Consider the following 53705-nt stretch of genomic DNA (forward strand, 5'->3'; position numbering starts at 1 on the left):
CTCCTGCGTGGCCGCGCGGCGTTCCGGCGTCCTGGTCCTCCCTGGCCAGGGTGGCTTGGTCGAGTGGCGGTTCTGGGTGACGATCGGCACATGGACGCTCTGGAGATCGCCGACCGGTTGGAGATCATCGACCTGCTGGGCCGCTACACCCACGCCATCGACTCCGGCCGGTGGGAGCTGCTCGACGAGGTGTTTAGCCCGAACGCGGTCATCGACTACAGCTCGTCGGGCGGCATCAGGGGCACCCGCGACGAGGTCAAGGCGTGGCTGGCCGAGATGCTGGCGCACTGGCCGGGGCGGCTGCACCTCGTGGGCGCCGCCCGTATCGACTTCGCGGACGGCCAGGCCAGGGTGAGCGCCCCCTTCACCGACACCCTGGCGCCGACGCGCGAGATGGTGGCCGCGCGTACCGAAGGGTTCCTGCACGGCGGTGGCTGGTATCACCACCGCCTGCGGCGCACGCCCGGCGGCTGGCGCAGCGTCGAGCTGGTGGAGGAGCAGAGCTGGCGCACCGCCCGGTGAAGCGCGGGCCGATCGTGGCGGGCCGTTGCCGTCGTCGGGCCGCTACCGGCCGCTACCGGCCGCTACCGGCCGCTACCGGCCGCTCGCCGGGCCGAGGCCGTGCAGGCGGAGCAGGTTCCCGCCGAGGATCTTGCGCTTGGCCTGGTCGGTGAGCTGCGGGTAGCCGTAGCCGTCGCACAGGTCCTGCGGGATCGTGAAGTCCCTGAACGCCCTCAGCGCCCACTGCGGATGGAAGATCGGTGCCTCCGAGCCGTAGATGATCTTGTCTTCGCCGCACCAGAAGAGCAGTTTGCCGATGATCTCGGCGAACATCCTGGGCGCCCTGACGATGAAGTTGATCGTGGCCGCGAGGTCGGCGTACAGGTTGGGGTAGCGGATGAGCTGCCAGCAGGTCTCGTCCAGGAACGGCAGGCCGACGTGGAAGATGACGAAGTTGAGGTCGGGGAAGTTGGCGGCGGCGCCGTCCATGTCCCACGTCTGCGTGTGCTCGATCGGCTGCGGGCCCAGCGGGACGCCCTTGTGCACGCCGATCAGGTTGACTCCCAGCTCCCTGGCCTTCTCGAAGATCGGGAAGGCCACCCTCGGGTCATCCATGCGCCACGGGTACGGCGAGCCGTAGTCGTAGCGGACGTTGTACAGCTTGAACGCGCGCGCGTTGTACTCCCCCACCTGGCGTTCCATGAGGTCGAGCGCCTTGCGGCCCTCCAGGGGGTTGACCGTGCCCCAGAAGATCGTCCGGTCGGGGTCGCGGGCGGCCAGCTCCGCGCACTGCCGCCAGGGTGACAGGCCGTCGTGGTAGAGGTCGGTGAGCGGCAGCGGCATGGCGACCAGCATGTCGGTGTCCGACTCGTCGAAGACCATCCGGCGGATGTCGTCGATCGTCCACCGCCGCAGGAACTCCTCGGGCGGCAGCTTGGTCTCGCCCTCAGGGGTGAGGGTGGTGTGGAAGGCGTACAGGTGGTTGGAGAACATCTGGCCCGCCGGGCCGAAGGCGTTCCCGGGCTCGAAGTTGAAGACGTGGGCCACGCTGTCGAACACGAAGAAGTCGTCGATCATGTGCCCGGTTCCTCCCTGGGGCCGGATCTCTCCTTGAGATAGGTCTCTCTGTCCGGTACGTCGGCCGGGGCGGGCAGGAAGCGGAGCAGGCGGGCCGCCCGGGGAGAGAGACGGTCCACGGTCCACACCTCGTCCCAGACGACCTCGACCTCCGCCTCGCGGATGCCGGGCTGCTCCTCGATGCGGTCGCGCACCTCGGTGAGCACCCGGGCGGCGAACGGGCACCAGCCCGAGGTCAGCAGCAGCTCCACCCGGGCCCGTCCCCCGTCCACCTCGACCGACCGGACCAGGCCCATCTCCACGACCGAGATGCCCTTCTCCCTGCAGCACGGGTCGTACACCCCGGACAACGCCTGACTGGCCCACTGCGGTATCTCCGGCATGGCCTCATCGTCGGACGGGTGTGCCGCCCGGGGTAGGCGTCCGGATTTCAGATAGCGCACATGCTTGGTGGATGACCGGCGAACCACCCAGCGATCTGATCCGCAGCGTCTCCCGCGCCCTTCGCGTGCTGGAGGAGGTGTCGCGGGCCGGCCGGCCCCTGTCCGTCAAGGTCATCGCCCGCCGCTGCGAACTGAACCTGTCCACCTCCTACCACCTGGTCCGGACCCTGTGCTACGAGGGGTACCTGCACCGGCGGCCCGACGGCGACTACCTGCCCGGCCCGCAGGTGGCGGCGCGCTTCCACGAGATGGCCGAGGCGTTCGAGCGGCCTCCCCAGGCCGCGGCGGTGCTGCGTCAACTGGCCGCCGAATCCGGGCACACCGCCTACCTGGCCCAGCTCGCCGACTCGCGGCTGCTCGTGCTGGACGTGGCGGAGGGGCCGCGTTCACCCTGGCTGGAGGACCTGCAGGCGGGCCTGGAGACCGCCCCGCACGCCACCGCGCTCGGCAAGGCGCTGCTGCTCTCGCTCCCGCCCCACATCCGGCGCGGCATCCTCACCGAGTACGGCCTGCGCCGCTTCACCCCCACGACCCCCGTCAGCGTCGAGGACGTCGAGGAGGAGCTGTCGGGCTTACGGCCGGGACAGGTCGTGGAGGAGCACGGGCAGTTCAGGGACGAGGTGGCCTGCGCGGGCGCGGTCGTGCCGGGCACGCAGTGGGCCATCGGCATCTCGGCACGCGGCCTCACCGTTCCCGAACTCGCCCGTGCGCGCCTCGCCGAGGCGGTGCGTGACCTGGCGCGATCCGTTGGATGATGGACGGGTGAAGGTGATCCTGTTCGGGGCGACCGGAATGATCGGGCGGGGGGTGCTCAGGGAGTGCCTGCTCGACGACCGGGTGACGGCCGTGCTCGCGGCCGGGCGCTCGGCCACCGGCGTCGCGCATCCCAAGCTGCGCGAGGTCCTGCACGACGACCTGCTCGACCTGTCGGCGATCGAGGACGACCTACGCGGCCACGACGCGTGCTTCTTCTGCCTGGGGGTCTCCTCGGCCGGGATGGGCGAGGCCGACTACCGGCGGATCACCTACGACTACACGCTGTCCGTGGCCAGGACGCTGGCGCGGCTGAGCCCCGGCTCGACGTTCGTGTACGTGTCCGGCGTCGGCGCCGACGAGCAGGGCAGGGCGATGTGGGCCAGGGTCAAGGGCATGACCGAGAACGCGCTGCTGGCGCTGCCCCTGGAGGCGTACGTGTTCCGCCCCGGCTACGTCCAGCCCATGTACGGCGTCACCTCGCGTACGCGGCTCTACCGGCTGGCCTACCTCGTGATCCGGCCGCTCTACCCGGTGCTGCGGCGGTTGGCCGCCGGGCAGGTGACCACGACCGAGCGGATCGGGCAGGCGATGATCACGGTCGCCGAGCGGGGCGCGCCCAAGCGCGTCCTCGGCCCCGAGGACCTCAACGCGCTCTGACCCGCCCGGCCGGGGCCAGCGGGACGGCCAGGAGCGAGGCGGCGCCCGCCAGGGCCCAGACCGCCGTCCAGGTGGCGTGGTCGAGGGCCACCGGGATGAGCAGCGGGGTCAGGAACCCGACGGCGAACAACGTGGTGCCGATGAGGCCCAGGGCCGTTCCCCGCTGGACGGTCGAGGCCGGACTGCTCGACGTCGCGCCCGTCGTGGGCGACGACCTGGACGAGGCGGTGGCGCTGCGGGAGGCGATCTACCGGCTGGCGTCCGCGGCGCGTACGGGCACGGCGTTCGGGGCGGCCGATCGCGAGACCCTCAACAGGGCCGCCGGGCACGCGCCGGCGAGCGTACGGCTCGGCGAGCACGGCCTGGAGCGCGGCGGCGATCTGCGGGCCGCGCTCTCCAGCACCGCCCGCGCCGCCGCCGGACTGCTGGGCGGGCCGCAGGCCGGGCTCATCCGCGAGTGCGAGGCCACCTCCTGCACCCGCCTGTACGTGGACGCCTCGCACCGGCGCACCCGCCGGTGGTGCGACATGCGCGGATGCGGCAACCGCGCCAAGGCTGCGGCCTTCCGCGCCCGCCATCGCTGACCCGGCAGGGCTGGAAGCCCAGGCAGTGACGGGTATGCCCGATGATGGAATATCTCGCGGCCCACTGGTGCTACGGTAGCCGTCAAAGATTCAACAGTCATGGATGGTGACTAAAGTGCAGTTCGGAATCTTCAGCGTGGGCGACGTCACCACCGACCCCACCAACGGCACCGCCCCGACCGAGCACGAGCGGATCAAGGCGATGGTGACGATCGCGCTCAAGGCGGAGGAGGTGGGCCTCGACGTGTTCGCGACGGGCGAGCACCACAACCCGCCCTTCGTGCCCTCCTCCCCGACCACGATGCTCGGCTACATCGCGGCCAGGACGCGGCGCCTGCAGTTGTCCACCGCCACCACGCTGATCACCACCAACGACCCGGTGAAGATCGCCGAGGACTTCGCCATGCTGCAGCACCTGGCGGACGGCCGGGTGGACCTCACGCTGGGCCGCGGCAACACCGGCCCGGTCTACCCGTGGTTCGGCCAGGACATCAGGCAGGGCATCCCGCTGGCCATCGAGAACTACGCGCTGCTGCACCGGCTGTGGCGCGAGGACGTCGTCGACTTCGAGGGCAGCTTCCGCACGCCGCTGCAGGGCTTCACCAGCACTCCGCGCCCGCTGGACGGGGTGCCGCCGTTCGTCTGGCACGGCTCGATCCGCAGCCCGGAGATCGCCGAGCAGGCCGCCTACTACGGCGACGGTTTCTTCGCCAACAACATCTTCTGGCCGAAGGAGCACTACATGCGCCTGATCAACCTCTACCGCCAGCGGTACGCGCACTACGGCCACGGCACGCCCGAGCAGGCCGTCGTGGGCCTGGGCGGCCAGGTGTTCATGCGTAAGAACTCCCAGGACGCGGTCCGCGAGTTCCGTCCGTACTTCGACGTCGCCCCCGTGTACGGGCACGGGCCGTCGCTGGAGGAGTTCATGGCCGAGACCCCGCTCACCGTGGGCAGCCCGCAGCAGGTCATCGACCGGACCCTCGAGTTCAGGGAGTTCTTCGGCGACTACCAGCGCCAGCTCTTCCTCATGGACCACGCGGGCCTGCCGCTGAAGACCGTGCTGGAGCAGCTCGACCTGCTCGGCGAGGAGGTCGTGCCGGTGCTGCGCAAGGAACTCGCCAAGGACCGGCCGGAGCAGGTGCCCGACGCGCCCACGCACGCGTCCCTGCTGGCCGCCAGGAACGCGACCGGCAGCCTGGCGAACAAGACCGCCGAGAACGACAGCGCCCCCGTCGGCGCCTGACCTCCGGCCGTCGCAGGCCCCGGACCCGCACAGAGCCCGGGCCCGCACAGAGCCCGGGCCCGCGTGAAGCCCGAACCCCGCAACGCTCAACCCCGGAAGGAGACCGGCCTCATGAAGCTCGTCGTCGTCACGGCGGGGCTGACCCAGCCCTCGTCCACCCGTCTGCTCGCCGACCGCCTGACCGAAGCGGTGACGCGGCGGCTGGAGGCGGGCGCCCCGGCCGGGCCCCTGGACGGGGCCTCGCCGGAGGTGGAGGTGCGGGTGGTCGAGCTGCGCGACCTGGCCGTGGACATCGCCAACGCCTTCGTGACCGGCTTCCCGAACGGCAGGCTGCGCCCGATCGTCGAGGCGGTGACCGAGGCCGACGGGCTCATCGCGGTCACGCCGATCTTCAGCGGCTCCTACAGCGGGCTGTTCAAGTCGTTCTTCGACGTGCTCGACAACACCGCGCTGACGGGCAAGCCCGTGCTCATCGCGGCCACCGGGGGCACCGCCCGGCACTCGCTGGCGCTGGAGCACGCGCTGCGCCCGCTGTTCGCGTACCTGAGGGCGGTGGTCGTCCCGACCGCCGTGTACGCGGCGTCCGAGGACTGGGGCGGCGGCCGGGACGACTTCACCGACGGGCTCGGCGAGCGGGTGGACCGCGCCGCCGGGGAGCTGGCCGACTTGCTGCGGCACCGCGCGCCCCACCGCGAGGAGCCGGAGGACACGCCGGAGACGGTGGTGCCCTTCGAGCAGCACCTCGCGGCTCTGCGCCCGGCGCGGCAGTAGGGCTCCACCCGCCCCGTCCCTCTGCCTCGCCGGTCGGGAACTGACGAACGCGCTCCGGGACGGGCGGCCGTCCAGGAGCGCGCCGGGGCGTCACGGCTTGATCGCGACCACGGTGTAGGTCGTGTCGGGGGTCGGGGTGGTGGTGAAGCGGGCGTTGGGCAGGTAGAGGCGGTGCCCGTAGGCGGCGACCGTCGTGGGGACGTCGAACCCGGGGTCGGTCAGCCGCTCGACGACCTCGCCCGAGGCGGCGTCGCGAGCCAGGTCGATCACGGCCACGGCGTTCAGGCGGTTCTGGACGGCGTACAGGGTGCGGCCGTCCAGCAGCAGGCCGTCACCGTTGGTGAGCAGCTCGCCGCCCAGGTCCACCTCGGTGGTGACGCCGGAGGACGGGTCCGCCTCGAACAGCTTGCCGGTGTTCGACTGGACGATCAGCAGCGACTTCCTGTCGGGGCTGGGCGCGATGCCGTTGGCGTTGTTGCCGGTCGTGTACTGGATGGCGCCGCTGAGCGGGATCTTGACGGCCTCGTCGGGCAGCGCGCCGCCCCGGCCGAGCTCCAGCTTGTACAGGACGGGGTTGGCGGAGTCGGTGAAGTACGCGGCCCGCCCGATCAGGATGACGTCGTTGACGAACGACGTGCCGGTGGCGAGCTGGTACGACTTGAGCACCTCCCCGGTACGCAGGTCCACCACCCGCGCGTTGCCCGCGTTGCCCCCGGCCACGAACAACCGCCCGTTCCCGTCGGTCTTGAGCCCGAGCGACTGGGTGCCAGGCCCCTTGCTGATCACGGAGCCCTGGCCGGAGCGCAGGTCGGCCCGGTAGATGTCGCCGGTCGCGCGGGAGCCGAAGTAGGCGTACGGCCCCGGCCCGATCGCGATGCCCTCCGGCTGGAACCCGTTCGGCAGCGAGAACGTGTCGGGCCTGGTCGCGGCCTGCGCCGGCAGCGCGCCGAGCAGGACCACCACCAGGGCGCTGAGTGCGGTCTTCAGGATCGCGGATCTCATGCGGCCCACGATGCCCGGGTGGCCGTTCGCGGCAAAGACCCAGGACCCGCTTCACAGCGACTTTTCAGCAACCCTTTTTCCGGCACCCGATTTTCCGGCACCCGAGCAGGCGCCGCCGGGCAGGGCGTCCGGCGGGGCGCCGAGTGCCGGGCGCGAAGACCACTCCCCGCCGGGCGAGCCGGCGGGTAGGTTGGGACAGAGCCAACCAAACGGGGTTCAGTCATGTCTAACGGTGCCCGTCACGCTCTGGGAGTGGTCGCAGGGCTGCTCCTTCCTCCGTTGCTCGCCGTCGCGCTGTGGTACGGCGTGGGCGAGCTGACCCTCCAGGCCCAGCAGGCGTTCCAGATCTCGTGGGTCGCCCTGGGCGTGCTCGCCGCCGCCGGGATCATCCTGGCCTTCCTGGCGGGCTCCCGCCTGTCGCCGGTGGCCTCGCTGCTGGGCGGCCTGGCGTTCACGGGCGTGGGGGTCCTGCCGTTCGTGGAGCTGTCCACCGGGCTGCGGCTCCTGCCCGACGACCTGCTGCCCGCCTTCCTGCGTAGCGGCCTGATGACCCTGACGTACTCGGGGCTGCAGCTCATGCTCGGCGTCGCGCTGCTGGTGGTCTCGGCGATCCCGTCGCGCTGGCGCAGCCTGGCCGAGCCCGCCGACTACGACGGATACGACGGGTACGAGACGTCGTGGCAGTCCGCGCCGTCGCCGTACCTGCCGCAGCACGGCGGCCCCGAGGACGCCACGCGGCCGATGTACCGCGAATGACCCGTGCGTGGCCTGACAGAATGCCGTCATGCGCGACTTGACGATCGTCGACTTCCTGACCGGGCTGGCCGGACGGGTGCCTGCGCCCGGCGGCGGCGCCACGGCGGCCCTGCACGCGGCCCAGTCGGCCGCACTGCTCGGCATGGTGGCCCGCTACACCACCGGGGAGAAGTACGCCGACCAGGCCGAGACGGTGGTCGCCGTGATCGCCGAGACCGACAACCTGCGGGCACGTACGCTCAAGCTGATCGAGGAGGACGCGACGGCGTTCACCGCGGTCTCCGACGCCTACCGGCTGCCCAAGGGCGAGGAGCGCAGCGCCGCCATCGCCCGCGCCCTGGTGGGCGCGGCGGAGCCGCCCGCCAGGGTGGTCGAGGCGGCCGCCCGCCTGGTCGAGCTGTGCGAGCTGCTGCTGCCGATCGGCAACCGCAACGTCGTCACCGACGTCGCCGCGGCGGCCGAGGCCGCCCGCGCCGCCCTCACCACGGCCCGGGTGAACGTGGAGATCAACCTGGGCGGCATCAAGGACGAACGAGTACGCGAAGAGCTGAACACCCGCATCTCCGGCGTGGACGCCGCCGTGGCCAGGGCAGACTGGGTGACCGCCGAGGTACGCGAGGAGATCAAGCCGTGAAGACCCTGACGGGCAAGGCCCTGGCCGCCGCCATCAGAGACCGCACCCAGGCGGAGGCGGCGTCCGGCCCCCAGCCGCGCCTGGCCGTGGTGGTCGCCACGGCCGACGAGGCCAGTCTGTGGTACGTCCGCTCGATCGCCAAGGCCGCGGCCGGGGTCGGCATCGTCTGCGACGTGGTCGACCTGGGCCCCGAGGCGGCGCCCGAGCAGATCACGGCCACGCTGACCCGGCTCAGCGCCGACGACCACGTGCACGGCGTGCTGCTCCAGACCCCGCTGCCCGCGGGCGCCTCGGCGCAGGAGCTGGCCACGGCCATCGACCCGCGCAAAGACGTCGACGGCGCCAACCCGCTCTCGCTCGGCCGGCTGGCCGCCGGGCTGCCCGCGTTCCCGCCCGCCACGGCGGCGGCCGTGATGGCGCTGCTCGACCACTACGAGGTGGCGCTGGAGGGGCGGCGGGCCGTGGTGGTCGGCCGTTCCACGGTGGTGGGCAAGCCGCTGGCGCACTTGCTGCTCGACCGGCACGCCACCGTCACCGTCTGCCACTCGCGCACCCGCGATCTGGCCGCCGTCACCGCCCAGGGCGAGGTGCTGGTCGCCGCGGCGGGCCGGGCGGGGCTGATCGGGGCCGCGCACGTGGCGCCGGGCGCGGTGGTGATCGACGTCGGCACCAACCCGACCGCCGACGGCGGGCTGACCGGCGACGTCGACGCCGAGGCGGTCGCCGGGACGGCCGGGGCGCTCACGCCGGTGCCCGGCGGCGTCGGCCCGGTGACCACCGCCCTGCTGCTGCGCCACACCGCCAGGGCGGCGAACCTGCCGTGACACGGTGGGCGTGCCCGCAGTGCGACCGTGAGTTCGCGCGGACCCGGCAGTCACACGTGTGCGTGCCCGGCTGTACGGTGGAGGAGACGTTCGCACCTTACCCGCCGGTCTACCGGGAGATCTACGATCGCCTGCTCGACGGGCTGGGCCCGGTCCACGAGGACGCGGTGCGGGTCGGGGTGTTCCTGATGAGCGAGCGGCGCTTCGCCGAGATCCGCCCGAAGGCCCGCAGCCTGTCCCTGGCCCTGGTGCTGGCCCGGCGGGTCGCGCACCCGCTGCTCGCCAGGGCCGTGCCCATGGCCGGCGGCCGGGTGATGCATTACTTCAAACTCACCCGTGTCGAAGACGTGGACGAGCGCGTTCTCGAACTCATGGCGGAGGGCTACGATGCCTGACATCCTCATCGTCCAGAACAGCCGCAGCGGCGGTCCCGGCCGGGTGGGCGACTGGCTGGCGGAGGCCGGGCTGGCGCTCGACGTCGTGCTCGCCCACGAGGGCGCTCCCCTGCCCGCCCGGCTCGGCCACGACGCCATGATCATGCTCGGCGGCGGCTACCTGCCCGGCGACGACGACCGGGCGCCGTGGCTGCGTGACGCCCGGCGGCTGGTCGGGCAGGCGCTGGCGGAGGGGGTGCCGCTGCTCGGCATCTGCCTGGGCGGCCAGATGATCGCCGAGGTGGCCGGGGGCGAGGTGCGGGGCGCGTACGGCGCACCCGAGAACGGCAGCTTGCCCGTCACGATCAGGCCCGAGGCGGCCGCCGACCCGCTCTTCCACGGCCTGCCGCCCGTGGTGCCCGCGATCGAGCACCACAAGGACGCCGTCGTCCGGCTGCCCGCCGGGGCGGTGCACCTGGCCGAGACCGAGCGCTGCCCGTATCAGGCGTTCCGGGTGGGCGAGCGGGCGTGGGGCGTGCAGTTCCACCCGGAGGTGCTGCCCGCGCGCGTCCGTGAGTGGCGGGCCGAGGGCTTCGACCCCGACGAGGTGTACGCGCGGGCGGTGGCCGACGAGCCGGTGTCCACGCCGGTCTGGCGGCGGGTGACCGGCCGCTTCGCCGGGCTCGTCGTGGAGCGGGCGGCGACGCGTTCCGGGGCTCGCCCGGCGCGCTCACCGGCCGTCCCCGTGCCCCGGCCGTCCTGATCCGCGGGCCCGCCGCGACCTGCCCGCCGGAGTTCTGGGCGCGCGGGCGGCGCTCGGCCGTCAGCGGTGGGGCCTGCGGCCCTGCCGGGCCGCGAACCCGAGTGCCAGCAGCGCCGCCCCGGCCGCGGCCGCCGCCACGGTCCGCCGCTGCCGCGCGATGCGCCGTTCGGCCTGCGAGTACGGCGTCGTCGAGAACGACACCAGCTCATAACGCGAGACGTAACCCGGCAGCGCCCGCTCCAGCGCGTGCTCCACCCGCTTACCCGCCAGGAACACCCGGGAGCCGACCCTGTCGCGCATCTCCACGAAGTTGTCCAGGGCCAGCCGGGCGATCACGTCGGTGTCGGCCCTGCGGCGCTCGAACAGCGCCAGCGCCGCCGGGAAGTCGTCGCCGGTCTCGTCCAGGCAGCGGTCCAGCTCGACGCAGTCCTCGAAGCCGCAGTTGGCGCCCTGCCCGTAGAAGGGAACGATGGCGTGCGCGGCGTCGCCCACCAGCCCGACCGTCGCCGCCTCGGTGGTGACGTGCCAGGGCGAGCAGCGCATGGTGACCAGGTGGCCGACGGGGTTGGCGCGGAAGTCCGCCGCCAGGCCGGGCATCAGCTCGACCGCGTCGGGATAGTGCTCGCCGAAGTACGCGCTGATCCGCTGCAGGGTGTCCAGGGCGGCGAGCGTCTCGTGCGGCCAGAACAGCGTGCAGGTGAACGAACGGTCGCGGTTCGGCAGGGCGATCATCATCGACCGGCCGCGCGGCCAGATGTGCAACGCGCCCGGGTCCAGGGCGAACTCGCCGTCCTTGGCCGGGATCGACAGCTCCTTGTAGCCGTAGTCGAGGTAGTCCTGGCTGAAGCTCACCCCGGGGAGCTGCTGCAACCTGGCCCGTACCGCGCTGAACGCCCCGTCGGCGCCGATCACGACCCGCGCCCCGTCCGCCACCTCGCCGTGCTCGAACTCCAGACTGCCGGTCCGTTCGTCCAGCCCGGTGAGCCGGTGCCTGAAGCGCACTTCCACGCCCGGCAGCGCGCTCGCCACGTCGAGCAGCTCCCTGTTGAGCGCGGCGCGGCCGATGGAGTTGATCGCCTGGGTACGGTCGGCGCTGTACGGCTGGAAGGTGAGCGCGCCGTCCTGGGCGTGCATCACCCGGCCGGCCATGGGCAGGGCGGCGTCCAGCACCTTGCCGTCGAGGCCGAGGCGGCGCAGGGCGTCGATGCCGCGTTCGGACATGGCCAGGTTGATCGACCTGCCGCGGTCGGGGTCCTGCTCGCGGGGGTCGGGGCGGCGTTCGTACAGGGTGACGTGGTGGCCACGGCGGGCCAGGAAGCAGGCGAGCAGGCAGCCGACCAGCCCGGCGCCGACGATCGTGACCTCCATGCTTCCTTCGTACGGCCCAACGCCGCCCATGTCCAGCAGCCCCGCGTTCGGAAGCGGGCAGGTCTAGGACAGCGCCCCCGCGATCGCGTCGGCGGCGGCCCGGCCGATGGGCGTGTCGGAGCTGACCACCGCGAAGTGGTCTCCCGGCAGCTCCAGGTACGTCACGTCGTCGCCCGCCTCCGTGGCGGCCCGGGCGTGGCGGCGGCCGAAGTCGATCAGGTTGGGGTCGTCGTCCGCGCCCTGGACGACGAGCTGGCGGACGCCCAGGGGGACGCGGAGCAGGGGCGAGGAGGCGCGCAGGTCGTCGGCGGCGTCGCCCAGGGCCGCGGCTACCGCGCCGTTGCTGATCCACCGGCGCTCGCACTGGACGAGGTCGAGCACGCCCGCCAGGGAGACGGCCAGGGACACGCCCGCCCCGTCGGCGGCGGCCCGCAGCGCGAGCTGGGCCCCGGCGGAATGCCCGGCGACGGCGACCCTGCCGAGGTCAAGGTCGAGGTCAGGGACCAGGTCGGAGTCAGGGACCAGGCCGGAGTCACGGGCCAGGGCGGGGAGTGAGGGCAGGGTTTTCAGTGCGGTGGCGATGTCGTGCCTGGTCGCGGCCCAGCCGTGCCGGTCGGGGCGGCGGTATTCGAGGTTCCACACCGCGAGACCGCGCCGGGTCAGGCCCGCGCAGAGGTCCTCGACGGTGTCGGCGTTCCAGATCGAGCGCCAGTAGCCGCCGTGGATCAGCACCGCGACCGGCACCGCGACCGGCACCGTGCCCCGGCCCTCGGGGACGTACAGCTCGCCCCACTGCTCCGGCGACGGCCCGTAGGGGATCCGGCGCACGCCGGGGTGGCGGGCGCGGTGCACGGCGTGCCGGATGGCCCAGGACAGCCCCTCGATCCCGCGTCCGTTGAGGTGTGCGGCGCCCTCGACCCGGTCGAGGTCGGCCCACACCACCACCGGCGGGCCGAGCGGCTGCCCGATCAGGTCGCGGGCCGCCCTCTCCGGCCCGGGGAGTACGACGACCGTGCCGCACCGGCCTGCCAGGGAGCGCAGGTGGGCCGGGTCGCGTGCGTGCACGAGCGCCCCCCGCACCCCGAGCCGCCCGAACTCGCGCTCGGCGAGCTGCGCCAGCAGCCCCGCGTCCGCCACCACCCCGGAGCCGACGATCACCAGGACCTCGTCCATACGGCCAGACCTTACCGGCGTCCACGCGAGAGCGGGAAGGTACGTTGACCGGGTGCAGGTGAACCAGCTCCACCCCTGGCCCGCCACCGTCGCCGAGGCGGAGTCCATCCAGGGCCGGCTGCGCGCCCAGGTCGACCTGACCGGCGGGCCGACCACATTCGCCCTGGTGGCCGGGCTGGACGTGCACTACCACGGCGACGACGAGCTGACCGCCGCCGTGGTCGTCCTCGACGGCGGCACGCTCGCGCCGGTGGAACGGGTGGTGGCGCACGGGAGGGCGGCCTTTCCCTACGTGCCGGGCCTGTTCGCCTTCCGCGAGCTGCCCGCCCTCGTGACGGCCCTGGAGCGGCTCACGATGACGCCCGACCTGCTGGTCTGCGACGGGTACGGGCTGGCCCACCCGCGCAGCTTCGGCCTGGCGTGCCATCTGGGCGTACTGACCGGGCTGCCGTCGGTGGGAGTGGGCAAGACGCCGTTCGTGGGCACGCACGAGCCGCCGGGGCAGGAACGCGGCGCGTGGGCGCCGATCGTCCACGAGGGGGCCACGGTGGGGCGCGCGCTGCGCACCCAGCGCGGGGTCAAGCCCGTGTACGTCTCGCAGGGCCACCGCATCTCGCTCGACGTCGCGACCGAACAGGTGCTCCGCCTCGCCGCCCGCTACCGCCTGCCCGAACCCATCCGCCACGCCGACCACCTGGCCCGCCACCCCACCTGAGCCCCTTACACACGCCCAGCCACCCGCTCAGCCGCCGACGCTCGCCCAGCCACGTGGCTGCGCGGCTCAGCCCGGCCGGTCGGCTCAGCCCGGCTGGTGGGCTCAGCCCGGCTGGTGGGCTCAGCCCGGCTCGTGTGCTCCTGAGGAGGCCAGGGGCGGCAGGATCGCCTGGGCGTCGGCGCCGCCGAACCACAGCCCGATGACGAAGGCCGCCGTCGCCTCCAGCAGCGTCGCCCGTTCCAGCCCGCCGCCGCTGACCGGGGTGCAGCCCAGGTCGGCGACCAGCGTACGGGCGGCGGCCACGGCTTCCGGGGCGTCACCGCAGAGCGGCACGGCAAGGGGCCGGCCGCCGAAGACCGGCGGGGTCATCCGCCACACGTCCACGTGGCACAGGTTGAACGCCTTGACCACATGGCCGCCGGTGACGTCCGCGATCAGCCGGGCGAGCGGGCGGGTGGGATCGTAGGCGTCGGGGCCCGGGGCGTTGGTCACGTCGATGAGCGGCTTGCCGCGCAGGGCGGCGCCGGCGGCCCTGAGCGTGTCGAGCAGCCCCGCCGCCCTGACGGCCACCACCACGACCTCGCCGAACCCGGCCGCCTCCGCGAACGTCCCGGCCCGGACCCCGTCCGCCCCGCCCCGCACCCGCACCCCCACCTGGGCCTCAGCCTGGCGCTGGGGCTGGGAGTGGGCTGTCATGGTGGCCGCTCGTTCCCTGGCCCTGTGCGGGTCTCTTCCGCTGACCATGACCTCGTGTCCCGCCCGTGCCCACTGTGTGCCCAGGGCGTCCGCCATGCCGCCCGCGCCCAGGATGCCGATCCGCATCTCGCGTCCTCCGTCTCATGAAGGTGCCTCTACCTTGTGAGAAGGACTGTAGAAATCCCGTCGCACACCGTTCGGTGCCTAACGGAGGCCCCCTTGTTCCTCGCCGACTGCCAGGCCAGACTCGCCTTCGACCTCCTGGCCAACACCTGGAACGCGGTCGTCGTCTGGTCGTTGCGCCACGGCCCGCGCAGGCCGGGCCGGTTGCGGGAGGAGATCGGCGGCATCAGCACCAAGGTCCTGACCGAGACGCTGCGCCGCCTGGAGTACAACGGCCTGGTGGCCCGCCGCGCCTATGCCGAGGCGCCGCCCCGGGTCGAGTACGAGCTGACCGCCCTGGGCCGCTCACTGCTGGGCCCGATCGAGGCGTTCGGGGAGTGGGCGTTCGACCACGCGGACGAGGTGATGGACGCCCAGGACCGCTGGCCCGCGGACCCCACGAGCACCACGCGGCACACCGGTTGAACACTTTACTTAGACGGAGTGTTACCGAGCCACTACTCGGGGTAGCTAGACGGCGGTTGACCATTACCTTTACCCAGGAGGTTCCATGCACTTCACGCCCCGCCGGATCGTCACCGCCGCACTCGTCGCGGGCGGTCTGACCCTGCTCACCGCGCCCGCCGCGCACGCCGTCCTCGACCCGGTGCACACGCTCACCTGCCTGGCCGGCGCCCCCGCCGACGTGACCGCGCTCGTCGACCCGGCCACCCTGCTCGCCGAGCCGACCGCGCTCACCGCGCCCGAGGTTCCGGCCACGCACTGCCTGGCCCCCTGACCCGAACGGACCGCCCTCAGCACGGGACCACCCCTCGACACCCGGTACGGGCGGCGCTCCGCAGCGCCGCCCGGGTCCCAGCCCCCATCGAAGAGCAGCAAGGAGTTCCGTTGAAGGTCCGAGTCCTGACAGCGGTCGCCGCCCTCGCGCTGGCCGCCGGTGCGCCCCCGATCCTCCTCGACGGTCTTGTGGGTCAACCCCCTCTCGTCGATGTCCAGACCTTCGTCCAGCACATCAACGTCCTGACGTCCTAGTGCGACTCGCTCAAGTGCCTGTGGTCGACACGCCGGCCCGGCCTCAGACACCGCTGAAGCGCGTCGGCTACGTCATGTTCCTCAGCCGATGGATCCAGGTCCCGCTCTATCTGGGGCTGATCGTCGCGCAGGTCGTGTACGTATGGCGGTTCATGGTCGAGTTGCTGCACCTGGTCCAACTGGGCTTCGGCGGCACCCCGGCCGAGACCACCGTCATGCTGATCGTCCTCGGCCTCGTCGACGTCGTGATGATCTCGAACCTGCTCATCATGGTGATCATCGGCGGCTACGAGACGTTCGTCTCCCGCCTGCGTATCGAGGGACACCCCGACCAGCCCCAGTGGCTGTCACACGTCAACGCAAATGTGCTGAAGGTCAAGCTGGCCATGGCGATCATCGGCATCTCCTCCATCCACCTCCTTCAGATCTTCATCAACGCCGCGAGACCGACCATCACCGACAGGGAGCTGATATGGAAAACCCTGATCCACCTGACCTTCGTCGTCTCGGCGCTGGCGCTCGCCCTGATCGACCGCATCATGGCGGGTGGGCGCCCGCAGCAGGGTACGGGCAACGCGGAGCGGCCTGCGGAGATGCAGCAGGAGCGGATGGCCGCCTAGGCAGGCGGCGGGAGGCGTGGCGCTGTCGCGGAGGGAGGGGACCGTGGGGCTGAGGGGCGCCGCGGTCGCGGGACTCGGAGCCGTCGTGGTGGGGCTGGCCTGCTGCACCGGCGCGTACGCGGACGACGCCGCCCCCCAGAAGTCCGGCCCGGCCCCCCTGATCGGCAACGTGATCATCTTCAACGACGAGATCGTCGAACCGGTGTCGCTGCCGCTGAGCACGTGCGGAGGGCTGGTGCCGCTGCTCAGCAAGGCGCCCGCCACCTGCCAGGGCACCTCGCGGGTGTCGGACGACGACGCGTGAGGCCGTACGTGCCCGCCCGCGGGGGTGGGCGGGCACCAGCGGTCGAGCACCGGTCGTCCCGATACAGCCGGGGAGATCCCTGAGGGCTCCCGTCAGGCCCGGGCGAGCAGGGTCTCCAGCACCACGGCCACCCCGTCCTCGTCGTTGGACAGGGTCCGGTGCCCGGCCGCGGACAGCACCAGGTGGTGGGCGTTGGCCATCGCGTACCCGGCCCCCGCGTACAGGAGCACGGCCAGGTCGTTGGGCATGTCCCCGAACGCCACCACCTCCGCCGCTCCGACGCCCCTGTCCCGGCAGAGCCGGTCGAGCGCGACGGCCTTGGTCGTCCCCTGCGCGCTGATCTCCAGCAGCCCCTCCACCCCCGAGTGCGTGACCTCGGCCAGATCACCGATCGCGCCCGACACGACCGCGTACATCTCGTCCGCCGTGTGCGCCGGCGACAGGGCGAGCAGTTTGACGATGGGGTGGTCCTCGTCGAAGATCGAGCCCACCTCGCGGTAGGCCGCCAGGTCGTGATCGACCCGCCTGGTGTAGGCCGCCTCGGTCAGCACGTTCGTGCCGGTCTCGATGGCCAGGCCGACGCCGGGCAGCGCCCGGGAGAGTGCGCCGGCGACCTCGCGGGCCACGCCGGGGGCGAGCGGGCTGGTGACGGCGTACTCGTCGGCGGTCACGTCGTAGACGATGGCGCCGTTGCTGCAGATGGCGGTGCCGGTGACGTCCGCCTGGCGGGCGATGTCGCGGACGGCGCGGGGCGGTCTGGCGGTGACGAAGACGATCTCGGCGCCGGCCGCGCGGGCGGACTGGAGCGCCTTCCTCGTACGCGGGCTGACGCCGCCGGTGGAGGACAGGAGGGTGCCGTCGAGATCGGTGGCCACGATGCGGGGGAAGATTCCGGTGCTCACGGGAGGCAATTATCCCCAGATGTCGGTTGTTCGGCCGGTGCCTGATCGCTCATCGGTCAGAAACGCATCTCCGACGGGAGCAGTTCGCCGGCGTTCATCAGCTCCACCCCCAGGAGCTGCCCGGAGTCGCCGAAGTCGAGGACGACGCTCCCTGCCGTGACCTGGCGCACGACCTCACCCGGCGCGATCTCGCGCTTCATCGCGATGTAGGCGAGGTCGGCCTCCAGGTCGACGCTCACGTACACGGTCTGCGCCCGCTGCCCGCCCGGCACCTCGTTCCAGGCCAGCAGGCCCTCCTTGGCCTCGTGCGAGCCCGCCAGCGCGGTCCGCACCATGACCGTCGCCAGCTCGATCGCCTCCAGCGGGTCGAACGCCGTGACCTTCCGCTCGTGCTCCCACCCGTCGAGCCCGTCGATCCGGTACGGGCACGACCACTCCCCCGTGGGCTCCTCGTAGGGCCTGCCGAGCGCGACCACGACGTCACGCGGCGGATCGGTACGCAGCGCCAGCACCCGATGGGCGATCTCGTACATGTCTGCTGATCTACCCGCCTGGCCGCCCGTGGAAGACTCGGCACCGCCTCGGCCGGGCAACCGGGCCGCGGGTTCAGCCCGATGGCCTCTCGGTGCCGAATCGCCGCCGGAGTAGCATTCGTACCCACCGGCGGATGGCCGGCCGCGTCGCGCTCGTGAGAGAAGGCCATGATGGACGAGTCGTTCGGGACACGCCTGCGAGCCAGGCTCGACGCGTACGGACCGCTGTGCGTGGGCATCGACCCGAGCCCGGCCCTGCTCGAGGCGTGGGGCCTCGACGACTCCCCCACGGCGCTCGAACGGTTCAGCCGCACGGTCGTCGAGGCCGTGGCCGACGTGGCGGCCGTGGTCAAGCCCCAGTCGGCCTTCTTCGAGCGCTGGGGCAGCCGCGGCGTCGCCGTCCTGGAACGCACCATCTCCGACCTGCGCGAGGCGGGCACGCTGGTGCTGCTCGACGTCAAGCGGGGCGACATCGACAGCACGATGGCCGCCTACGCCGAGGCGTACCTCGACCGGGGCAGCCCGCTGGCCGCCGACGCGGTGACGCTGAGCCCCTACCTGGGGTTCGGGTCGCTGGAGGTCGCGATCACCTCGGCGATGGCCAACGACGCGGGGGTGTTCGTGCTGGCCCGCACGTCCAACCCGGAGGCGGCCGGGCTGCAGCGGCAGGTGGCCGGGCAGATCCTCGCCGGGGCGGCCGCGGTGAACGCGGGCCATTCCCCGTTCGGGCCGGTCGGGGTGGTCATGGGGGCCACGCTGCCGGAGCTGGAGCACTCGCTGGACGACCTCAACGGGCCGATCCTGGCGCCCGGTCTGGGGGCCCAGGGCGCCACGGCGGCCGATGTGGCCAGGCTGTTCGGGCCCGTGCGCCACGCGGTGGTGCCGTCGGTGTCCAGGGCCGTGCTGGCCGACCCCGAGCGGGTGCGCACGCGTACGCTCGCCTTCCGCGACGCGTGCGCCGCCCACCTGTCGGCCGCGACCGCCGCTCAGAAGTGAGTCGAGATCCCGAGCGTCTCGCGCAGCCGGGCCATGTCGTGCAGGTCGCGCTCGCGCGGCTGGTAGCCCCGGTGGAACTCCACCTGCTGGGCCGCTGACAGGCACGGCACGGTGACGCCCTCGATCACGCCGGTGACGAAGACGTCCGCCGGGTAGTGGTAGGCGCCGCCCTGCTCGTCGATGTGCTGGACGGCGGAGCCGTCGGGGCGGAAGTGCAGCGGGTGCAGGTCGAGCTCGCGCCCGTCCGGGCCCGCCATGACGAACCTGGCCGGCCGCCCGGGGACCACGCCCTCGTGCCGCTCGGCGTAGCCCAGGCCCTCCAGCGCGTCGATCACGGCGGGCTCCTGCTCGACCCGGTGCAGCAGGTCGAGGTCGTTGTGCTGCCGGGTGACGCGCCCGACGAGCGCGTCGATGCCCCAGCCGCCCGCGATCCAGACCTCGCAGTCGGCCTTCCGCAACGTCTCCAGCACGTCCAGGACCGGGCCGGCCTCGAACATCCGTGTTCCTCCCTCGTGGGCTCCGCGCATACGACCTGATGATCGTAGCCGGGGCGCGGCGCGGGGCAGGACCGCGGTCGGGACTGGTCAGCCGGTCGGGCCCGCGTCCGGGCGGATGACGTCCTCCTCGTCCTCCTCGTCGAACAGATCGGGCTCCGGCTCGTCCTGCTGGTCCGGCGGGTCGGCGGACACCGGACGGCGCGTCCTGGGGGTGCTGGCGCCCGAGCGTTCCGCCACCACGTCGCTCTCCCCGTCCACGCCGCCGATCGCGTCCGGCAGCTCATCGGATGTCTTGCTCATGACCACCACCTGCCCTGGAGGGGCCACTTGTCACGGCCCTGAGCGCTGCTCCGGCCGACCGGGGGACCTCAGGCCAGCGCGGCCTCGATCTCCCACCGCTTGGGCATCGAGGTGCTCGCGCCCTCCCGCTGCACGGCCAGCGAGGCCGCCGCGGAGGCGAACTCCAGCGCCCGCTCCACCGGCCTCCCCTCGGTACGCGCGACGGCCAGCGCCCCCACGAACGTGTCGCCCGCGGCCGTCGTGTCCACCGCACTCACCTTCCTGGCCGGCACCCGCAGCCGCTCCCCCGAACGCGACCCGTACAGCGCGCCCTCGGAGCCCAGCGTGATCACGACCTCGCCGACCAGCTCCAGCAGCGCGTCGAGGGCGTCGTCCGGGCGCGACAGGCCGGTGATGGCGGCGGCCTCGTGCTCGTTGGGGACGATGATCGTGACCGCCTCCAGCAGCTCGGCGGGCAGCGGCTGGGCGGGGGCGGGCGTGAGGAACACCCGCACCCCCGACACCCGGGCCGCCTGGGCCGCCCGCACGACCGCCTCCATCGGCAGCTCCAGTTGGAGCAGCAGCGCCTGGGAGCCGGCGATCGCGGCCAGGTCTTCCCCGGAGGGGCCGGACATGGTGGCGTTGGCGCCGGGGACGACGATGATCGAGTTGCCGCCGTCGTCGTCCACGACGATGTGCGCGACGCCGCTGGGGCCGGGCACCTGGCGCAGCCCGCGTACGTCGACTCCGGCCTCCGCCAGCGTGGTCCGCATCTCCGCGCCGAACCCGTCGTCGCCCACCGCCCCGAGGAACGCCACCTCACCGCCCGCGCGGGCGGCGGCGATCGCCTGGTTGGCGCCCTTGCCACCGGGCACCGTGCGGAACCGGTGCCCGGTGACGGTCTCCCCACGCCTGGGCGCCTGGGAGACGTACGCGACCAGGTCCATGTTTGCGCTGCCGAAAACCGAGATCATGCCCTCATCATCTCCTGTGTACGACCCGCCAGCTCCGCAAGACCCACCCCGTCGAACCCGGTCAGGCTGCTGGCCAGCCGATCGCGCAGACGCCACCGCTCCGGCACGCCGCCGTTCAGCGCGCCCGCGACGGACCCGGCCGTGGCGCCCGCCGAGTCGGTGTCCCAGCCGCCGGCGACCGCTCCGGCGATCGTGGCCGTGAAGTCACCGCGCCCGTGGATCAGCGTGGCGGCGACCAGCGCGGCGTTGTTGATCGTGTGCACCCAGTGGAGGGCGCCGTGGCGTTCGTGCAGCAGGTCGACGACGCGCTCGAAGTCGGGTTCGCGGGCGGCGTCGGCGGCGGCCAGGCGGACGGCCTCGTGCAGCCGCGAGCCCTCCGGCACCACCGACAGCCCCGCCCGCACGACCTCCTCCGCCGACGTGGCCACCAGCGCCGCGGCGCACATCGCGGCGGCGAACATGGCCCCGTAGATCCCGTTGGCGGTGTGGGTGAGCCGGGCGTCGCGCCAGGCGTACTCGGCCGCCGTGGCCGGGTCGCCCGGGTTGACCCAGCCGTAGACGTCGGTCCTGATCAGCGCGCCGATCCACTCCCTGAACGGGTTGCGGTAGGTGGCCGTGGCCGGGGGCTCGACGCCGTTCAGCAGGTTGCGGTACGCCACCCGCTCGGCGGTGAACGTGCGCCCGGCGGGCAGCTCGTCCAGCCACAGCTTGGCGACGTCCTCGGTGGTGAAGGAGCGGCCGTGGCGCTCCAGGACCGTCAGGGCCAGCAGCGGGTAGTTGAGGTCGTCGTCCTCCGGGATGCCGTCGATGTTCTCGGCGAGGGAGTTGACGGCGCTGCGGCGGTTCCACGGCCAGCGGGCGGCGACGTCGTCCGGCAGGCCCTTCGCGGTGAACCAGCCCCGGATGGGCCAGTTGCCGGTGGCCTCGGCGATCCGCCTGATGCCCTCGCGGGGGAGCTTCTCGACGGGCTTGCCGAGCACGCACCCGGCCGCCCGCCCCTGCCACGCGCCCAGCACGCGCGCGGGGTCCACGGCGGGGCCCTGCCGTGGCTCGGGCCAGCGGGGGCAGGCGGCGACGATGCCCGCCAGGTCGGACGGCTCGGCTGCTGGGGACGGCACGGCCGCCAGCTCGTCCAGCAGCTCCTCCGCCAGCCCGCGCAACCGCGCGGCCCCTGACTCCGAGGCCCCGGCGCGCGGCGGCGCGTCGTGACCGCCCGCGGCGTGCCAGCGGGCGGCGATCTCCCGTGCGTCGCGGCCGTCCTCGGCGGCCTGGCGCAGCTCGTGCCCGATGAGGTCCTCGGGCTGGACCCAGGTGAGCCGGATCATGCGCGGTCCAGCTCGGCGAAGGCCGACTCGTGGCCGCGGCGCCGGGCCACGTCGTCGGCGTGCACGCGGCGGGCCACCCCGGCGGCGGCGAGCCCTGGGCCCACCAGGTCCGTCCGGCTCGCCTGCCCCACCTGCGCCACCCACTCCTGCGGCACGGACGCCAGCCCGCCCAGCGCGCCCGCGATGGCCCCGCCCATGGAGGCGATCGAGTCGGCGTCGCGCCCGTAGTTGACGCCGCCCAGCACGGTCTCCCGGTAGTCGCCCTTGGCGATCACCAGGAACCCGAGCGCCAGCGGCAGCTCCTCGATGCTGTGCACCCGGCTCGGCCGCCGCGCCCCGAGGCCCTGGTCGCGGTAGGTGTCGGCGACCGTGTCGTACGGCCGGACGGCCGCCCGCAGCGCCTCGAACGAGCCGTCCCAGTGGCCGAGCCCGGCGGCGGTCTCGCAGACGGCCTCGATGGCGGCCCTGGTGCCGTCCTTGGCCAGGCGCAGGCACGTGGCCACCACGGAGTCGGCGGTGGCGCCCGGCCGCATGGCCTCGGCCACGGCGGCGGCCATCACGCCCGCCGCCTCCCTGCCGTAGCTGGACTGGTGCGCGCCGGTCAGGTCGACGGCCTCGGCGTAGGCGGCGTCGGGGTCGGCGGCGTTGACGATGCCGACGGGGGCGACGTACATGGCGGCGCCGCAGTTCACGATGTTGCCGACGCCGGCCTCGCGCGGGTCGGCGTGCCCGTAGTGCAGGCGGGCCACGATCCACTTCTCGGCCAGGAAGATCCGTTGCAGCGGCAGCGCCTCGGCCTCCAGCTCGGGGATCCAGCGCCGCTCGCCCATCAGCTCGGGCACCAGGTGCTCGGCCATCGCGTACGCGTCCAGGTGGCCGCCGGCCTTCTCGTACACGCGGATCAGGGCGTGGGTCATCAAGGTGTCGTCGGTGATGTGGCCGTCGCCCTTGTGGTACGGGGCGATGGGGCGGGCGTTGCGCCAGTCGTCGTTGAAGGGCGGCACGATGCCCTCGACACGGCCGCCGTACCGCTGCACGATCTGCTCGGGGGTCCAGCCCTCGGTGGCGCCGCCCAGCGCGTCACCGACCGCAGCCCCCGCCACGCAGCCAGTGGCCCTGTCCTCAAGCGGCGTCATGCGATTCCCTCCGAAAGTTGGTCCGCTACTTCGATCAGATCACGGCCCGCCAGTTCAGGCAGGCAACAGCCGGCGAGCGTACGGGCCGAGGCGATCCACCCCTGCGGGATCGCCTCGTACCCGCCGCAGGCCCCCGCCAGCGCTCCGGCGAGCGCGGGCGCGGAGTCGGCCAGCGGTGACAGGCACGCAGCCGCGGGCACGGCCCGGCCCAGCTCTCCGCCCGCCGCCTCGGCCAGCGCCAGCGCGGCGGGGACGGTCTGCGCCGCGCCCACGCCGTAGCTGTAGACGTGGTCGACCAGCACGGCGTCCAGCGCGGGGATCGCGCCGAACGGGTCGCCCGCCTCGCGCGCGGCGGCCAGCGCCAGCCGGGCGTTGTGGCCGATGGCGGTGTCGGCGGGCAGGACGGCCAGCGCCGCCTCGACGGCCCGCCGCACCTCGCCCGTGGCCACCGCCTCCGCCACCGCGGCGGCCATGGCCCTGGCGCCCAGCACGCCGTCATGGGCGTTCGTCACCTGGGCGTCGGGCGTGGGGTCACGTCCCACGGCCCCGTACGCGACCGCCCTGACGGCGGCGGCGTCGTCGAAGTGGTGCGGGTTGTCGTGTCCCGAGGCGGGCGGCTCGACGCCCCTGGTCAGGTTGTCCAGCGCGGAGGCCACGGAGATGCGCATCCGCAGGGGCGGGTCCGCCTGCGTCCTGCGGGCGGCCAGTTCTCCGAACGCCTCGGCCCTCGGCCGGTCGATGGTCAGCGCCGTCCAGGCCAGCCACTCGGCGTCGTCGGACGGGCCCACCCGCAGCGGCGCGACGGGCTGGTTCAGCGCGAACGGCACGGGCAGCGTGGTGACCCGGTGCTCCTCGGCGAAGGCGTCCAGCTCGCGGTGCAGCCGCCGGCTCCAGGGCGCGTGCAGCGCGGACCGATGCCTGGCGGCAGGCCAGCCTGCGGCGTCGCCCACGGCCAGCCCGGCGAACGCTCCCCTGATTCTGTCCCCCGACATGTGATCTACAGCCTTTCCGCCAGTTCGTCGGCCAGTTCGTCGGCCACGTCCAGCACATGTCTTCCGGCCACGACGGGCAGGCATTTGCCCGTCACGGGGCCGATCTTGGCGGCCCAGCGAGCGGGTACGCCCCGCTCGCCGCTGCTCGCCCCGGCCACGGCCCCGGCGATGGCGCCGATCGTGTCGGCGTCGCGGCCCAGGCTCACCCCGAACGTCACGGCCGCCTCGACGTCGCCGTCCCCGGCCAGGAAGGCGGCCAGGGCCAGGGCGACGGCCTCGGGGGCGAGGTCGGTCCACGGGTAGTGCCGGACGACGACGGCCTCGTGCAGCGCCTCGACGGGATCGTCTCCTTGCGCCAGCGCCGCTCGGGCGCGTACGACGTCGCGGGCCGTCCACGAGTCGGCGGGGATGACCGACAGCGCGGCCTCCACCACCTCGCCCGGCGCGGCCCCGGCCATCGCCGCCGCCACCGCGCCCGCGATCGCGCGCCCGCCGAGCACGCCCTCGTCAGAACCGCTGACCAGCCCGTCCTGCGCCATCAGCCGGGCCGCCTCGTCCGGGTCGCCCGGGCAGAAGATCCCGTAGGGGGCGGCCCGCATCGCCAGGCCGTCCGACCAGCCGTGCGCGTGCACGAGCCCGGTCAGCGGCGGTTCCAGGCCGCGACGCAGCGCCTCGATGGTGCCCAGCTCGGAGAAACCCGCCCCGCGCATGGGCCCGGTCACCCTGGGGATGATCTCGGCCCGGTACGCCGCCGCCACGTCGGCCGCGGTCAGCGCGTGCCCGTGCCGGAGGAGCAGGGAGGCCGCGAAGATCGCGTACTCGGTGTCGTCGGTCCCGCCGCCCTCGATCTCGGTGAGCCGCCCCCACCGCCGCCGGATCTCCGACGGCGACAGGTTCTCGGCCGGGGCCCCGAGGGCGTCGCCGGCCGCCAGGCCGAGCAGGCACCCCCGGGCCCTGTCACGCAAGGAAGTCACCGCTGGTACCGCTCCAACACCTGGTTGCCCTCCTCGACCAGCTTGGCCGCCGCCTCGTCGAGGGTGATCTTGTTGGCGAAGTACTCCTGCAGGACGGGCGTGGCGACCTTGCTCTTCCACTCGTCGAACCCGTTGACCTTCAGGAACGGGGCCACGACCAGGTTCTTCGCCGACGCGGTGGCGACGTCCCAGCCGTTGTCCTTCGTGGTCATCGCCGGGTCGGCGGCGGCCGTCTGGGAGGTCGGCAGCAGCCAGTCGCCCTTGGCGAGCTTGGCCTGGTTGGCGCCGTTCAGGAAGAACGAGATGAACTTCATGGCCTCGGCCGGGTGCTCGCTCTCCTGCGCGACGGACAGCGTCTGCGAGACCGCGCCCTGCTCGGCGCTGGTGCCCTTGGGCGCGGGCAGCGTGACCCACTCGAAGCCGTCGGGGGCCTGCTCGACGACCTGCTGACGCAGGTAGACCCCGGCGGGCAGCAGCGCGAACTTGCCCTGGTAGAAGGCCGGCAGCGGGTCGGCGGTGCCCTGGCCGAGCGCGGCCGGGTCGGCGGACTTGTCCTTGTGGAGCTGGTCGTGGATGCGCTGGAGCACCTCGCGCTCCTCGGGGCCGACCTTGACGGTGGTCTTGCCCCCGGCGGTCTGGAAGAACGTGCCGCCGAAGTTGAGCGCCAGGTTGAGCGTCTTGTTGACCGGCGACTTCATGGCCCAGGCCACGCCGTACGTGCCGTCCTTGGTCATCTTCTTGGCCGCCGCGGAGAACTCGTCCCACGTCCACGGGCTGTCCGTGGTGGGGATGCGCACCCCGGCCTCGTCCAGCAGCTTCTTGTTGGCGATGATGACCTGCGACTCCTGCAGGAACGGCACGCCGTAGACGCCCTGGCCGCCCTTGCCGTCGTCGAAGGTGACGGTGTCCCAGGCGGACTGCGGGATGTCGCCCTTCAGCTCGGCGGGCACCTTGTCCTTCAGGTCCAGCAGGTAGCCGTCGGCGGCGAAGCCGGACAACGCGGGCGAGTCATTGTGGATGACGTCGGGCGCCGTGCCGCCCGCGAACTGGGTGACGAGCTGGTCGTTGACGTTGTCCCAGCTCCCCTGGACGTAGGTGACCTGGATGAGGGGGTTGGCCTTGTTCCACTCGTCCACGATCTGCTTGTTCGCGGCGACGGACTCCTTCTGCCAGGCCAGGCTGAGGAAATCGATCTTGACCGGCTCGTTGGGGGACGACGACGATGCCTCGCCGCCGCCTCCCCCGCCGCACGCGGCGGCGAGGGTGAGCACGGCCGCCACCGCCAGAGCGGACTTGATTCGCATAAGAGCCTCCTAGCCCTTGACGGCGCCGGCCATCAGGCCGGACTTCAGGCGCCGCTGGATGATTGCGAAGAAGATCAGGCTCGGGATCGTCGCCATGAGCGACGCCGCGGCCAGCGGGCCGAGCCTGGCCACCCCCTCCGGGCCGGTGAACCTCACCAGCGTCAGCGGGAGCGTCATGACCTCGGGGTCCTGCAGGATCACGAGCGCGAACATGAACTCGTTCCAGGACGAGATGAACGAGAACAGCAGCGTGGCCACCACGCCGGGCGCGAGCAGCGGGGCCACCACGGTGACGATCGAGCGCAGCCGGCTCGCGCCGTCCGTGGCCGCGGCCTCCTCCAGCTCGGGCGGCACCGCGCGGACGTATCCCTGCAGCATCCACAGCGCGAACGGCAGCGTGAACGTGACATGCACGGCCACCAGCCCCGGCAGCGTGTTCACCAGCTCCAGGTCACGAAGGATCATGAACAGCGGGATGATGATCAGGATGAACGGGAACACCTGGCTGACCAGCACCCACCCGATCGCGACCCTGCTGACCAGGCCGCGGTAACGGGCCATCGCGTAGGCGGCGGGCAGCGAGATCAACACCGTGATCACGCTCGCGAACACCGCCACGACCAGGCTGCGCAGCGCCGCGCCGACCAGGTCCTGCTCCCCGAACGCGGCGCCGAAGTTGGCCAGCGTGGGCTCGCGCGGGATCCACGTCGGGTCGGTGAGCGCCATCTCCTGCGGCGTCTTCAGCGCCGTGGACAGCAGCCACAGCAGCGGGAACGCCAGGAAGGCGACGTACGCGACCAGGGCGGCGTACTGCGCGACGCGTCTCATTTGGCCTCCCTCATCTGACGCCACAGGTAGAGCCCGAGCACCGCGAGCACGACGACGGCCATCGCCAGGCCGAGCATCGAGGCGTAACCGGCCATCCGGTACCTGAACGCCTCCTCGTAGGCGAACAGCATCGGCAACCGGGTCCGGCCGCCGGGACCGCCCTGGGTGAGCACGTAGACCAGGCCGAACTGGTTGATGTTCCACACGAAGTCGAGCGAGGTGATCGCCACGATCACGGGGCGGAGCTGCGGCAGCGTGATGTTCCAGAAGCGCCGCCAGGTGCCCGCGCCGTCCATCGCGCCCGCCTCGTACAGCTCTTTGGGGACGCTCTGCAGGCCCGCGAGCAGCACCACCGTGGTCTGGGGCATGCCCGTCCAGATGCCGACCACGATGATCGCGGGCAGCGCGAGCGAGAAGTCGGCCAGCCAGTTGACCTGGGTGCCGAGCAGGTCGTTCAGCAGGCCGGCGTCGGGGTGGTAGACGAGCTTCCACATCAGGCCGATCACCACGGGCGGCATCGCCCACGGCACCACGGACAGCACCCTGGCCAGGCCCCGGAACCGCAGCTTCTCGTTGAGCAGCAGCGCCAGGCCGAGCGCGGCCAGGAACTGCAGCACGGTCACCGAGACGGCCCAGATCGCGCCGATCTGGAACGAGGACCAGAAGTCGTCGTCGCCGAGCAGCCGGGTGAAGTTCTCCAGGCCCACGAAGCTCGTCTCGTGGACGCGGGTGTTGCGGGCGTCGGTGAACGCCAGGCCGATGCCGTACAGCAGCGGGCCGATGCTGAACAGCGCCACCGGCACCAGCGCCGGCAGCATCAGCACCCACATCTCGCGCGTGCGGCGCGAGGTCGCGCGGCGCTTCGCCCGCGGCCTGCGCGGCGGCGCGGGTCTCGTCGCGGTCGCCGTCACGCGCCGCTCCCCTTTCTGTCCGTCCGTCCGTCGGTGTCGCCGTGCCCGGGATCGGGCGTGGGGTCGTGTGCGGGGCCGGATGTGGAGGCCCTTACCGCGAGGTGGGGCGGGACGGTGACCCGCCGGGGCTCGCCGCCGTCACCCCGCAGCCGGTCCAGCAGCAGTTCGGCGGCCACCTTGCCGCGTTCTGCGGAGCCGAGGGAGACGCTCGTCAGCGACGGCCAGGAGGCCGCGGCCAGATCGGTGTCGTCCATGCCGACCACCGCCACGTCCTCGGGGACCCGCCTGCCCGCCGCGCGCAGCACGTCGAGGGCGCCGAGCGCGATCAGGTCGTTGGCGCACATCAGCGCGTCCACGCCGGGGACTCTGGCCAGCAGCTCCGCCACCGCCCGCGCGCCCTCGGCGCGGTAGAAGTCGCCGATCTGCACGAGGTCGTCGTCGTAGGGCAGGCCGAGGTCGCCGAGCGCCTCCCGGTAGGCGGCCCCGCGGGCGGCGCCGGGCACGGTGTCGAGCGGGCCGTTGACCATGGCGATGCGGCGGCGGCCGAGCGCGTAGAGGTGGTCGATCGCCAGCCGGACGCCGGTGCCCGAGTCGGCGCGTACGTTGTCCACCCGCGTGCCGTCCGGGACCGAACCGATGATCACGACGGGGGCCCTGGCGGCGGCCAGCAGCTCCAGGTGGGCCTCGGTGACGCGCAGCGGGCTCATGATCAGGCCGTCCACGTACCGCTCGCCCAGGCTGTGCAGCACGTCGATCTCGTCGGCCACGACGGCGTCGGTGGAGTGCAGGACGAGCCGGTAGCCGGCGGACTTCAGCACCGGCTGGATCTCGCGGAGCATGGCCAGGTAGGCCGGGTTGCCGACGTCGGCCATGGCGAAGGCGACCTGGTGGGTGCGGCGCGACTTGAGCGACCTGGCCACGGCGTTGCGTACGTAGCCCAGTTCGTCGGCGGCGGCCATCACCTTGCGCACGGTCTCCTGCCTGGTGGGCAGGCCGTTCAGGACGCGCGAGACGGAGGCGATCGAGACGCCGGCGCGTTCGGCGATCGTGTTGATCGTGGGTCCGTCGGCCAAGGTCAGTCCTTCCATCGCCATGTAAACGTTTACGGCCAGATTGCCTGTAAACGTTTACGGTGTGGGGACATGAAATCCGGATGTAACTTGCAGGTCAAGTCACGATCGCATAACACCAGGTCAGAGGCGCTCTCCGCAACCCCCAGCCCAAAACCGTGACGATGCGGCGCCGAGGCCCGGCGGGCGCGTTCGCCGGGCCTGACGGCGTCAGTCGCGGGCGGGCGCGGGCTCGCCGCCCGCCTCCCGCGCGGGGTCCACGGCTGCGACCGCCCCTGGGACCGCCCCTGGAACCGCGCCCGGGATCGCGCCTGGGACCGCCGCAGGAACGGGAGCCGAGTGCCGCAGCAGGGCGCGGATGGCCGGGGCGCCGGTGAGGGGCACGACGACGGCCAGCACGGCCGGGATGACCAGGGCCACCGGCAGCGACGCCGACTCGGCCACGTATCCCAGCACGGCGGGCCCGATCAGCAGCCCGGAGTAGCCGAACGCGGTCACCATGGCCAGCGCCCTGCCCACCCGGCCACCGGCCGCCCCGACCGCGCTGAAGAGCACCGGCACCACCGTGGCCAGGCCGATCCCGGCCAGCGCCCAGCCCGTCCACGCGCACGCCACGCGCAGCGGCTCCGAGACCGCCGGCGACAGGAGCACCAGGGCGTAACCGCAGGTGGCGAAGAGGCCGGCGAGCTGGATCGTCCGCGCGGAGCCCAGCCGCGCCCTGATCGGGTCGCCCAGCAGCCGCACGGTCGTCATGGCCACCGAGAAGATCGTGTACGCCAGCGGCGCCATGGCCGGATCGGTCAGCAGCACCCACCGGGCGTGCAGCGCGGCCCAGTCGATGGCCGCCCCCTCGCTCAGGTGCCCGGCGAACGCGGCCAGCCCGAGCAACGCGATCAGCCCCCAGCGCAGGGAGTCGCCCGAGCCGGACGCGGCCTCGGCGGAGCTTTCGTGCACGGGCGTGCCGGGCAGCAGCAGCCGCGCCGCGGGCAGGTACAGGAACGGCACCACGACGGCCGCCACGATCAGCAGCCACTGCGCGTCCAGCCCGGCCTGGAGCGCCAGCGAGGTGACGCCGCCCCCGGTCGCCCCGCCCAGGCTCCACGTGCCGTGAAAGGCCGAGATGATGGGCCGCCCGTAGCGCCGCTCGACCTCGACGGAGTGGGCGTTGATGGCGACCTCGGTCACCCCCAGCCCGATCCCGAAGAGCACCGCCAGCACCGCCAGCGCCCCGTACGAGGGGGCGAGCGCCGGCCCGAGCAGCACCAGGCCGGAGAACGGCCCGGCGAACCAGCAGACCCGCCGGCTGGTGAACCGGTCCACCAGCGGCCCGGCCGCCAGCATCGACACCAGCGCGCCGCCGGAGATCAGCAGCAGGACGCTGCCCAGCCTGCCGGGGCCGAGGTCGAGCCGGTCGTTCAGCGACGGCAGCCCGGCGGCCCACAGTCCCATGACGAACCCGGCCAGGAAGAAGAAGGAGAAAACTCCGACACGAGCACGTCTGGCATCGATGAGGCTTTTGTTCACGGCTAGAGCATAAACTGTGACCCGTGAACGGTGCTACGACGAGTGGCGAGCTTCGCGCGCACAACCGGGTCAGGCTGCTGCGCGCCGTACACGACTGCGGGGCGACCCGTACCAGGTCGCAGCTCACCCGAGACCTGCGGCTGGCACGGGGGACGGCCTCGGTGCTGGTCGCCGGGCTGGCCGAGGACGAGCTGCTGCACGAGGAGCCCGCCGCCGAGCACACGCGCGGGCGGCCGACGCTGGTGCCTGGGCCGCATCCCGGCGGGCCCGTCGCGCTGGCCGCCGACGTCAGGGAGGACGCCTGGGAGCTGGCGGCGTGCGAGCTGGGCGGCCGGGTCACGGTCCTCGCGGTGCGCCCGCACGACGGGACGCCGCAGGACGCGCTCGGGCCGCTGGGCGAGGCCGTCGCCGCGCACCGCCGCCGCCTCGGGCACCGGGCGATCGGCATCGGGGTCGCCCTGGCCGGCCCGGTACGCCACCACGGCCTGGTGGACATCGCCCACCTGAACTGGCGCTCGGTCGACGTCCCCGCCCTCCTGGGCCTCCCCTCGCCGTCCCCGGGCGAGGGCCCCGGCGTGCCCGTCATCGGCAACGACACCGCGTTCGCGGCACTGGCCGAGGCGCGGCGCGGCCGGCTCCAGGGGGTGCGCGTCGGCCTGCACCTGCACGTGGACTTCGACCCCGGCGGCGTGCTGGTGGTCGACGGCCATCCCGTCGCGGGCGCGAGCGGCATCGGCGCCGAGCTGGGCCACATGCCGCTCGGCGGGGGCGACCGTCCCTGCCTGTGCGGCGCGAGGGGCTGCTGGGCCATGGACGTCGGCGCCAACGCCCTGCTGCGCCACGTCGGCCTCGCCTACGGCGGCGGCAGGGGGCGCGAGCAGGCCGAGCGCGTGCTGGCGACGAGCCAGGAGGCGGTCAGGGCCAACACCGAGGCGCTGGGGCGCGGCATCGCCGCCCTCGTCAACGCGCACGACCCCGAGGTGGTCACGCTGTCCGGGCACGGCGTGGAGCTGCGCGAGCGGGCCGGAGCGGCCCTCCTCGCGGCCTGCGAGCCGCTCCTCATGACGATCCGGCGCGACCGGCCGCCCAGGATCGAGGGTTCGGCGCTCGGCTGGCGCGGCTCGCTCCTGGGCGCCATGGAGTCGGTCTTCGACGCTTTCCTCACGACCGGCGGTCTTGAACTCTGGCGCAAAGACCACCCTGACCAGCGTCGCGACACGCCCGACCGGCAAAGTGTGACGCATTCCACCCTGGGCGGGGAAAGGCCGCTATAAGCCCTCCGCTTCGAAGTCGCATCGGCGATCTTGCCGCGCCCGGCGCGAGCCCTGTACGCATGGAAGGGTCCAAGGCGCGTGAACCATCATGATCCGAGGGAAGGGCCGCGTGAATCTCGAACTCGCGCTCCGCATGACGGAGGCGGCCATGAAGCAGGCGTTCCGCGAGGGCGCGTCGATCTCCGTCGCGGTCGTCGACGAGGGTGGAAATTTGGTGTCTTTCCAGCGTATGGAGGGTGCGGAGGTCTCGGGGCCGACGCTCGCGCGGGGTAAGGCGTACACGTCCGTGGCCCTGCGCAGGCCCACCTCCGAGCTGCCCGCGCTGACCGGTCCCGGTGGGGAGCTGGCGGGCCTGGCGGGGTCCGGTTTCGTATGTTTCGGTGGTGGAATTCCGCTCTGGTCGGGTTACGGCGGAGCAGCGTACGTGGCGGGCGGCATCGGCGTCAGCGGGGGCACGGTGACACAGGACGTGGCCTGCGCGGAAGCGGCCGCCTCGGTGTGGGCCAGCCGCTGAGCGGGCGCTTTCCGCAACACGAACCCCTGGTATCCGCCATGATTAGCCAGCACCACGGGTCACACGACCCGAACGTAAGAACTCCCCGAGGAGAGAACTGAGATGGCACTTCCCACTCTCACCCCCGAGCAGCGTCAAGCCGCTCTGGCCAAGGCCGCCGAGGCCCGTGCCGCGCGCACGGCTCTGCTGTCCAAGGTCAAGGCGGGCGAGCTGACGTTCGCTCAACTGCTGGAGCGCGACGACGACATCGCGAAGAAGATCAAGGTCTCCCAGGCGCTGCGCGCCGTCAAGGGCGTGGGCCCGGCCAAGGCCACCGCGCTGATGGAGGAGGCGGGCGTCGACGAGAAGCGCCGTCTCGGCGGCCTGGGCGCCCAGCAGCGCAAGAAGCTGGTCGACGCGCTCGGCTGACCTCCGAGCCGCCAGGTCCGCGCGCGCGACGTCGCGCGGACCGGCCGGCCACCCCCTCACCGGCCGGGAGTGACCGCCGAGCGGAGCCGCCCCGCTCGACGGCGGGCCGCGCCGAGGGACGGGTGACGACGGGAAGGGCGGTCAGGAACGCAGGTAGGTCAGCACGGCGAGCACCCGGCGATGCTGGTCGCTGTCCTCCGCGTAGAGGCCGAGCTTGTTGAAGATGCTCCTGATGTGCTTCTCCACGGCGCCGTCACTGATCACGAGCTGGCGCCCGATGGCCGGGTTGGACTTCCCCTCGGCCATCAGCCCGAGCACCTCCCGCTCGCGGGGCGTGAGTTGCGCCAGCGGGTCGTCCTTACGCCTGCGGACCATCAACTGGGACACCACCTGCGGATCGAACACCGTGCCGCCCGCGGCCACGCGCCGCAGGCCCTCCAGAAACTCGTCCACGTCGACGACCCGGTCCTTCAGCAGGTAACCCACCGCGCCACGGGCGTCGGCGAGCAGGTCGTCGGCGTAGGAGACCTCGACGTACTGCGAGAGGATCAGCACGGGCGCGCCGGGCACGCGCCGCCGCGCCGCCACCGCCGCCCTCAGCCCCTCGTCGGTGAACGACGGCGGCATGCGCACGTCGACGACCGACACGTCGGGCCGGTGCTCGGCGATCGCCTCGACGAGGGCGTCGCCGTCGCCGACGGTCGCCACCACCTCGCAGCCGAACTCCTCGAGCAATCTGACCAGGCCCTCCCTGATCAGCACCGCGTCATCGGCCACGACTACCCGCACGGCACCTCCGCCACGATCACTGTGGGCCCGCCGACGGGCGACTGCACGGTCAGCTCCCCGTCGACGGCGCGGAGCCGATCGGCCAGCCCGGCCAGCCCATGTCCCTTGGCGACGTGCGCGCCGCCGACCCCATCATCCCCGATCGTGAGCATGAGGACGTCACCGAGGCGGACGAGCTGGACCGTGCAGACGGTGGCGCGGCTGTGCTTGGCCACGTTGGTGAGGGTCTCGGCGCAGACGAAGTAGATCGCGTTCTCCACGGCCGCCTGGTAGCGCTCGACGGTCTGCACGTCCAGGTCGACGGGTATGGTGCAGCGCCCGGCCAGCGCGGCCAGGGCGGGCGCGAGGCCGCGGTCGGACAGGATGGGCGGGGCGATGCCGCGCGAGAGCGCGCGCAGCTCGTCGAGCGTCTCGCGGGTGGCGGTGATGGCCGACTTGATGGTGGCCTCGGCCGCGTCGGGGTCCTTGGTCATCTGCCGCTGCGCCCTCGACAGCTCCATGGCCAGCGAGACCAGCCGCTGCTGGGGACCGTCGTGGATGTCGCGCTCCAGCTTGCGCAGCGCGTTGGCCTCGGCGGAGACGGCGGCGGCGCGGCCCTCCGCCAGGTCCTCGATCCGCTCCTGCAGCTCGGCCACGCCGGTCAGCAGCGCCCGGCCCAGCCCGGCCCGTACGAGCGCGGCCCCGCGTACGGCGAACGGCATGATCAGCAGGAAGACCAGGCCGAGCCCGACGTAGAAGAGCGCGTTGCCCCAGAAATTGGTGTCGAAGCCGAGCAGCTCGGGCAGCTCCTGGTTGCCCGGGATGCGCGAGGTGAAGAAGCCGTAGATCGGCCAGGTCAGGCCGGCCAGGGGGATCGCCCAGAACACGACGGTGAGCACGAAGCCGATGATCGCGAACGGCAGGTTCAGGATGCCGTGCAGCAGGTCGAGCCAGGACTGCCCGCTCGTCATCGGGTTGACGATCCGGCGGAAGCGGCCCGCGCCGGGCGGCACCGGCTTGTAGCGGGGCCGTACGGGGGGCCGTCGCAGCACGTCGGACAGCCAGCCGCGCTCCGCGTCGGCGAAGCCGCGCGCGATGAGCAGCGTGCCCGCCAGCAGCGGCACCCCGATCCACAGAACCGCGGTGCCCAGACCGGCGACGAAGCCCACGAGCATGAGCGCGAAGCCGATGAGGGTGGTCGGGAAGCCGACCAGCGTGTAGCGGGTGTCGAGAAGGACACGCCTCGTCAGGGAGCGCATGGGCTCAACGGTATGACGTCGCCGCGCCCGGTACGAGCAGGTGTTCCGGTGTGCGGGGGTAGGGCTGGCCCTACCGGAGCCGGTGGTGGGTTCTTGACCACAGGACGGCGGCTCGCGGCAATGTGCGAACGGGCTCCGGGCGGAAGCCTTGTACGCATCAGCTCTTCCCCACGAATGCCCGCGAATCCCCACGACTCCCCGCGACTCCCCGCGAGGCTCCTTCCCGCGAATCGAGGCCCGCCATGACCGCCCTGCTGGACCGTCCCGTCCCCGCAGCCGCCGTTCCGCGCAGGACGGCGGGCGCGCGCCCGGCGGTCCGTGACCCGTTCATCGACCTGCTGCGCGTGCTCGGCATGGCGCTCATCGTCTTCCAGCACTGGACGATCCCGGTCCTCGACTACGACGGCGGCCGGCTGACCACGGGCAACGCGCTGTCCACGCCGGGCGTGTGGGTGGTGACGTGGCTCAGCCAGGTGATGCCGCTGGTGTTCTTCGCGGGCGGCGCGGCCAACGCGATCAGCTTCGGCCGCTCGGCCAAGGGCGCGCCCGCCTGGCTGGCGGTGCGGCTGCGCCGGCTGGCCTGGCCGCTGCTGCCGCTGGCGGCGGTGTGGATCCCGCTGCCGCACGTCCTGCTGTCGCTGGGGGTGCCGCAGCAGCCGCTGGCGGTGGGCGCGAAGCTGACCGGGCAGCTCCTGTGGTTCCTGGCCGTGTACCTGATCGCCGTCCTGGCCACCCCGTACGCCCTGCGCCTGCACGCCCGGTACGGCGTACGCGTCCCGATGGCGCTGGCGGCCGGGGCGGTGCTGACGGACGTGGCCCGCTTCTCGACCGGGTTCGAGGCCGTGGGCTATCTGAACGTGGTGTTCGTCTGGATGGCCGTCCACCAGCTCGGCTTCTTCTACGCCGAGGGACGGCTGCGGCGGCCGTGGCTGCTCGCGGCCGGCGGGTTCGGGGCGGCGGCGCTGCTGGTGGCGCTGGGGCCGTACCCGGGCAGCATGATCGGCCTGCCCGGCGCCGAGGTGTCCAACATGGCCCCGCCCACGCTGGCCATGCTCGCCGTCGGCCTCGGGCAGGTCGGGCTGGCCGGGTGGCTGCGCCCGGCGCTGGTGCGGCTGCCGGTGACCCGCCTGCTGGACTGGGCCGGGCCGCGGATCATGACGATGTACCTGTGGCACATGCCGGCGCTGTTCGCGGTGACCGGGGTGGTGGTGGTCCTGCTGGGCGTGGACACGCCGCGGCCGGGCAGCGTCCTGTGGTTCGCCGGGTGGCCGATCTGGTTCGGGCTGCTGTGCCTGGTCCTGTGGCCGCTGCTGAAGGCGTTCGCCAGGTTCGAGACGCCGCCGGCGCTGCCGTACGGGCCGGCGGACTGGCGCGGCATGCTCGTCGCGGCCGGGCTGGTGGGCGGTGGCGTGCTGACGCTGACGGTCGGCGGCTTCGTGCCCGGCGCCGGGCCGTTCCTGGCGGTGCTGGCGCTGCTCGGCGGGCTGCTGATGACGGCTCCGCGAGCGCACACCTGACGATCGATTACGAACATAGTCGGTCACTCTCTCCCGGCACATTCTGACTGAATCAGATCGATTCAGTCTTGACTAGATCGTTTCTGTGAGATTTCCTGCCGTCGAGCGATACAGCGAGGCGCGGGAGGTTCACATGGAACACGAGGCATCGATCGGGCGGCGCAGGTTCCTCGTCGCGGGCGGGGTCACGGCGGCGGCGATGGCGGCCGGCGGGCCCGCCCAGGCGGAGGCGGCCGGCGACGGCACCAGGGTGCGGTTCGTCGAACGGCCCGCGGCGGCCACCGCCGGCGGCCTCTACACGCCCAACCGCGCGCCCCTCTCCCCCACCCCGTTCCTCAAGCTCCCGCCCGGCGCCGTGCGGCCCCGCGGCTGGCTGGCGCACCAGCTCCGGTTACAGCTCGACGGCCTGTGCGGACGCTACGACCAGATCTCCGGCTTCCTGGCCTACGACACCTGCGGCTGGGTGCGCCCGGACCAGAACGCCTGGGAGGAGCTGCCGTACTGGCTGCGCGGTTACGGCGACCTCGCGTACGTGACCGGCGACACCGCCGCCCTGGCCAAGACCGAGCGCTGGCTGACCGGCATCGTCGCCACCCAGCAGCCCGACGGCTGGTTCGGCCCGGCGCGGCTGCGCACCTCGCTGGAGGGCGGCCCCGACTTCTGGCCGGGCATGCCGCTGCTGTCGGCCTTCCGCTCCTGGCACGAGTACGCGGGCGACGACCGCGTGCTGTCCTTCATGACGGAGTACTTCCGGCTCCAGGCCGCGCAGCCCGCGGAGGTGTTCAACCGGAGCTGGGGCGCCTTCCGCTGGGGCGACAACATCGACAGCGTCTACTGGCTCTACAACCGCACCGGCGAGGGCTGGCTGCTCGACCTGGTGCGCAAGATGCACTCCGGCTCGGCCGACTACGTCAACGGCCTGCCGACGCGGCACAACGTCAACATCGCACAGGGCTTCCGCGAGCCGCTCCAGTACGGCCTGCTCGACGGCGACCCCGCCCTCGCGCGGGCCACGTACCGAAACTACGACACCGTCATGGGACAGTTCGGGCAGTTCCCGGGAGGCGGGTTCGCGGGCGACGAGAACACCAGGGACGGCTTCGACGACCCCCGCCAGGGCTTCGAGACCTGCGGGATCGTGGAGTTCATGCACAGCTTCGAGATGCTGACCCGCTTCACCGGCGACCCGGTGTGGGCCGACCGGTGCGAGGAGCTGGCGATCAACTCGATGCCGGCCGCGTTCGACCCCGAACAGAAGTCGGTCCACTACATCACCAGCGCCAACAGCGTCAGGCTCGACCGGACGGCCAAGCTCTTCGGGCAGTTCCAGAACGGGTTCGGCATGGAGGCGTACCTGCCGGGCGTGCACAACTACCGCTGCTGCCCGCACAACTACGGCATGGGCTGGCCGTACTACGCCGAGGAGCTGTGGCTCGCCACCCACGACCGCGGGCTGGCCGCGTCGATGTACGCCGACTCCACGGTCACCGCGCGCGTCGCCGGCGGCCGGGAGGTGACCGTCGACCAGCGTACGGACTACCCGTTCGAGGAGACGGTCCGGCTGACGGTCGCCACCGCCGAGCCCGTCGCCTTCCCCCTCTACCTGCGGATCCCGGGCTGGTGCCGGAGCCCGGGGCTGCGGGTGGCCGGGCGCTCCCATCCGGTCTCCTGGCGCGGCCCCGGCTACGTGGTGGTGGAGCGCACCTGGCGCGACGGCGACCGGGTGGAGCTGACGCTGCCGATGCGCACGTCCGTACGGACCTGGGCGCGCAACCACGACTCGGTCTCCGTGGACCACGGACCGCTGACGTTCTCCCTGGCCATCGGCGAGAGCTGGCGGCGCACCGGCGGCACCCCCGACTGGCCCGAGTACGAGGTCTTCCCCGAGACCCCCTGGAACTACGCCCTCGACCGCCCGCAGCCCGGCCACCTGCGCCTGGAGCGGCGGCGCGGCCCGCTGCCCGCCAACCCCTTCACGCCTCAGACCGCCCCGCTGGAGCTGCGCGCCAGGGCCAGGAAGATCGACAACTGGCAGGCCGACCCACAGGGCGTGGTCCGCGAGCTGCAGGACAGCCCGGCCCGCACGGACGGCCCCGCCGAGGAAGTGCGGCTCATCCCCATGGGCGCCGCGCGGCTGCGCATCACCTCGTTCCCGGTCGCCGGCCGCGGCCAGGACGCCCACGAGTGGACGCTGCCCGCGTTCGAGGCGTCCGCCTCGCACGCCGAGGGCTCCATGCTCGCCCTGTACGACGGCAGGTGGCCCAGCAGCTCGGCCGACCACGACATCCCCCGCTTCACCTGGTGGGACCACCTGGGCACCGAGGAGTGGGTGCAGTACGCGTACCGCGAGCCCAGGCGCGTCGAGGGCTGCGCGGTCTACTGGTTCGACGACACCGGCATCGGCCGCTGCCGGGTGCCCGCCTCCTGGGAGCTGCACTGGCTCGACGGCGACCAGTGGCGGCCGGTCGGCTCGCCCTCCGGCTACGGCGTGGCCCCCGACACGGTCAACCGCGTCACCTTCGACCCCGTCACCACCCGCGGCCTCAGGATCGTCGCGAGGCTGCGCGACGGCTTCTCCGCCGGAATCCTGGAGTGGGAGGTGCCTGCCGCGACGCCGTGAGGAGCCGGAAACACGCACGTCATCCGCCGTTGGGGAAAATGACCTCATGACGCGTGTCCGTGCCCTCGCCGAAACCGACCTGCCCGCCGTCGCCGACGTCTACGCCCACTACGTGACCACCAGCGTGGCCACGTTCGACGAGACGCCGCCGGCGCTGGGCGAGTGGCGGGCCAAGGCGGAGGGCATCACGGGGGCCGGGCTGCCGTTCCTGGTGGCCGAGGCCGACGGCGAGGTGGCCGGATACGCCTACCTCTCCCCCTACCGCCCCAAAGCCGCCTACCGCCACACCCTGGAGGACAGCATCTACCTGGCCCCCGGCCACACCGGCCGGGGGCTGGGCCGGCTGCTGCTCGGCGAACTGGTCGCCAGAGCGCGCGAGACCCCCGCCCGCCAGCTCGTCGCGGTGATCGCCGACTCGGGCGACCCGGCCTCGGCCCGGCTGCACGCGGCGTACGGGTTCGAGGAGGCGGGGCGGCTGAGGGCGGTCGGGTTCAAGCACGGCCGCTGGATCGACACCCTCCTGCTCCAGCTCGATCTCCGCTGATGGCCCGCTCCCCGCCCCCGGGGACGGCCGCCTTTCGCCACGGATGCGCGTGGAAATCGGGGCCTGGCGCGCCGAGTTCGTCCCGCCCGGTTCGACCATGCGGCAATCTTCGGCAGGATAGATGTCGTGAGCCTTCTCGTTGACCGCCTGCCCGAAGAGATCGACGCCGATCCCGACGCCATCTTCGACGCGTTCGTCGCCTGGAACGCCGATCGGGGGCTCACGCTCTATCCCGCCCAGGAGGAGGCCCTCATCGAGGTGGTCTCCGGCAACAACCTGATCCTGGCCACGCCGACCGGGTCGGGCAAGTCGCTGGTGGCCGCGGGCGCCCACTTCACCGCGCTGACGCGCGACCTGCGCACGTTCTACACCGCGCCGATCAAGGCGCTGGTGTCGGAGAAGTTCTTCGACCTGTGCGCCGTCTTCGGCACCGAGAACGTCGGCATGATGACCGGCGACGCCAGCGTCAACCCGGGCGCGCCGATCATCTGCTGCACGGCCGAGATCCTGGCCAACGTGGCGCTGCGCGACGGCGCGGCGGCCGACATCGGCCAGGTCGTCATGGACGAGTTCCACTTCTACGCCGAGCCCGACCGCGGCTGGGCCTGGCAGGTGCCGCTGCTCGAGCTGCCCGACGTGCAGTTCATCCTGATGTCGGCCACGCTCGGCGACGTGTCGATGTTCGAGCGCGACCTGACCAGGCGCACCGGGCGGCAGACCGCCGTGGTCAAGCACGCCGAGCGGCCGGTGCCGCTGATCTACTCCTACCGGATGACGCCGCTGCACGAGACGCTGGAGGAGATGCTCTCCACCGGCCAGGCCCCGGTCTACGTCGTGCACTTCACGCAGGCCGCGGCGATGGAGCGGGCCCAGTCGCTGATGTCGATCAACATGGCGACCAAGGCCGAGAAGGAGGCCATCGCCGCCATGATCGGCGGCTTCCGCTTCACCACCCGGTTCGGCCGGGCGCTGTCGCGGCTGGTCCGCCACGGCATCGGCGTGCACCACGCCGGCATGCTGCCGAAATACCGGCGCCTGGTCGAACGGCTGGCCCAGGCCGGGCTGCTGAAGGTCATCTGCGGCACCGACACGCTGGGCGTCGGCGTCAACGTGCCGATCCGCACGGTGCTGTTCACCGCCCTGTCCAAGTACGACGGCAACAAGGTGCGCCGGCTGCGGGCCCGCGAGTTCCACCAGATCGCCGGCCGGGCGGGCCGCGCGGGCTTCGACACCATCGGCTACGTCGCCTGCCAGGCCCCCGAGCACGACATCGAGAACGCCAAGGCGCTGGCCAAGATCGGCGACGACCCCAAGCGGCGGCGCGGCTACGCCCGCAAGAAGCCGCCGGAGGGGTTCGTGGGCTGGAGCGAGGACACGTTCCAGAAGCTCCAGGAGGCCGAGCCCGAGCCGCTCAACTCGCGCTTCAAGGTCAGCAACGCCATGCTGCTCGCGGTGATCAACCGGCCGGGCGACTGCTTCCAGGCGATGAAGCACCTGCTGACCGACAACCACGAAGACCGCAAGTGGCAGCGGCGGCACATCAGCCAGGCCATCGCGATCTACCGCTCGCTGCTGGCCGGGGGCATCGTGGAGCAGTTCGCCGAGCCCGACGAGCAGGGCCGGCGGGCCCGGCTGACGATCGACCTCCAGGAGGACTTCGCGCTCAACCAGGCGCTGTCGACGTTCGCGCTGGCCGCCTTCGACCTGCTCGACCGCGAGTCGCCGGCCTACGCCCTCGACCTGGTCTCGATCGTCGAGTCCATCCTCGACGACCCGCGCCAGATCCTGTCCGCCCAGCTCAAGAAGGCCAAGGGCGAGGCCGTGGCGCAGATGAAGGCCGACGGCGTCGAGTACGAAGAGCGCATGGAGCAGCTCGCCGAGGTGATGTACCCGATGCCGCTCGACGACCTGCTGCTCGGCGCCTACGAGACCTACCGGCGGGGCCACCCGTGGGTGGGCGACTACACGGTGAGCCCCAAGTCCGTGGTGCGCGACATGTTCGAGCGGGCCATGACCTTCGGCGAGTACATCCAGTTCTACGAGCTGGCCCGGTCGGAGGGAACGGTGCTGCGCTACCTGGCCGACGCCTACCGCACGTTGTCGCGTACGGTGCCCGAGCACCTCAAGACCGACGACCTGGTCGACCTCATCGAGTGGCTGGGCGAGCTGGTCCGCCAGGTCGACTCCTCGCTGATCGACGAGTGGGAGAAGCTCACCAACCCGGCGGCGGCGCTCGAGGAACAGCAGCAGCTCGAGGCCAAGGTGCGGCCGGTCACGGCCAACCCGCGGGCCTTCCGCGTGCTGGTGCGCAACGCCATGTTCCGGCTGGTCGAGCTGTGCGCGCTGGAGAAGGAGGAGGAGCTGGAGGAGCTGGCTCCCGACGTCGACTGGGGCGCGGCGCTCGACGCGTACTACGAGGAGCACGAGGAGATCTTCACCGACGCCGACGCCCGCGGGCCCGCGCTGCTGCGCATCGAGGAGGAGAGCGGGCTCTGGAAGGTGCGCCAGACGGTCAAGGATCCGGCCGGTGACGGCGACTGGGGCATCGACGCGCAGGTCGACCTGGCCGCCTCCGACGAGGAGGGCCGCGCGGTCCTGCACGTGCAGGGGCTCAACCGGCTCTAGAGCGGGAGCGGGAAGAACGACAAGCCGTGTGCCGGAACGGACTGGCAAGGGCGTCCCGGCACAGGGCTGTCGACCCATTCTGGTCCACGGAACGTCGGGTTCGTGTCATGACAATGTCCCAAGATCGAGACATTCCCCGCCTTCAGCAATCGGCGATGGTGCAGATCTTGCCGAGCATGCGGGTGGCGTCCTTGGTCTGCCGCTGGAAGTCGGCCTTGGCGGGCGGGCCCCATTCGCCGGCCACGGTGTAGAGGATCAGGGCGTTCGCGCGGCGGGTCACGACGGCCCGCTCGCCGCCGACGGCCGGCTTCCCGCCGCGGTACGTCTGCCCGGTGACCGACAGGCCCCGGTCGCCCAGGCCGGCCGCGCGGGCGGAGAAGCGGTAGCCGGAGGTGCCGCACGCGCGTACGGCCGCCTCCAGGTCGCGCAGGGCCCTGCCCGCCGCCGCTGCCGAGGAGTAGAGCACGACCTGCTCCGCCTTGAGGTAGTCGGGCAGCGCGGTGTGGATGATCGTCCTGGCCTGCGTGCGCCCCGCCTGGCCGAGCCTGGCCCGCTGGCACGGGTTGACGACCAGCCGGGCCGTCTTCTTGCCGCTGACCGACCAGCTCGTCTCCGGGTTGTCGTCCTTCTTCGCGGCGGCCTTCTCGTACAGGAGGAAGGTGTCGGGGATGGCGACCGTGGCCGCCAGCATTAATGCCGTTATCATGCGACACCATGGTACGGGTGAACGACGAAGAGATCCGGCGCGTCCTCGGCCTCCTCTACCAGGAAGACACGCTGACCGCCTTTGCCTCCCTCGTGCTCGGCCACAGCGGCGACCTGTCCCCCAAGGCGCTGCGGAAGCTGGCCGGCGGCGGCCTGGCCGCCTGTGACGAGAGCGGCGCCTGGCGGGCGACGCCCGAGCGCTTCCGCGAGTTGCTGCGGGCACAGGCCGAGCCCGCCGAGCCGCTGAGCCCCGACGAGCGGGTGCTGCGGACGTTCCTGGTCGACGGGCGGCTGACGACCACGGTCATGCGGCGCGACAAGCGGCTGGTCGTGCTGCGTCACATCGCCGCGATCTTCGAGCCCGGCGTCCGCTACCCGGAGAAAGACGTGAACGTGGCCCTGCGGGCGTTCCACGACGACTACGCCGCGCTGCGCCGCTACCTGATCGACGAGGGGCTCCTGTCCAGGGAGGACAACGTCTACTGGCGCAGCGGCGGCCACGTCGAGGTCTAGCGCAGGCGGGCTCGGTAGTCGCGGGGCGGCAGGCCGTACTCCTTCCTGAAGGCCCTGCTGAAGTGGAACGGGCTGACGAAGCCCGAGGCCGCCGCCACGTGACCCACGTCCATGTCGGTGACCTCCAGCAGGCTCGCGGCGTGGCGTACGCGGGCCCGGCGCACGGCCTGCATGGGCGTCTGGCCGGTCTCCCCGGCGAACAGGTGCGCGAACCGGGAGGGTGAGAGCGCCACCGCCCGCGCCAGCGAGGCCACCGAGTGCGGGGCGCTCGGCTCGGCCGCGATGAGCGCCAGCGCGCGGCGTACGCGCTCGTCCCCCTCCTCGCCCGGCTCGGCGGGCCGCGCGGCGGCGGTGGCCAGCACCAGCACCTCCTCCACCGCTCCCATGACCAGCTCCCTGGCAGCCCCGCCGACCACCACGGCCGGGACCCGCGTCTCGGCGGGGACGAGGTTGTCCGGCGTCCAGCGCGCGTCCCGCCGCGCCCGCCGGAAGGCCAGGTCGATGCGCCCGTGCAGGGCCCCGGGAACGCCCGCCACCAGGTGGGCCCGGCCCTCCCGGGCATACGGCGCCAGCCAGGCCGCCCAGGAGGCGCGCGGCTGGAAGTGCACCCACCAGAACCGCCACCGCCCGGCCCCCGGCAGCACCCGGTAGTGCTGCGGCACCCCCGACCCCAGCACGGCCAGGTCCCCCGCCCGCACCTCGAACGACGCCCCGCCCTGCGCCACGAACCCCGCGCCCGCCTCGGTCCACAGCAGCAACCAGCTCGGCGAGCCCCCCGCCCGGCGCGTGGCGTAGCCGGGCAGTTGGTCGTAGTGGCCCACGATCAGTAGCTCCGCAGCAGGAACAGACAGGTCTTCAGCGGTCACAGGCATACCGTCGCACGATCCGGCCGCCTAGCGTGGCAGGCATGAGGCTCAACGACTTCCACGACCAGGGGTACGTGCTGGTGCCCGCCCTGTTCGCCCAGGAGGAGGTGGCCGAGCTGCGCGACGAGTTCATGGCGCTGCACGCCCGGGGCCCGATCCCGGGCCACTTCGCGCCGCGCCCGCAGGAGCCGGGGCAGCCGTACGACGTCCTGCGCGAGTACCCCCGGATCATGCACCCCCACCAGATCGACGACGTGGCCCTGCGCTACCTGCTCGACGGGCGCGTCGCCGCGATCGTCCGCGCGTTGCTGGGCGAGGAGCCGATAGCAGCCCAGAGCATGTTCTATTTCAAGCCGCCCGGTGCCAGGGGCCAGGCTCTGCACCAGGACAACTTCTACCTCCGGGTGGAGCCGGGCACCTGCGTGGCCGCCTGGGTGGCGCTCGACCGCGTGGACCGCGCCAACGGCGGCCTGGAGGTGGTGCCCGGCACGCACCTGATGGACCTGTTCTGCCCGGAGGAGGCCGACCAGGACGTGTCGTTCACCCGCGAGTACGTGCCCCCGCCGCCCGGCCTGGCGAAGGTGCCCGTGAACATGAACCCGGGTGACGTGCTCTTCTTCAACGGCAGCCTGGTGCACGGCTCGGAGCCCAACGGCACCGCCGACCGCTTCCGCCGCAGCTTCATCTGCCACTACGTGGGGCGCTCGGCGGAGCGGATCGCGGAGTACTACCCGACGCTGACGATGTCGGGCGAGCCCGTACGCCTGGAACCGGCCACCGGCGGCGGCCCCTGCGGCACCGAGGCCACCGGCCCTCACTAGCGGCGACCCCAGCAGCACCGAGGCCACCGGCCCTCACCAACCGGCGGCCCATCCGCCGCGGAACGGGCGGTCAGCCGCGGAACGCGGGCGGTCAGCCGCCGGAAATGTCGGACTCCGCGTCGGCGCCCGGGATCGGGCAGTCCCAGGGGTCGTCCAGCCACCCGTCGGGCAGGTGCACCTTGGACCGCTCGCCGGACTTGCCCCTGGGCGTGTCGGTGTTCGGCGGCCAAGGCTGGTCGTGCTCCAGCTTCGCCAGCCCCTCGCGCAGCCCGTCGAGCGACTCGGCCGTGGCCAGCTCGCGCCGCAGGTCGCTCCCGACCGTGAAGCCCTTCAGATACCACCCGACGTGCTTGCGGAAGTCGGCCACGGCGTACCGCTCGACGTCGAAGCACGCGGTCAGCCCCTCGGCGTGCCTGGCCATCACCCCGGCCACCTCGCCGAGGGTCGGCCGGGCCCGCTCCTGGCTGCCGTCGAACGCGTTCTCCAGGTCCTTGAACAGCCACGGCCGCCCCAGGCAGCCCCGCCCGACGACCACGCCGTCGCAGCCGGTCTCCGCGACCATCCTGACGGCGTCGTCGGCACACCAGATGTCGCCGTTGCCCAGCACCGGGATCTCCGGCACGGCCTCCTTCAACCGGGCGATGGCCGCCCAGTCGGCCACGCCGCCGTAGTGCTGCCTGGCGGTGCGCGCGTGCAGCGCGACGGCGGCGATGCCCTCCTCCGCGGCGATCCGGCCCGCGTCGAGGTAGGTGAGGTGGTCGTCGTCGATGCCCTTGCGCATCTTGATCGTCACGGGCAGCGACCCGGCGTTCGCGACCGCCTGCCGCAGGATCCGGCGCAGCAGGTTCCGCTTGTACGGCAGCGCCGACCCGCCGCCGCGCCTGGTCACCTTGGGCACCGGGCAGCCGAAGTTCAGGTCGACGTGGTCGGCGAGGCCCTCGTCGGCGATCATCCGTACGGCGCGGCCCACGACGTCGGGATCCACCCCGTAGAGCTGGATGCTCCTCGGCCGCTCCGACTCCGCGAACCTGATCATCCGCAGCGTCTTCGGATTGCGCTCCACGAGGCCCCGCGTCGTGATCATCTCGCACACGAACAGCCCCGCGCCCTGCTCCCGGCACAACACCCGGAACGGCGCGTTGGTGATGCCCGCCATCGGCGCGAGCACCACCGGCGGCCACACCTCGATCGGCCCAATCTTCACGCCGTCAGTTGTAGCGCAGGTCAGGCCGCAACCGGTATTCCACGGATAATCTGTGATCCGGCATCTTCGGTTGAGGGGGAACGGATGCTTCTTCGCGTACGCGTCGCGCTGCCCGACCGGCCGGGCGCCCTGGCGCAGGTGACCACGGTGCTGGGCGCCTCGGGGGCCGACATCACGCAGGTGACGGTGCTCGAGCGGGGCGGGGGCCGGGCGCTCGACGACATCACCGTCTTCTGCCCCGACACGACGTCCAGACAGACGCTGGTCAAGGGGCTGGAGAGCGTGACGGACGTCACGGTCGAGGGCGTCTGGCCGACCCGTGAGGCGCCGGGCACGTACCCGGAGCTGGAGATTCTCAAATACCTCACCACGGCAGGAGACCGGGCGCTGACCACGCTGGTCGACTCGCTCCCCGTCCTGTTCAGCGCCGACTGGGCCGCCACCACCGCCGAGGGCCGCGTGGTCTACGCGAGCTGGCGCGCCCCGCGCGACCTCGCCGTCCCCGGCGAGACGCCCGCCCGTCCCACGGCGGTGACGCTTGAGGGCGGCCCGCACCTCATCCACGCCCCGCTGCCGCCGCTGGCCCTCTCGCTCCTCCTGGCCCGCTCGGAGGGGCCCGCCTTCCACCGCATCGAGGTCCACCGCCTGACCAGGATCCTCGAAATCTTCCTCAGCCTGCCCGCCACCGAGCACTACGTGGCCCGCCGGCTCCGCGGGGAGGAGCGCTAGCGTCACCTACGAGTAAGCATCCAGCCGGGAAACGCGCTATTGTTGAGCACGCAGCAACGCGGAAGTGGCTCAGTGGTAGAGCATCACCTTGCCAAGGTGAGGGTCGCGGGTTCGAATCCCGTCTTCCGCTCGGAGCAGGGTTTTGACTCGGTGGCGTGGCCGAGAGGCGAGGCAGCGGCCTGCAAAGCCGTCCACACGGGTTCAAATCCCGTCGCCACCTCCAAGGACGATTAGCTCAGCGGGAGAGCGCTTCCCTGACACGGAAGAGGTCACTGGTTCAATCCCAGTATCGTCCACCAGGCTCCATAGCAGACCAGGTCTGACAAGAGTTACAGCCCCAGGCTCACGGCACCTGCCGAGAGCCTGGGGCTTCTTGTTGTTCCGGGTTGATCACGGCCGTTGTCAGCACCGGTGCTGACATTGTGCTGACCCTCGAAGGATGCATCCGCTCCGATCGCCTAGTTGGGCGACGACCGCATCTAGACCGCCTTTCAGGCGATACCCAACTCTTCCCTTGACGCTCCAATCCCACAGGGCGCAGGCTCAACGTGACAGGGCAACATTGGGCAACTCCACCAGAAGGGAGAGGCACATGCGGCTAGAGTTCGTGGGCGTAGACCCGGACAACGCCACCGACGACTGTCCGGCAGTGTTCGTAGATCCGGAGACGGGCAACTTTTATTTCCAGGGCGATCTGGTGACGGACCCTGACATCCTCGCGTGGATCAACTCCGACAGCAGGATCAAGGACACCGAGGCGGTTGTGATGCTTCCGGCCGCCATGGCGGAAATCCTCATGGAGGCGGTCAGTGGGAGCTACGAACGCGGAAAGCGCCGGCTCGCCGAAGGGCAGCACCCCCGGCCCGATGAAGATACTCGGACCCAGCGCGAAAAAGCCGACGTTCGCTGAGCTGCTCGCAGGCTGCACCATGTCGGCCGTACACCTGGAGATCCACGACGCTCACATGACGTCAGATCCAGGGTTCATCGCGTTCAGGGACGGGCGAGACTTCATCAACCACGACCAAGCCCGTGCATGGGTCGATGTCGTAGCGCCCGTTGTCGCGCGAGGCGTGGCCGTCCGGCGGGCTCGCATTGTCTCGGAGCCCGTGAGCGACTACACCAGGTACATGCACGCCGTCGCGCCCGCGTTTCAACTGGCAGACGGAGAACAACCGCGCTGGCTGCCCCGGCATCTCTCGTCAGCGCTGGCCCTGCCAGGCAACCCCTTCTGGGTGTTCGACAACCGCCTGGTCAGGTTCTCGGTGTTCGACGGTGCCGGGGAAGTCGTGGGGCATCAGTTCAGCGACGATCCCAGCGTGGTCGAGCTGTGTGCGACAGCGTTCGAGGCGGTATGGGATCTCGCCATCCCGCACGACAAGTACCGGCTATGAGCTGCCCCGCGTCGAGTAACCGCGCCGACTCTGCGCACTGGTAGCCGTGCCCTCGTCGTCCTCTTCCAGCGCCCAGCAGGCCAGACAGGCGCTTGCCGGTCAGCTCCGCGAGATCCGCGAGGATGCGGGGCTGACCGGTGACGAGCTGGCCAAGGCTGCCGGATGGCACGGGCGATCCAAGGTATCCAAGATCGAGAGTGGGGCACGCCCGATCTCGGCTGAAGATCTGCGGGATTGGTGCCGTGCCTGCGGGATGTCGCCAGAGCGCACGAACGAACTGCTCGCCGCGCGCCGCGAAGCAGCCGGGATGTGGACCGACTCCCGCCGGATCAACCGCGCCGGGTTGCGCGCCGCCCAGAAGGGCGTGCGCCCGATCTTCGATCGAGCTACATCCGTACGCACGTATCAGCCGAGAATGATCCCCGGGTTACTCCAGACAGCGGACTATGCGACGGCAGTTCTCACCGCAGTGCAGCAGCGTCACCACGTCCAGGCCGACGACGTGGCGGCAGCCGTCCAAGAGCGCCTAGCGAGGCAAGCGATTCTCCGGCAGCCGGGACGCACCTTCGCGTTCCTGCTTGAGGAGGCAGCTCTCCGGTATCAGTTGTATGGCCGGGAAATTCTCCAGGCGCAGCTAGCCCATCTTGAAGACGTCACACGCCTGCCGTCCGTATCGCTCGGGATCGTCCCCTTGGGTGCGTCAAGAGCCCATTCGCCACATGCTGCACCCGTTGAGGGGTTCACCATGTTCGACGATGAGATGGTCAGCGTTGAACTGGTGTCCGGCCATCTTCAGCTAACACAAAAGTGGGAGATCGCCCTCTATGCGGAACGCTTCGCGGCCATGGCGAACATCGCAGTCTACGGTGCCCAGGCACGGCGACTGATCGCCGTAGCCAAGGGGGCTGACTGATTTGGGGCAACAAGGGGCAACATCATTGCCCCTGGAAAACGCCCACTTCTACCGTCGAGGGTATGGCGGGCACACACACAACAGGATCGGACGGCGGCCTTCTCTGTCAGCCGATCACCGAGGAAGAGGCCACAGGGCAGACCGCTGCCCTTAACCGCGTCATCACGCATCTGACGGCACGCGGTATCCACGGGCAACTGATCAGGCGTCGTGCCGACCGATGCGATATCCAGCTCTACGGCAGCGCCGAAACGCTGTGGCATCCGCCGGAACTCGTCATCTTCACCGACGCCGGTTGGAAGGTGGCGACGGTGTCCATCGGGGAACGTTCCGGTAGCTACATGGTCGAACTGCCGAGCGTCGGGGCAGACAACGAGCCGCAGCCCACCAGGGTGGAAGTCGTCCCAGCAGCCCAGCCACAACGCGTGGGCCTGCTGGTCGCGCAGAACGCGGGGGTGAACAGCATGGCCGCCGGAAACCTCGACGAACTGGCCGAAAGGCTCTCCAAGCAACGGAGGGCGTAGTGGGCACCGCCAAGACGGCCCGCCGCGCAGCCGTCCACCTCCCAGAACTCGTCTGGGTCGTCCGTGACAAGCGGACCCAGTACGGCATGCTCGGGTGCATCAAGGCGTTCTCCATCCACGACCAGGGCGGTCGTTGGCGTCTCGATCCCCGGCTGCCCGCCCGCGATGGCGTGGCCTACCCGTCCCGGGAGTTCAGGGAGACGGAAGACGCGAAGGCGTTAGCAGAGATCATCCGCGCCGAGTGGTTGAAGGACGTGCAAACGCCCTACGAAGGTCAATTTAGCTGCGCTCCCTAAACCCTCCCGGCCAAGTACGTTGTGCCGCTCTCAGCCGGGGTGCAGTACCCCCAGCGATCTTCCCCGCTGGGGCGGGAGCCCTGGTCGCCTGGCTCACATCACGTCCGATCCCGGCCAGGGCTCCCGGTACACAGACGCGCGACTGGCGGCTGCGAACCCCGTCACCAGCCGTGACACCACCTCGGGCCGCCCGGCCCGGGTGAAGGAGGGCAGGCAGATGGATCTGTACGCGAAGGATCTCGGAGCCCTGGAGTTCCGCCGCCTGTGCGGCGGCAACCAGCAGGAGGAGGAGATGGACACCTGCGTGGAGCGGCGCAGGCCGGTCCTCGCGTACGTCACCGAATCTGTGCTGACTTCATTCAGACACCAGAACCGCAAAGAGGCCCTCTGCCAGGAAATTTTTCCCTCAACTGGTTCAATCCCGGTATCGTCCACCAGGCTCCACGACCCCTCCGGGTCGGCCCAACGGCCCCGGACTCGCGGCAACCGCCTGGAGTCTGGGGCTTCTCGGTGTTCCGGGGGCTTCACGGTCCGGACGGTTCACATCGAGACGAGTCCGGACAGGAAGCGGTCGATGGCGCTGGACACTTCTCTGGGGTGGGTGACGCAACTGGCGTGCGGGGCGCCGTCGATCACCACGAGTTGCCGCACGTTCGGCAGTGCCGACGACCATTGGCGCACCTCGGCCACGCTGATGCCCGGGTCCGCGTTCCCGTGCACCACCAGGGCCGGGGCCGCGATCTCGGGCAGGCGGGGGGTGAGGTCGTCCCGTCCGGCCACCGCGTGGAACGGGTGCGCGAACTCCACGGGAGGCCGCTTCATCCATTTCTCGATCCACAGTTCGAGGTGGTCGTCCGTCAGCATCCCCTGGCCGAACATCCCCTGGCCGAACCGCCGGCAGAGTTCGCGGGTCGGACCGGTCTTCTGCCAGGCGTCGGCCAAGTCCTCGAGTTCTTCGGCATTGCTCTGCGCCTGGCCGTACGGCGTGGTGTTGACGAGGACCAGCCCGGCAATCCGCTGGGGCGCCAGCAGGGCCGCCGAGAGCGCGACGAAACCACCCATGCTGTGGCCACCGATGACGGCCCGGTCGATGTCGAGCGCGTCGAGGAGCGCGATGAGGTCCCTCGCGTCGTCCCACAACGTGAACGGGCGACCGTCGTACTCGGTCGCCCCATGGCCGCGCGCGTGCCAGGTGATCACGCGGTAGCGGTCGGACAGTGCGGCCACCTGCCGGGAGAAGGTCGCCGAATCGAGCATGAAGCCGTGTCCGAGCACCAGGGCGAGGCCCTGCCCGGCTTCGCTGTAGGCGATTTTCGGCCCCGTGGAAAGCGTCGCGAACCGCGTCATCCCTGTCCTCCAGCCAGATCAATGCCGACAATCAATGCCCTGAAAGGTAAGAAGGACCGGTAAAGATGGTCAAATGCCCCGCACGATATCCCTCACCGCGTCCTCCTCGCCTGCCTCCGCAGGACGCGCGTCGGCGGCCTCGACTCGGGGCCCCTCGGGAACGGCCGCCACGACCCGTCGGGCGGCCCGGCGTGATGTGCCGGTCGGGTGGGAGCGGTTAGCCTGGCGGGCGTGGTGGCGAGGGCGAGTCTTGTGGTGATCTACACCGGGCGGCTGGAGGAGTGCCGGGAGTTCTACGCCTCCCTCGGCCTGGAGTTCGAGGCCGAGCAGCATGGCGACGGGCCGCCCCACTACGCCGCCGTGCTGCACGACGGCCTGGTCATCGAGCTCTACCCGGGCGGGCCCGAGCGCAGGACGGGGGCCCTGCGGCTGGCGTTCGAGGTCGACGGCCTGCCCGGTGGCGCCCCGGGGCGGCAGGTGCTCAGAGACCCGGACGGCCGGCCCGTCGAGGTCCTCGTCCACGAATAGGGCCGTACTCTCCGGCTGGCATCCACCGCCGTTCGCCCGCCCCTTGAGCCGTGACGACGCGCCCCCGCGTCGGCGCCGCCGACGGGCGCCGGGCTCGATCGGCAGGTGCTGGGCTCGATGCGCGGCAGCCGGAGCGAGGGCGTCCGGCCTTCTGCGGCTTGCGCGGCAGGCCGCAGGCGTCCAAGACTCTGCTTGTTTTATCGTTTTTCGATGCTATCGTGGGCCGGGCATTCATCGACAAACGATAAAGGAGGCGGCTGATGCCCAGCAGTCCGACAACCACCGCGCCCCCGGCAGCCGGCGTCTGGACCCGGCGGCTGCACGCGCTCCTGATCACCGCTCTCGTCCTCAGCCTGCTGGCATTCCTCACGCGGTTGATCGCCGACGTCATGTCCGCCCTGCCGATGGCCAAGGCCGACTACGGCTTCACCGGGCTCTGGCCGTCACGCGCCGACGTGTCCCTTGACGAAGCCCTGGCCCCGGGCGTACGCGCACTGCACGTCACGGTCGAGGCGACTCTCCATGACCCGGCGCGCGCGCCGATGCTGGCCGCCCTCCATCTGTTCACGTGGCTGCCCGGCGCGCTGGTGCTGGTCTTCTCCCTGTTCTCGCTCGTCCGCATCACCAGCCGGGGGGTGGCCGGCGACCGCGCCCTGTTCTCCACCGGCACGGTGCGCGACCTGCGCAGGATCGGTACGATCCTCACGCTTGGCTCACTGGCGGCCTGCGCTCTCGACTTCGCGGCCAAGACCGTGGCGGCCAGGATGATGACCGTCGACGCGTACGCGGTGCCCGGCGACGTCGACTGGCCGTTCGTCTCCGTGCTGACAGGGGTGGGAGTGTTCGTGGTGGCTGAAGTGATCGGGCGCGGCCTGGCCATGCTCGACGAGATCGAAGGCACGATCTGAGTGCCACCAGGCGAGCTCAACGGGCGCATCGAGGTCCGGCTCGACGAGCTGCTCGCCCGGCGTGGCATGACGTTGACCGAGCTGTCCTGTCGGGTGGAGGTGACGATCGCCAACCTGTCCATCCTCAAGACCGGTAAGGGCAGGGCCATCAGGTTCTCCACCCTGGCCCGGCTGTGCGAGGTGCTCGAATGCCAGCCGGGAGAGCTGCTGCGCTACACGGCGGATCCCGCCGGCTCCGCCTTCGACGACCTCTGAGGGCCCGCCCCGGCGGCCCGCCGGGGCGCCTTCGCGCTGATGGGGCCGCTCATGCCCGCTCGGTCGTTGCCAGGGAACTACCAGGAACGAAAGGTAGTCTCCCTCGGCATGAGCTGGCCGCGGAAGTCGTTCAACGCGCTGGTCAGGTCCGCCGGGAGCGCCGTGCCGCGCTGGGTCCCGGACGCGCACAGCCCCACCCGACGGACCTGGGAGCCCTCCAAGTGAAGATCCGCTATCTCATGCTGGACGCCTACGGCATGGGCGGCACCATCCGCACGGTGGTCAACCAGGCCAACGCGATGACCGCCGCCGGTCACGACGTCGAGCTGGTCAGCCTGGTACGGCGACGCGACACCCCCCAGTTCACGCTCGACCCCCGGATCACCGTCACCACACTGGTGGACCAGCGCGCCGGACGGCAGCCCGACTCCGTGGCGCGCAAGGCGTGGCGCCGCGTACGCGGGAAGATCGTGCCGCGCGGCGAGTTCGCGGCCGACTACTTCACCGAG

The 53705-nt window shown here is 71.9% G+C and carries 64 protein-coding genes and 3 tRNA genes (1 of these 67 only partly in view); 40 read left to right on the forward strand and 27 right to left on the reverse strand.

Annotated elements, in window-relative coordinates; genetic code table 11:
- Positions 1 to 90 precede the first annotated feature (90 nt).
- Positions 91 to 522: a nuclear transport factor 2 family protein gene (locus ACZ6S0_RS00755; protein WP_465912480.1), complete on the forward strand. Its 432-nt coding sequence runs from the start codon at positions 91 to 93 to the stop codon at positions 520 to 522.
- Between the two features lie 72 nt (positions 523 to 594).
- On the opposite strand, the gene ACZ6S0_RS00760 is transcribed toward ACZ6S0_RS00755, so the two are convergent.
- A complete protein-coding gene (locus ACZ6S0_RS00760; RefSeq protein ID WP_465912482.1) occupies positions 595 to 1578 on the reverse strand; it encodes an amidohydrolase family protein in 984 nt (327 codons plus the stop codon).
- Positions 1575 to 1961 carry a metal-sulfur cluster assembly factor gene (locus tag ACZ6S0_RS00765; protein ID WP_465912484.1) on the reverse strand — a complete coding sequence of 129 codons (387 nt, stop codon included), beginning with the start codon at positions 1959 to 1961 and terminating at the stop codon, positions 1575 to 1577. Before ACZ6S0_RS00765 ends, ACZ6S0_RS00760 begins: the two co-directional genes overlap by 4 nt.
- 71 nt (positions 1962 to 2032) lie before the next feature.
- On the opposite strand from ACZ6S0_RS00765, the gene ACZ6S0_RS00770 reads away from it, so the two are divergent.
- Together ACZ6S0_RS00770 and ACZ6S0_RS00775 are read left to right on the forward strand one after the other, a co-directional pair.
- Positions 2033 to 2776, forward strand: a complete 744-nt coding sequence (locus ACZ6S0_RS00770) for an IclR family transcriptional regulator (protein WP_465912486.1) — start codon at positions 2033 to 2035, stop codon at positions 2774 to 2776.
- 7 nt (positions 2777 to 2783) lie between these two features.
- Positions 2784 to 3434 (forward strand): NAD(P)H-binding protein, encoded by a 651-nt coding sequence (locus ACZ6S0_RS00775; protein ID WP_465912487.1) that lies wholly within the window; start codon positions 2784 to 2786, stop codon positions 3432 to 3434.
- Here the strand turns inward: ACZ6S0_RS00775 and ACZ6S0_RS00780 are convergent.
- Positions 3421 to 3564 carry a hypothetical protein gene (locus ACZ6S0_RS00780; protein ID WP_465912489.1) on the reverse strand — a complete coding sequence of 48 codons (144 nt, stop codon included), beginning with the start codon at positions 3562 to 3564 and terminating at the stop codon, positions 3421 to 3423. The genes ACZ6S0_RS00775 and ACZ6S0_RS00780 overlap by 14 nt on opposite strands.
- 10 nt (positions 3565 to 3574) lie before the next feature.
- Here ACZ6S0_RS00780 and ACZ6S0_RS00785 point away from each other — a divergent pair, with 10 nt between their 5' ends.
- The 3 genes from ACZ6S0_RS00785 to ACZ6S0_RS00795 all read left to right on the forward strand — a co-directional run bounded on the left by ACZ6S0_RS00785 (position 3575) and on the right by ACZ6S0_RS00795 (position 6035).
- A complete protein-coding gene (locus tag ACZ6S0_RS00785) occupies positions 3575 to 4018 on the forward strand; it encodes a CGNR zinc finger domain-containing protein (protein ID WP_465912493.1) in 444 nt (147 codons plus the stop codon).
- A 115-nt stretch (positions 4019 to 4133) separates the two neighbouring features.
- On the forward strand, positions 4134 to 5264 hold the full coding sequence (locus tag ACZ6S0_RS00790; RefSeq protein WP_465912496.1) for an LLM class flavin-dependent oxidoreductase: 1131 nt from the start codon (positions 4134 to 4136) through the stop codon (positions 5262 to 5264).
- A gap of 111 nt (positions 5265 to 5375) precedes the next feature.
- The gene (locus ACZ6S0_RS00795; protein WP_465912498.1) at positions 5376 to 6035 is read left to right on the forward strand and encodes an FMN reductase; all 660 of its coding nucleotides are present in this window, start codon (positions 5376 to 5378) and stop codon (positions 6033 to 6035) included.
- Positions 6036 to 6125: 90 nt separating this feature from the next.
- Here ACZ6S0_RS00795 and ACZ6S0_RS00800 read toward each other — a convergent pair whose 3' ends face one another.
- A complete protein-coding gene (locus ACZ6S0_RS00800; RefSeq protein ID WP_465912500.1) occupies positions 6126 to 7037 on the reverse strand; it encodes an SMP-30/gluconolactonase/LRE family protein in 912 nt (303 codons plus the stop codon).
- A 252-nt stretch (positions 7038 to 7289) separates the two neighbouring features.
- Here ACZ6S0_RS00800 and ACZ6S0_RS00805 point away from each other — a divergent pair, with 252 nt between their 5' ends.
- From ACZ6S0_RS00805 to ACZ6S0_RS00825, 5 genes are read left to right on the forward strand one after another with little or no spacing between them, the layout of a single operon-like run.
- The gene (locus tag ACZ6S0_RS00805) at positions 7290 to 7793 is read left to right on the forward strand and encodes a hypothetical protein (RefSeq protein WP_465912502.1); all 504 of its coding nucleotides are present in this window, start codon (positions 7290 to 7292) and stop codon (positions 7791 to 7793) included.
- 28 nt (positions 7794 to 7821) lie between these two features.
- Positions 7822 to 8427 (forward strand): cyclodeaminase/cyclohydrolase family protein, encoded by a 606-nt coding sequence (locus ACZ6S0_RS00810; protein WP_465912504.1) that lies wholly within the window; start codon positions 7822 to 7824, stop codon positions 8425 to 8427.
- Positions 8424 to 9251, forward strand: a complete 828-nt coding sequence (locus ACZ6S0_RS00815) for a bifunctional 5,10-methylenetetrahydrofolate dehydrogenase/5,10-methenyltetrahydrofolate cyclohydrolase (protein ID WP_465912506.1) — start codon at positions 8424 to 8426, stop codon at positions 9249 to 9251. Before ACZ6S0_RS00810 ends, ACZ6S0_RS00815 begins: the two co-directional genes overlap by 4 nt.
- Positions 9248 to 9646, forward strand: coding sequence for a DUF5655 domain-containing protein (locus ACZ6S0_RS00820; protein WP_465912508.1), 399 nt, complete (start codon positions 9248 to 9250; stop codon positions 9644 to 9646). The genes ACZ6S0_RS00815 and ACZ6S0_RS00820 overlap by 4 nt, the downstream gene beginning before the upstream one ends.
- Positions 9639 to 10388: a type 1 glutamine amidotransferase gene (locus ACZ6S0_RS00825; RefSeq protein WP_465912510.1), complete on the forward strand. Its 750-nt coding sequence runs from the start codon at positions 9639 to 9641 to the stop codon at positions 10386 to 10388. The genes ACZ6S0_RS00820 and ACZ6S0_RS00825 overlap by 8 nt, the downstream gene beginning before the upstream one ends.
- Positions 10389 to 10448: 60 nt before the next feature.
- Here ACZ6S0_RS00825 and ACZ6S0_RS00830 read toward each other — a convergent pair whose 3' ends face one another.
- Positions 10449 to 11756: an FAD-dependent oxidoreductase gene (locus ACZ6S0_RS00830; RefSeq protein WP_465912512.1), complete on the reverse strand. Its 1308-nt coding sequence runs from the start codon at positions 11754 to 11756 to the stop codon at positions 10449 to 10451.
- A 63-nt stretch (positions 11757 to 11819) separates the two neighbouring features.
- Positions 11820 to 12929: an alpha/beta hydrolase gene (locus ACZ6S0_RS00835; protein WP_465912514.1), complete on the reverse strand. Its 1110-nt coding sequence runs from the start codon at positions 12927 to 12929 to the stop codon at positions 11820 to 11822.
- Between the two features lie 52 nt (positions 12930 to 12981).
- Here ACZ6S0_RS00835 and ACZ6S0_RS00840 point away from each other — a divergent pair, with 52 nt between their 5' ends.
- Positions 12982 to 13644, forward strand: a complete 663-nt coding sequence (locus ACZ6S0_RS00840; RefSeq protein ID WP_465912516.1) for an endonuclease V — start codon at positions 12982 to 12984, stop codon at positions 13642 to 13644.
- Positions 13645 to 13764: 120 nt separating this feature from the next.
- On the opposite strand, the gene ACZ6S0_RS00845 is transcribed toward ACZ6S0_RS00840, so the two are convergent.
- Positions 13765 to 14466 carry an NADPH-dependent F420 reductase gene (locus ACZ6S0_RS00845; protein WP_465912519.1) on the reverse strand — a complete coding sequence of 234 codons (702 nt, stop codon included), beginning with the start codon at positions 14464 to 14466 and terminating at the stop codon, positions 13765 to 13767.
- A gap of 93 nt (positions 14467 to 14559) precedes the next feature.
- Here ACZ6S0_RS00845 and ACZ6S0_RS00850 point away from each other — a divergent pair, with 93 nt between their 5' ends.
- From ACZ6S0_RS00850 to ACZ6S0_RS00870, 5 genes are all read left to right on the forward strand, one after another.
- The gene (locus ACZ6S0_RS00850) at positions 14560 to 14928 is read left to right on the forward strand and encodes a winged helix-turn-helix transcriptional regulator (protein ID WP_465912520.1); all 369 of its coding nucleotides are present in this window, start codon (positions 14560 to 14562) and stop codon (positions 14926 to 14928) included.
- A gap of 85 nt (positions 14929 to 15013) precedes the next feature.
- Positions 15014 to 15241: a hypothetical protein gene (locus tag ACZ6S0_RS00855; RefSeq protein ID WP_465912521.1), complete on the forward strand. Its 228-nt coding sequence runs from the start codon at positions 15014 to 15016 to the stop codon at positions 15239 to 15241.
- 110 nt (positions 15242 to 15351) lie between these two features.
- Entirely contained in the window at positions 15352 to 15495 is a 144-nt protein-coding gene (locus ACZ6S0_RS00860; protein WP_465912522.1) for a hypothetical protein, read from the forward strand.
- A gap of 14 nt (positions 15496 to 15509) precedes the next feature.
- Positions 15510 to 16115 (forward strand): TIGR00645 family protein, encoded by a 606-nt coding sequence (locus tag ACZ6S0_RS00865; RefSeq protein ID WP_465912523.1) that lies wholly within the window; start codon positions 15510 to 15512, stop codon positions 16113 to 16115.
- Between the two features lie 43 nt (positions 16116 to 16158).
- Entirely contained in the window at positions 16159 to 16419 is a 261-nt protein-coding gene (locus tag ACZ6S0_RS00870; protein ID WP_465912524.1) for a hypothetical protein, read from the forward strand.
- A 92-nt stretch (positions 16420 to 16511) separates the two neighbouring features.
- Here ACZ6S0_RS00870 and ACZ6S0_RS00875 read toward each other — a convergent pair whose 3' ends face one another.
- Both ACZ6S0_RS00875 and ACZ6S0_RS00880 read right to left on the reverse strand, forming a co-directional pair.
- Positions 16512 to 17321, reverse strand: a complete 810-nt coding sequence (locus ACZ6S0_RS00875; RefSeq protein ID WP_465912525.1) for a Cof-type HAD-IIB family hydrolase — start codon at positions 17319 to 17321, stop codon at positions 16512 to 16514.
- Positions 17322 to 17377: 56 nt separating this feature from the next.
- Positions 17378 to 17854, reverse strand: coding sequence for a DUF6968 family protein (locus ACZ6S0_RS00880; protein ID WP_465912526.1), 477 nt, complete (start codon positions 17852 to 17854; stop codon positions 17378 to 17380).
- A gap of 168 nt (positions 17855 to 18022) precedes the next feature.
- On the opposite strand from ACZ6S0_RS00880, the gene pyrF reads away from it, so the two are divergent.
- Complete coding sequence (gene pyrF / locus ACZ6S0_RS00885; RefSeq protein ID WP_465912527.1) at positions 18023 to 18850, forward strand: orotidine-5'-phosphate decarboxylase; 828 nt, start codon at positions 18023 to 18025, stop codon at positions 18848 to 18850.
- On the opposite strand, the gene ACZ6S0_RS00890 is transcribed toward pyrF, so the two are convergent.
- The 12 genes from ACZ6S0_RS00890 to ACZ6S0_RS00945 form a co-directional block, all read right to left on the reverse strand.
- A complete protein-coding gene (locus ACZ6S0_RS00890; protein ID WP_465912528.1) occupies positions 18841 to 19347 on the reverse strand; it encodes a nucleotidyltransferase domain-containing protein in 507 nt (168 codons plus the stop codon). The two genes, pyrF and ACZ6S0_RS00890, sit on opposite strands and share 10 nt — an antisense overlap.
- Before the next feature lie 87 nt (positions 19348 to 19434).
- Positions 19435 to 19647 (reverse strand): hypothetical protein, encoded by a 213-nt coding sequence (locus ACZ6S0_RS00895; RefSeq protein ID WP_465912529.1) that lies wholly within the window; start codon positions 19645 to 19647, stop codon positions 19435 to 19437.
- Between the two features lie 68 nt (positions 19648 to 19715).
- Positions 19716 to 20600, reverse strand: coding sequence for a ribokinase (gene rbsK, locus ACZ6S0_RS00900; protein WP_465912530.1), 885 nt, complete (start codon positions 20598 to 20600; stop codon positions 19716 to 19718).
- Complete coding sequence (locus tag ACZ6S0_RS00905) at positions 20597 to 21925, reverse strand: ADP-ribosylglycohydrolase family protein (protein WP_465912531.1); 1329 nt, start codon at positions 21923 to 21925, stop codon at positions 20597 to 20599. The genes rbsK and ACZ6S0_RS00905 overlap by 4 nt, the downstream gene beginning before the upstream one ends.
- A complete protein-coding gene (locus tag ACZ6S0_RS00910) occupies positions 21922 to 23061 on the reverse strand; it encodes an ADP-ribosylglycohydrolase family protein (RefSeq protein ID WP_465912532.1) in 1140 nt (379 codons plus the stop codon). Before ACZ6S0_RS00910 ends, ACZ6S0_RS00905 begins: the two co-directional genes overlap by 4 nt.
- Complete coding sequence (locus tag ACZ6S0_RS00915) at positions 23058 to 24053, reverse strand: ADP-ribosylglycohydrolase family protein (RefSeq protein WP_465912533.1); 996 nt, start codon at positions 24051 to 24053, stop codon at positions 23058 to 23060. The genes ACZ6S0_RS00910 and ACZ6S0_RS00915 overlap by 4 nt, the downstream gene beginning before the upstream one ends.
- Before the next feature lie 5 nt (positions 24054 to 24058).
- Positions 24059 to 25027, reverse strand: a complete 969-nt coding sequence (locus tag ACZ6S0_RS00920) for an ADP-ribosylglycohydrolase family protein (RefSeq protein ID WP_465912534.1) — start codon at positions 25025 to 25027, stop codon at positions 24059 to 24061.
- A complete protein-coding gene (locus ACZ6S0_RS00925) occupies positions 25024 to 26331 on the reverse strand; it encodes an ABC transporter substrate-binding protein (protein ID WP_465912535.1) in 1308 nt (435 codons plus the stop codon). Before ACZ6S0_RS00925 ends, ACZ6S0_RS00920 begins: the two co-directional genes overlap by 4 nt.
- 9 nt (positions 26332 to 26340) lie before the next feature.
- Entirely contained in the window at positions 26341 to 27159 is an 819-nt protein-coding gene (locus ACZ6S0_RS00930) for a carbohydrate ABC transporter permease (RefSeq protein WP_465912536.1), read from the reverse strand.
- The gene (locus ACZ6S0_RS00935) at positions 27156 to 28070 is read right to left on the reverse strand and encodes a carbohydrate ABC transporter permease (protein WP_465912537.1); all 915 of its coding nucleotides are present in this window, start codon (positions 28068 to 28070) and stop codon (positions 27156 to 27158) included. Before ACZ6S0_RS00935 ends, ACZ6S0_RS00930 begins: the two co-directional genes overlap by 4 nt.
- Positions 28067 to 29143: a LacI family DNA-binding transcriptional regulator gene (locus tag ACZ6S0_RS00940; RefSeq protein WP_465912538.1), complete on the reverse strand. Its 1077-nt coding sequence runs from the start codon at positions 29141 to 29143 to the stop codon at positions 28067 to 28069. Before ACZ6S0_RS00940 ends, ACZ6S0_RS00935 begins: the two co-directional genes overlap by 4 nt.
- Positions 29144 to 29350: 207 nt before the next feature.
- On the reverse strand, positions 29351 to 30664 hold the full coding sequence (locus tag ACZ6S0_RS00945; RefSeq protein WP_465912539.1) for an MFS transporter: 1314 nt from the start codon (positions 30662 to 30664) through the stop codon (positions 29351 to 29353).
- Positions 30665 to 30687: 23 nt separating this feature from the next.
- On the opposite strand from ACZ6S0_RS00945, the gene ACZ6S0_RS00950 reads away from it, so the two are divergent.
- From ACZ6S0_RS00950 to mihF, 3 genes are all read left to right on the forward strand, one after another.
- On the forward strand, positions 30688 to 31938 hold the full coding sequence (locus tag ACZ6S0_RS00950) for an ROK family protein (RefSeq protein WP_465912540.1): 1251 nt from the start codon (positions 30688 to 30690) through the stop codon (positions 31936 to 31938).
- A 109-nt stretch (positions 31939 to 32047) separates the two neighbouring features.
- Positions 32048 to 32452 (forward strand): GlcG/HbpS family heme-binding protein, encoded by a 405-nt coding sequence (locus ACZ6S0_RS00955; RefSeq protein ID WP_465912541.1) that lies wholly within the window; start codon positions 32048 to 32050, stop codon positions 32450 to 32452.
- Positions 32453 to 32554: 102 nt separating this feature from the next.
- Entirely contained in the window at positions 32555 to 32860 is a 306-nt protein-coding gene (gene mihF / locus ACZ6S0_RS00960; protein WP_344892658.1) for an integration host factor, actinobacterial type, read from the forward strand.
- A 141-nt stretch (positions 32861 to 33001) separates the two neighbouring features.
- Here the strand turns inward: mihF and ACZ6S0_RS00965 are convergent, their stop codons facing one another.
- On the reverse strand, positions 33002 to 33649 hold the full coding sequence (locus ACZ6S0_RS00965) for a response regulator transcription factor (protein WP_344892655.1): 648 nt from the start codon (positions 33647 to 33649) through the stop codon (positions 33002 to 33004).
- Positions 33640 to 34887, reverse strand: a complete 1248-nt coding sequence (locus ACZ6S0_RS00970; RefSeq protein WP_465912542.1) for a sensor histidine kinase — start codon at positions 34885 to 34887, stop codon at positions 33640 to 33642. The genes ACZ6S0_RS00965 and ACZ6S0_RS00970 overlap by 10 nt, the downstream gene beginning before the upstream one ends.
- Before the next feature lie 242 nt (positions 34888 to 35129).
- On the opposite strand from ACZ6S0_RS00970, the gene ACZ6S0_RS00975 reads away from it, so the two are divergent.
- The 4 genes from ACZ6S0_RS00975 to ACZ6S0_RS00990 all read left to right on the forward strand — a co-directional run bounded on the left by ACZ6S0_RS00975 (position 35130) and on the right by ACZ6S0_RS00990 (position 42193).
- The gene (locus ACZ6S0_RS00975) at positions 35130 to 36404 is read left to right on the forward strand and encodes an acyltransferase family protein (protein WP_465912543.1); all 1275 of its coding nucleotides are present in this window, start codon (positions 35130 to 35132) and stop codon (positions 36402 to 36404) included.
- Between the two features lie 133 nt (positions 36405 to 36537).
- Entirely contained in the window at positions 36538 to 39024 is a 2487-nt protein-coding gene (locus ACZ6S0_RS00980) for a beta-L-arabinofuranosidase domain-containing protein (RefSeq protein WP_465912544.1), read from the forward strand.
- A gap of 46 nt (positions 39025 to 39070) precedes the next feature.
- Positions 39071 to 39568 carry a GNAT family N-acetyltransferase gene (locus ACZ6S0_RS00985; RefSeq protein ID WP_465912545.1) on the forward strand — a complete coding sequence of 166 codons (498 nt, stop codon included), beginning with the start codon at positions 39071 to 39073 and terminating at the stop codon, positions 39566 to 39568.
- 117 nt (positions 39569 to 39685) lie between these two features.
- Complete coding sequence (locus tag ACZ6S0_RS00990) at positions 39686 to 42193, forward strand: DEAD/DEAH box helicase (RefSeq protein ID WP_465913360.1); 2508 nt, start codon at positions 39686 to 39688, stop codon at positions 42191 to 42193.
- Positions 42194 to 42335: 142 nt separating this feature from the next.
- Here ACZ6S0_RS00990 and ACZ6S0_RS00995 read toward each other — a convergent pair whose 3' ends face one another.
- Complete coding sequence (locus ACZ6S0_RS00995) at positions 42336 to 42899, reverse strand: hypothetical protein (RefSeq protein ID WP_465912546.1); 564 nt, start codon at positions 42897 to 42899, stop codon at positions 42336 to 42338.
- 8 nt (positions 42900 to 42907) lie between these two features.
- Between ACZ6S0_RS00995 and ACZ6S0_RS01000 the strand changes: the two genes are divergently transcribed.
- Entirely contained in the window at positions 42908 to 43411 is a 504-nt protein-coding gene (locus ACZ6S0_RS01000) for a DUF2087 domain-containing protein (protein WP_465912547.1), read from the forward strand.
- On the opposite strand, the gene ACZ6S0_RS01005 is transcribed toward ACZ6S0_RS01000, so the two are convergent.
- On the reverse strand, positions 43408 to 44277 hold the full coding sequence (locus ACZ6S0_RS01005) for a helix-turn-helix domain-containing protein (protein WP_465912548.1): 870 nt from the start codon (positions 44275 to 44277) through the stop codon (positions 43408 to 43410). The genes ACZ6S0_RS01000 and ACZ6S0_RS01005 overlap by 4 nt on opposite strands.
- 41 nt (positions 44278 to 44318) lie before the next feature.
- Here ACZ6S0_RS01005 and ACZ6S0_RS01010 point away from each other — a divergent pair, with 41 nt between their 5' ends.
- Positions 44319 to 45098 carry a phytanoyl-CoA dioxygenase family protein gene (locus tag ACZ6S0_RS01010; protein ID WP_465912549.1) on the forward strand — a complete coding sequence of 260 codons (780 nt, stop codon included), beginning with the start codon at positions 44319 to 44321 and terminating at the stop codon, positions 45096 to 45098.
- A 91-nt stretch (positions 45099 to 45189) separates the two neighbouring features.
- On the opposite strand, the gene dusB is transcribed toward ACZ6S0_RS01010, so the two are convergent.
- Positions 45190 to 46302 carry a tRNA dihydrouridine synthase DusB gene (gene dusB, locus ACZ6S0_RS01015; RefSeq protein ID WP_465912550.1) on the reverse strand — a complete coding sequence of 371 codons (1113 nt, stop codon included), beginning with the start codon at positions 46300 to 46302 and terminating at the stop codon, positions 45190 to 45192.
- An 84-nt stretch (positions 46303 to 46386) separates the two neighbouring features.
- Here dusB and ACZ6S0_RS01020 point away from each other — a divergent pair, with 84 nt between their 5' ends.
- From ACZ6S0_RS01020 to ACZ6S0_RS01060, 9 genes are all read left to right on the forward strand, one after another.
- The gene (locus ACZ6S0_RS01020) at positions 46387 to 47031 is read left to right on the forward strand and encodes an ACT domain-containing protein (RefSeq protein WP_465912551.1); all 645 of its coding nucleotides are present in this window, start codon (positions 46387 to 46389) and stop codon (positions 47029 to 47031) included.
- Positions 47032 to 47089: 58 nt separating this feature from the next.
- A tRNA-Gly gene (locus ACZ6S0_RS01025) sits at positions 47090 to 47161 on the forward strand.
- Positions 47162 to 47180: 19 nt separating this feature from the next.
- A tRNA-Cys gene (locus ACZ6S0_RS01030) sits at positions 47181 to 47254 on the forward strand.
- 1 nt (position 47255) lies between these two features.
- Positions 47256 to 47330, forward strand: a tRNA-Val gene (locus tag ACZ6S0_RS01035).
- A gap of 293 nt (positions 47331 to 47623) precedes the next feature.
- Positions 47624 to 47941, forward strand: a complete 318-nt coding sequence (locus tag ACZ6S0_RS01040; RefSeq protein WP_465912552.1) for an RNA-binding protein — start codon at positions 47624 to 47626, stop codon at positions 47939 to 47941.
- Positions 47942 to 47960: 19 nt separating this feature from the next.
- Positions 47961 to 48425: a DUF6879 family protein gene (locus tag ACZ6S0_RS01045; RefSeq protein WP_465913362.1), complete on the forward strand. Its 465-nt coding sequence runs from the start codon at positions 47961 to 47963 to the stop codon at positions 48423 to 48425.
- Between the two features lie 46 nt (positions 48426 to 48471).
- Positions 48472 to 49338 (forward strand): helix-turn-helix domain-containing protein, encoded by an 867-nt coding sequence (locus ACZ6S0_RS01050; protein ID WP_465912553.1) that lies wholly within the window; start codon positions 48472 to 48474, stop codon positions 49336 to 49338.
- A 62-nt stretch (positions 49339 to 49400) separates the two neighbouring features.
- Positions 49401 to 49862 (forward strand): hypothetical protein, encoded by a 462-nt coding sequence (locus tag ACZ6S0_RS01055; protein WP_465912554.1) that lies wholly within the window; start codon positions 49401 to 49403, stop codon positions 49860 to 49862.
- The gene (locus ACZ6S0_RS01060) at positions 49862 to 50158 is read left to right on the forward strand and encodes a hypothetical protein (protein ID WP_465912555.1); all 297 of its coding nucleotides are present in this window, start codon (positions 49862 to 49864) and stop codon (positions 50156 to 50158) included. Before ACZ6S0_RS01055 ends, ACZ6S0_RS01060 begins: the two co-directional genes overlap by 1 nt.
- Positions 50159 to 50698: 540 nt before the next feature.
- On the opposite strand, the gene ACZ6S0_RS01065 is transcribed toward ACZ6S0_RS01060, so the two are convergent.
- Complete coding sequence (locus tag ACZ6S0_RS01065) at positions 50699 to 51505, reverse strand: alpha/beta fold hydrolase (protein ID WP_465912556.1); 807 nt, start codon at positions 51503 to 51505, stop codon at positions 50699 to 50701.
- A 231-nt stretch (positions 51506 to 51736) separates the two neighbouring features.
- On the opposite strand from ACZ6S0_RS01065, the gene ACZ6S0_RS01070 reads away from it, so the two are divergent.
- The 4 genes from ACZ6S0_RS01070 to ACZ6S0_RS01085 form a co-directional block, all read left to right on the forward strand.
- Positions 51737 to 52033, forward strand: a complete 297-nt coding sequence (locus ACZ6S0_RS01070; protein ID WP_465912557.1) for a VOC family protein — start codon at positions 51737 to 51739, stop codon at positions 52031 to 52033.
- 260 nt (positions 52034 to 52293) lie between these two features.
- Complete coding sequence (locus tag ACZ6S0_RS01075) at positions 52294 to 52941, forward strand: DUF2975 domain-containing protein (protein ID WP_465912558.1); 648 nt, start codon at positions 52294 to 52296, stop codon at positions 52939 to 52941.
- Complete coding sequence (locus tag ACZ6S0_RS01080) at positions 52942 to 53196, forward strand: helix-turn-helix domain-containing protein (protein ID WP_465912559.1); 255 nt, start codon at positions 52942 to 52944, stop codon at positions 53194 to 53196.
- A gap of 221 nt (positions 53197 to 53417) precedes the next feature.
- Positions 53418 to 53705, forward strand: partial view of a glycosyltransferase family 4 protein gene (locus ACZ6S0_RS01085; RefSeq protein WP_465912560.1) — the 5' end (the start) only. The gene runs 891 nt beyond the window's last position; only the first 288 of its 1179 coding nucleotides appear in the window; the start codon lies at positions 53418 to 53420; its stop codon lies off the right edge, out of view.

This window comes from Nonomuraea sp. NPDC051298 (assembly GCF_055586305.1).

Bases quoted from the DNA above. Each gene is read 5' to 3' on its own strand.
- ACZ6S0_RS01040 (WP_465912552.1), top strand. From the start codon at position 47,624: ATGCGGCTAGAGTTCGTGGGCGTAGACCCGGACAACGCCACCGACGAC.
- ACZ6S0_RS00905 (WP_465912531.1), bottom strand. From the start codon at position 21,925: ATGATCCGGCTCACCTGGGTCCAGCCCGAGGACCTCATCGGGCACGAG.
- ACZ6S0_RS00770 (WP_465912486.1), top strand. From the start codon at position 2,033: ATGACCGGCGAACCACCCAGCGATCTGATCCGCAGCGTCTCCCGCGCC.
- ACZ6S0_RS00910 (WP_465912532.1), bottom strand. From the start codon at position 23,061: ATGACGCCGCTTGAGGACAGGGCCACTGGCTGCGTGGCGGGGGCTGCG.
- ACZ6S0_RS00800 (WP_465912500.1), bottom strand. From the start codon at position 7,037: ATGAGATCCGCGATCCTGAAGACCGCACTCAGCGCCCTGGTGGTGGTC.
- ACZ6S0_RS00880 (WP_465912526.1), bottom strand. From the start codon at position 17,854: ATGTACGAGATCGCCCATCGGGTGCTGGCGCTGCGTACCGATCCGCCG.
- ACZ6S0_RS01065 (WP_465912556.1), bottom strand. From the start codon at position 51,505: ATGACGCGGTTCGCGACGCTTTCCACGGGGCCGAAAATCGCCTACAGC.
- ACZ6S0_RS00925 (WP_465912535.1), bottom strand. From the start codon at position 26,331: ATGCGAATCAAGTCCGCTCTGGCGGTGGCGGCCGTGCTCACCCTCGCC.
- ACZ6S0_RS01020 (WP_465912551.1), top strand. From the start codon at position 46,387: ATGCTTCTTCGCGTACGCGTCGCGCTGCCCGACCGGCCGGGCGCCCTG.
- ACZ6S0_RS00785 (WP_465912493.1), top strand. From the start codon at position 3,575: ATGAGGCCCAGGGCCGTTCCCCGCTGGACGGTCGAGGCCGGACTGCTC.
- ACZ6S0_RS00895 (WP_465912529.1), bottom strand. From the start codon at position 19,647: ATGAGCAAGACATCCGATGAGCTGCCGGACGCGATCGGCGGCGTGGAC.
- ACZ6S0_RS00890 (WP_465912528.1), bottom strand. From the start codon at position 19,347: ATGTTCGAGGCCGGCCCGGTCCTGGACGTGCTGGAGACGTTGCGGAAG.
- ACZ6S0_RS00835 (WP_465912514.1), bottom strand. From the start codon at position 12,929: ATGGACGAGGTCCTGGTGATCGTCGGCTCCGGGGTGGTGGCGGACGCG.
- ACZ6S0_RS00915 (WP_465912533.1), bottom strand. From the start codon at position 24,053: ATGTCGGGGGACAGAATCAGGGGAGCGTTCGCCGGGCTGGCCGTGGGC.
- ACZ6S0_RS01055 (WP_465912554.1), top strand. From the start codon at position 49,401: ATGGCGGGCACACACACAACAGGATCGGACGGCGGCCTTCTCTGTCAG.
- ACZ6S0_RS00760 (WP_465912482.1), bottom strand. From the start codon at position 1,578: ATGATCGACGACTTCTTCGTGTTCGACAGCGTGGCCCACGTCTTCAAC.
- ACZ6S0_RS00970 (WP_465912542.1), bottom strand. From the start codon at position 34,887: ATGCGCTCCCTGACGAGGCGTGTCCTTCTCGACACCCGCTACACGCTG.
- ACZ6S0_RS00855 (WP_465912521.1), top strand. From the start codon at position 15,014: ATGCACTTCACGCCCCGCCGGATCGTCACCGCCGCACTCGTCGCGGGC.
- ACZ6S0_RS01075 (WP_465912558.1), top strand. From the start codon at position 52,294: ATGCCCAGCAGTCCGACAACCACCGCGCCCCCGGCAGCCGGCGTCTGG.
- ACZ6S0_RS00810 (WP_465912504.1), top strand. From the start codon at position 7,822: ATGCGCGACTTGACGATCGTCGACTTCCTGACCGGGCTGGCCGGACGG.
- ACZ6S0_RS01010 (WP_465912549.1), top strand. From the start codon at position 44,319: ATGAGGCTCAACGACTTCCACGACCAGGGGTACGTGCTGGTGCCCGCC.
- mihF (WP_344892658.1), top strand. From the start codon at position 32,555: ATGGCACTTCCCACTCTCACCCCCGAGCAGCGTCAAGCCGCTCTGGCC.
- ACZ6S0_RS00980 (WP_465912544.1), top strand. From the start codon at position 36,538: ATGGAACACGAGGCATCGATCGGGCGGCGCAGGTTCCTCGTCGCGGGC.
- ACZ6S0_RS00755 (WP_465912480.1), top strand. From the start codon at position 91: ATGGACGCTCTGGAGATCGCCGACCGGTTGGAGATCATCGACCTGCTG.
- ACZ6S0_RS00765 (WP_465912484.1), bottom strand. From the start codon at position 1,961: ATGCCGGAGATACCGCAGTGGGCCAGTCAGGCGTTGTCCGGGGTGTAC.
- ACZ6S0_RS00985 (WP_465912545.1), top strand. From the start codon at position 39,071: ATGACGCGTGTCCGTGCCCTCGCCGAAACCGACCTGCCCGCCGTCGCC.
- rbsK (WP_465912530.1), bottom strand. From the start codon at position 20,600: ATGATCTCGGTTTTCGGCAGCGCAAACATGGACCTGGTCGCGTACGTC.
- ACZ6S0_RS00975 (WP_465912543.1), top strand. From the start codon at position 35,130: ATGACCGCCCTGCTGGACCGTCCCGTCCCCGCAGCCGCCGTTCCGCGC.
- ACZ6S0_RS00930 (WP_465912536.1), bottom strand. From the start codon at position 27,159: ATGAGACGCGTCGCGCAGTACGCCGCCCTGGTCGCGTACGTCGCCTTC.
- ACZ6S0_RS00845 (WP_465912519.1), bottom strand. From the start codon at position 14,466: ATGCGGATCGGCATCCTGGGCGCGGGCGGCATGGCGGACGCCCTGGGC.
- ACZ6S0_RS01000 (WP_465912547.1), top strand. From the start codon at position 42,908: ATGGTACGGGTGAACGACGAAGAGATCCGGCGCGTCCTCGGCCTCCTC.
- ACZ6S0_RS00830 (WP_465912512.1), bottom strand. From the start codon at position 11,756: ATGGAGGTCACGATCGTCGGCGCCGGGCTGGTCGGCTGCCTGCTCGCC.
- ACZ6S0_RS01045 (WP_465913362.1), top strand. From the start codon at position 47,961: ATGTCGGCCGTACACCTGGAGATCCACGACGCTCACATGACGTCAGAT.
- ACZ6S0_RS00795 (WP_465912498.1), top strand. From the start codon at position 5,376: ATGAAGCTCGTCGTCGTCACGGCGGGGCTGACCCAGCCCTCGTCCACC.
- pyrF (WP_465912527.1), top strand. From the start codon at position 18,023: ATGATGGACGAGTCGTTCGGGACACGCCTGCGAGCCAGGCTCGACGCG.
- ACZ6S0_RS00995 (WP_465912546.1), bottom strand. From the start codon at position 42,899: ATGATAACGGCATTAATGCTGGCGGCCACGGTCGCCATCCCCGACACC.
- ACZ6S0_RS00825 (WP_465912510.1), top strand. From the start codon at position 9,639: ATGCCTGACATCCTCATCGTCCAGAACAGCCGCAGCGGCGGTCCCGGC.